This window comes from Halobiforma lacisalsi AJ5, assembly GCF_000226975.2.
In the GTDB taxonomy this organism is placed as follows: Archaea; Halobacteriota; Halobacteria; order Halobacteriales; family Natrialbaceae; genus Natronobacterium; species Natronobacterium lacisalsi.
In genome coordinates this window covers 3,938,928-3,993,222 of sequence record NZ_CP019285.1, presented here as the reverse complement: position 1 = coordinate 3,993,222, position 54,295 = coordinate 3,938,928, and the positions used below count along the sequence as shown (strand labels likewise).

At 65.7% G+C, this 54,295-nt stretch carries 54 protein-coding genes and 2 pseudogenes (2 of these 56 only partly in view); 27 read left to right on the top strand and 29 right to left on the bottom strand.

Going from position 1 to position 54,295, the window contains the following annotated elements:
• A protein-coding gene (locus CHINAEXTREME_RS19450; protein WP_029601602.1) for a sodium-dependent transporter crosses the window boundary here: on the top strand, nt 1-382 show its end. Its footprint begins 986 nt before the window's first position; 382 of the gene's 1,368 nt are visible here — the last part of the coding sequence; its start codon lies off the left edge, out of view; it ends in the stop codon at nt 380-382.
• A gap of 99 nt (nt 383-481) precedes the next feature.
• Here the strand turns inward: CHINAEXTREME_RS19450 and CHINAEXTREME_RS19445 are convergent, their stop codons facing one another.
• The 5 genes from CHINAEXTREME_RS19445 to CHINAEXTREME_RS19425 all read right to left on the bottom strand — a co-directional run bounded on the left by CHINAEXTREME_RS19445 (nt 482) and on the right by CHINAEXTREME_RS19425 (nt 5,550).
• Complete coding sequence (locus CHINAEXTREME_RS19445) at nt 482-784, bottom strand: hypothetical protein (RefSeq protein WP_007140562.1); 303 nt, start codon at nt 782-784, stop codon at nt 482-484.
• A 73-nt stretch (nt 785-857) separates the two neighbouring features.
• Nucleotides 858-1,358: a molybdopterin-dependent oxidoreductase gene (locus CHINAEXTREME_RS19440; protein ID WP_007140563.1), complete on the bottom strand. Its 501-nt coding sequence runs from the start codon at nt 1,356-1,358 to the stop codon at nt 858-860.
• A 125-nt stretch (nt 1,359-1,483) separates the two neighbouring features.
• A complete protein-coding gene (locus CHINAEXTREME_RS19435) occupies nt 1,484-2,437 on the bottom strand; it encodes a metallophosphoesterase (RefSeq protein WP_007140564.1) in 954 nt (317 codons plus the stop codon).
• A 21-nt stretch (nt 2,438-2,458) separates the two neighbouring features.
• On the bottom strand, nt 2,459-4,249 hold the full coding sequence (locus tag CHINAEXTREME_RS19430; protein WP_007140565.1) for a hypothetical protein: 1,791 nt from the start codon (nt 4,247-4,249) through the stop codon (nt 2,459-2,461).
• Complete coding sequence (locus CHINAEXTREME_RS19425; protein ID WP_007140566.1) at nt 4,246-5,550, bottom strand: Single-stranded DNA binding protein; 1,305 nt, start codon at nt 5,548-5,550, stop codon at nt 4,246-4,248. Before CHINAEXTREME_RS19425 ends, CHINAEXTREME_RS19430 begins: the two co-directional genes overlap by 4 nt.
• 137 nt (nt 5,551-5,687) lie before the next feature.
• Between CHINAEXTREME_RS19425 and CHINAEXTREME_RS19420 the strand changes: the two genes are divergently transcribed.
• Nucleotides 5,688-6,914 carry an iron-containing alcohol dehydrogenase family protein gene (locus tag CHINAEXTREME_RS19420; RefSeq protein ID WP_007140567.1) on the top strand — a complete coding sequence of 409 codons (1,227 nt, stop codon included), beginning with the start codon at nt 5,688-5,690 and terminating at the stop codon, nt 6,912-6,914.
• Between the two features lie 127 nt (nt 6,915-7,041).
• Here CHINAEXTREME_RS19420 and CHINAEXTREME_RS19415 read toward each other — a convergent pair whose 3' ends face one another.
• From CHINAEXTREME_RS19415 to CHINAEXTREME_RS19395, 5 genes are all read right to left on the bottom strand, one after another.
• The gene (locus CHINAEXTREME_RS19415; protein ID WP_007140568.1) at nt 7,042-7,338 is read right to left on the bottom strand and encodes a DUF7130 family rubredoxin-like protein; all 297 of its coding nucleotides are present in this window, start codon (nt 7,336-7,338) and stop codon (nt 7,042-7,044) included.
• Nucleotides 7,339-7,404: 66 nt separating this feature from the next.
• A complete protein-coding gene (gene queC / locus CHINAEXTREME_RS19410; protein WP_010546703.1) occupies nt 7,405-8,169 on the bottom strand; it encodes a 7-cyano-7-deazaguanine synthase QueC in 765 nt (254 codons plus the stop codon).
• 20 nt (nt 8,170-8,189) lie between these two features.
• On the bottom strand, nt 8,190-9,017 hold the full coding sequence (locus CHINAEXTREME_RS19405) for a 7-carboxy-7-deazaguanine synthase QueE (protein WP_007140570.1): 828 nt from the start codon (nt 9,015-9,017) through the stop codon (nt 8,190-8,192).
• A 1-nt stretch (nt 9,018) separates the two neighbouring features.
• On the bottom strand, nt 9,019-9,501 hold the full coding sequence (locus tag CHINAEXTREME_RS19400; RefSeq protein WP_007140571.1) for a 6-pyruvoyl trahydropterin synthase family protein: 483 nt from the start codon (nt 9,499-9,501) through the stop codon (nt 9,019-9,021).
• A gap of 203 nt (nt 9,502-9,704) precedes the next feature.
• Entirely contained in the window at nt 9,705-10,061 is a 357-nt protein-coding gene (locus CHINAEXTREME_RS19395) for a winged helix-turn-helix domain-containing protein (RefSeq protein ID WP_007140572.1), read from the bottom strand.
• A gap of 128 nt (nt 10,062-10,189) precedes the next feature.
• On the opposite strand from CHINAEXTREME_RS19395, the gene CHINAEXTREME_RS19390 reads away from it, so the two are divergent.
• Entirely contained in the window at nt 10,190-10,915 is a 726-nt protein-coding gene (locus tag CHINAEXTREME_RS19390) for a competence/damage-inducible protein A (RefSeq protein WP_007140573.1), read from the top strand.
• On the opposite strand, the gene CHINAEXTREME_RS22480 is transcribed toward CHINAEXTREME_RS19390, so the two are convergent.
• A complete protein-coding gene (locus tag CHINAEXTREME_RS22480; RefSeq protein ID WP_007140574.1) occupies nt 10,912-11,037 on the bottom strand; it encodes a hypothetical protein in 126 nt (41 codons plus the stop codon). The genes CHINAEXTREME_RS19390 and CHINAEXTREME_RS22480 overlap by 4 nt on opposite strands.
• A 132-nt stretch (nt 11,038-11,169) precedes the next feature.
• On the opposite strand from CHINAEXTREME_RS22480, the gene CHINAEXTREME_RS19385 reads away from it, so the two are divergent.
• The 6 genes from CHINAEXTREME_RS19385 (at nt 11,170) to CHINAEXTREME_RS19360 (ending at nt 15,493) form a co-directional block, all read left to right on the top strand.
• Nucleotides 11,170-12,318: an ATP-NAD kinase family protein gene (locus CHINAEXTREME_RS19385; protein WP_007140575.1), complete on the top strand. Its 1,149-nt coding sequence runs from the start codon at nt 11,170-11,172 to the stop codon at nt 12,316-12,318.
• A 111-nt stretch (nt 12,319-12,429) separates the two neighbouring features.
• Entirely contained in the window at nt 12,430-13,461 is a 1,032-nt protein-coding gene (locus CHINAEXTREME_RS19380) for a phosphate signaling complex PhoU family protein (protein ID WP_007140576.1), read from the top strand.
• A gap of 135 nt (nt 13,462-13,596) precedes the next feature.
• On the top strand, nt 13,597-13,782 hold the full coding sequence (locus CHINAEXTREME_RS19375; protein ID WP_007140577.1) for a DUF7525 family protein: 186 nt from the start codon (nt 13,597-13,599) through the stop codon (nt 13,780-13,782).
• A 93-nt stretch (nt 13,783-13,875) separates the two neighbouring features.
• A complete protein-coding gene (locus CHINAEXTREME_RS19370; protein WP_007140578.1) occupies nt 13,876-14,100 on the top strand; it encodes a DUF7123 family protein in 225 nt (74 codons plus the stop codon).
• Between the two features lie 72 nt (nt 14,101-14,172).
• Nucleotides 14,173-14,607: an SRPBCC family protein gene (locus CHINAEXTREME_RS19365; RefSeq protein ID WP_007140579.1), complete on the top strand. Its 435-nt coding sequence runs from the start codon at nt 14,173-14,175 to the stop codon at nt 14,605-14,607.
• Nucleotides 14,608-14,626: 19 nt separating this feature from the next.
• Nucleotides 14,627-15,493 (top strand): nitrilase-related carbon-nitrogen hydrolase, encoded by an 867-nt coding sequence (locus CHINAEXTREME_RS19360; protein WP_007140580.1) that lies wholly within the window; start codon nt 14,627-14,629, stop codon nt 15,491-15,493.
• 487 nt (nt 15,494-15,980) lie between these two features.
• Here the strand turns inward: CHINAEXTREME_RS19360 and CHINAEXTREME_RS19355 are convergent, their stop codons facing one another.
• Nucleotides 15,981-17,516 (bottom strand): aldehyde dehydrogenase family protein, encoded by a 1,536-nt coding sequence (locus tag CHINAEXTREME_RS19355; RefSeq protein ID WP_007140581.1) that lies wholly within the window; start codon nt 17,514-17,516, stop codon nt 15,981-15,983.
• A gap of 137 nt (nt 17,517-17,653) precedes the next feature.
• Between CHINAEXTREME_RS19355 and CHINAEXTREME_RS19350 the strand changes: the two genes are divergently transcribed.
• Nucleotides 17,654-18,490: a proline dehydrogenase family protein gene (locus CHINAEXTREME_RS19350; protein ID WP_007140582.1), complete on the top strand. Its 837-nt coding sequence runs from the start codon at nt 17,654-17,656 to the stop codon at nt 18,488-18,490.
• Between the two features lie 17 nt (nt 18,491-18,507).
• On the opposite strand, the gene CHINAEXTREME_RS19345 is transcribed toward CHINAEXTREME_RS19350, so the two are convergent.
• Together CHINAEXTREME_RS19345 and CHINAEXTREME_RS19340 are read right to left on the bottom strand one after the other, a co-directional pair.
• Nucleotides 18,508-19,230 carry a helix-turn-helix domain-containing protein gene (locus CHINAEXTREME_RS19345; RefSeq protein ID WP_007140583.1) on the bottom strand — a complete coding sequence of 241 codons (723 nt, stop codon included), beginning with the start codon at nt 19,228-19,230 and terminating at the stop codon, nt 18,508-18,510.
• 134 nt (nt 19,231-19,364) lie between these two features.
• Complete coding sequence (locus tag CHINAEXTREME_RS19340) at nt 19,365-20,537, bottom strand: M24 family metallopeptidase (RefSeq protein WP_007140584.1); 1,173 nt, start codon at nt 20,535-20,537, stop codon at nt 19,365-19,367.
• Between the two features lie 140 nt (nt 20,538-20,677).
• Here CHINAEXTREME_RS19340 and CHINAEXTREME_RS19335 point away from each other — a divergent pair, with 140 nt between their 5' ends.
• Nucleotides 20,678-22,087 (top strand): sodium:solute symporter family protein, encoded by a 1,410-nt coding sequence (locus tag CHINAEXTREME_RS19335; RefSeq protein ID WP_007140585.1) that lies wholly within the window; start codon nt 20,678-20,680, stop codon nt 22,085-22,087.
• A 34-nt stretch (nt 22,088-22,121) separates the two neighbouring features.
• Here the strand turns inward: CHINAEXTREME_RS19335 and CHINAEXTREME_RS19330 are convergent, their stop codons facing one another.
• Nucleotides 22,122-22,931 (bottom strand): RIO1 family regulatory kinase/ATPase domain-containing protein, encoded by an 810-nt coding sequence (locus tag CHINAEXTREME_RS19330; RefSeq protein WP_007140586.1) that lies wholly within the window; start codon nt 22,929-22,931, stop codon nt 22,122-22,124.
• A 172-nt stretch (nt 22,932-23,103) separates the two neighbouring features.
• On the opposite strand from CHINAEXTREME_RS19330, the gene CHINAEXTREME_RS19325 reads away from it, so the two are divergent.
• The 3 genes from CHINAEXTREME_RS19325 (at nt 23,104) to CHINAEXTREME_RS19315 (ending at nt 25,927) form a co-directional block, all read left to right on the top strand.
• Nucleotides 23,104-24,270 carry a DUF7544 domain-containing protein gene (locus CHINAEXTREME_RS19325; protein ID WP_010546700.1) on the top strand — a complete coding sequence of 389 codons (1,167 nt, stop codon included), beginning with the start codon at nt 23,104-23,106 and terminating at the stop codon, nt 24,268-24,270.
• A 164-nt stretch (nt 24,271-24,434) separates the two neighbouring features.
• Entirely contained in the window at nt 24,435-25,628 is a 1,194-nt protein-coding gene (locus CHINAEXTREME_RS19320) for an acyl-CoA dehydrogenase family protein (RefSeq protein ID WP_007140588.1), read from the top strand.
• Nucleotides 25,629-25,708: 80 nt separating this feature from the next.
• Nucleotides 25,709-25,927, top strand: a complete 219-nt coding sequence (locus CHINAEXTREME_RS19315) for a hypothetical protein (RefSeq protein ID WP_007140589.1) — start codon at nt 25,709-25,711, stop codon at nt 25,925-25,927.
• Between the two features lie 7 nt (nt 25,928-25,934).
• Here CHINAEXTREME_RS19315 and CHINAEXTREME_RS19310 read toward each other — a convergent pair whose 3' ends face one another.
• The 4 genes from CHINAEXTREME_RS19310 to CHINAEXTREME_RS19295 all read right to left on the bottom strand — a co-directional run bounded on the left by CHINAEXTREME_RS19310 (nt 25,935) and on the right by CHINAEXTREME_RS19295 (nt 29,709).
• Nucleotides 25,935-26,777: a DUF6517 family protein gene (locus tag CHINAEXTREME_RS19310; RefSeq protein WP_007140590.1), complete on the bottom strand. Its 843-nt coding sequence runs from the start codon at nt 26,775-26,777 to the stop codon at nt 25,935-25,937.
• A 91-nt stretch (nt 26,778-26,868) separates the two neighbouring features.
• Complete coding sequence (locus CHINAEXTREME_RS19305) at nt 26,869-27,345, bottom strand: DUF2062 domain-containing protein (RefSeq protein WP_007140591.1); 477 nt, start codon at nt 27,343-27,345, stop codon at nt 26,869-26,871.
• Nucleotides 27,346-27,433: 88 nt separating this feature from the next.
• Complete coding sequence (locus tag CHINAEXTREME_RS19300) at nt 27,434-28,690, bottom strand: Glu/Leu/Phe/Val family dehydrogenase (protein WP_007140592.1); 1,257 nt, start codon at nt 28,688-28,690, stop codon at nt 27,434-27,436.
• Between the two features lie 161 nt (nt 28,691-28,851).
• Entirely contained in the window at nt 28,852-29,709 is an 858-nt protein-coding gene (locus tag CHINAEXTREME_RS19295; RefSeq protein ID WP_044961823.1) for an HpcH/HpaI aldolase/citrate lyase family protein, read from the bottom strand.
• A gap of 1,046 nt (nt 29,710-30,755) precedes the next feature.
• Between CHINAEXTREME_RS19295 and CHINAEXTREME_RS19290 the strand changes: the two genes are divergently transcribed.
• Nucleotides 30,756-32,039: a Cdc6/Cdc18 family protein gene (locus tag CHINAEXTREME_RS19290; protein WP_007140594.1), complete on the top strand. Its 1,284-nt coding sequence runs from the start codon at nt 30,756-30,758 to the stop codon at nt 32,037-32,039.
• A gap of 222 nt (nt 32,040-32,261) precedes the next feature.
• Here CHINAEXTREME_RS19290 and gdhB read toward each other — a convergent pair whose 3' ends face one another.
• Entirely contained in the window at nt 32,262-33,539 is a 1,278-nt protein-coding gene (gdhB, locus tag CHINAEXTREME_RS19285) for a glutamate dehydrogenase GdhB (RefSeq protein ID WP_007140595.1), read from the bottom strand.
• Nucleotides 33,540-33,802: 263 nt separating this feature from the next.
• Here gdhB and CHINAEXTREME_RS19280 point away from each other — a divergent pair, with 263 nt between their 5' ends.
• The gene (locus CHINAEXTREME_RS19280; RefSeq protein ID WP_007140596.1) at nt 33,803-34,261 is read left to right on the top strand and encodes a MaoC family dehydratase; all 459 of its coding nucleotides are present in this window, start codon (nt 33,803-33,805) and stop codon (nt 34,259-34,261) included.
• Nucleotides 34,262-34,484: 223 nt separating this feature from the next.
• Nucleotides 34,485-34,802, top strand: coding sequence for a HalOD1 output domain-containing protein (locus tag CHINAEXTREME_RS19275; RefSeq protein ID WP_029601599.1), 318 nt, complete (start codon nt 34,485-34,487; stop codon nt 34,800-34,802).
• A 64-nt stretch (nt 34,803-34,866) separates the two neighbouring features.
• Here the strand turns inward: CHINAEXTREME_RS19275 and CHINAEXTREME_RS19270 are convergent, their stop codons facing one another.
• Both CHINAEXTREME_RS19270 and CHINAEXTREME_RS19265 read right to left on the bottom strand, forming a co-directional pair.
• A complete protein-coding gene (locus tag CHINAEXTREME_RS19270; protein WP_007140598.1) occupies nt 34,867-35,229 on the bottom strand; it encodes a DUF5658 family protein in 363 nt (120 codons plus the stop codon).
• A gap of 253 nt (nt 35,230-35,482) precedes the next feature.
• Nucleotides 35,483-37,264 carry an acyl-CoA carboxylase subunit beta gene (locus CHINAEXTREME_RS19265; protein ID WP_007140599.1) on the bottom strand — a complete coding sequence of 594 codons (1,782 nt, stop codon included), beginning with the start codon at nt 37,262-37,264 and terminating at the stop codon, nt 35,483-35,485.
• Nucleotides 37,265-37,996: 732 nt separating this feature from the next.
• Between CHINAEXTREME_RS19265 and CHINAEXTREME_RS19260 the strand changes: the two genes are divergently transcribed.
• Together CHINAEXTREME_RS19260 and CHINAEXTREME_RS19255 are read left to right on the top strand one after the other, a co-directional pair.
• Complete coding sequence (locus tag CHINAEXTREME_RS19260) at nt 37,997-39,166, top strand: hypothetical protein (protein ID WP_007140600.1); 1,170 nt, start codon at nt 37,997-37,999, stop codon at nt 39,164-39,166.
• Nucleotides 39,167-39,176: 10 nt separating this feature from the next.
• On the top strand, nt 39,177-39,440 hold the full coding sequence (locus tag CHINAEXTREME_RS19255) for a hypothetical protein (RefSeq protein WP_007140601.1): 264 nt from the start codon (nt 39,177-39,179) through the stop codon (nt 39,438-39,440).
• A 68-nt stretch (nt 39,441-39,508) separates the two neighbouring features.
• Here the strand turns inward: CHINAEXTREME_RS19255 and CHINAEXTREME_RS19250 are convergent, their stop codons facing one another.
• Complete coding sequence (locus CHINAEXTREME_RS19250) at nt 39,509-40,498, bottom strand: sugar phosphate nucleotidyltransferase (protein ID WP_007140602.1); 990 nt, start codon at nt 40,496-40,498, stop codon at nt 39,509-39,511.
• Nucleotides 40,499-40,522: 24 nt separating this feature from the next.
• Nucleotides 40,523-41,596 (bottom strand): type I glyceraldehyde-3-phosphate dehydrogenase, encoded by a 1,074-nt coding sequence (gene gap, locus CHINAEXTREME_RS19245; protein ID WP_007140603.1) that lies wholly within the window; start codon nt 41,594-41,596, stop codon nt 40,523-40,525.
• Nucleotides 41,597-41,736: 140 nt separating this feature from the next.
• Here gap and CHINAEXTREME_RS19240 point away from each other — a divergent pair, with 140 nt between their 5' ends.
• A complete protein-coding gene (locus CHINAEXTREME_RS19240; RefSeq protein ID WP_007140604.1) occupies nt 41,737-42,978 on the top strand; it encodes a glycosyltransferase in 1,242 nt (413 codons plus the stop codon).
• 81 nt (nt 42,979-43,059) lie between these two features.
• Nucleotides 43,060-43,953: a universal stress protein gene (locus CHINAEXTREME_RS19235; protein WP_007140605.1), complete on the top strand. Its 894-nt coding sequence runs from the start codon at nt 43,060-43,062 to the stop codon at nt 43,951-43,953.
• A 9-nt stretch (nt 43,954-43,962) separates the two neighbouring features.
• On the opposite strand, the gene CHINAEXTREME_RS19230 is transcribed toward CHINAEXTREME_RS19235, so the two are convergent.
• Nucleotides 43,963-45,336 carry an ADP-dependent glucokinase/phosphofructokinase gene (locus CHINAEXTREME_RS19230; RefSeq protein ID WP_010546697.1) on the bottom strand — a complete coding sequence of 458 codons (1,374 nt, stop codon included), beginning with the start codon at nt 45,334-45,336 and terminating at the stop codon, nt 43,963-43,965.
• Nucleotides 45,337-45,717: 381 nt separating this feature from the next.
• Here CHINAEXTREME_RS19230 and CHINAEXTREME_RS21585 point away from each other — a divergent pair, with 381 nt between their 5' ends.
• Nucleotides 45,718-46,341, top strand: a complete 624-nt coding sequence (locus CHINAEXTREME_RS21585; protein ID WP_152423883.1) for a hypothetical protein — start codon at nt 45,718-45,720, stop codon at nt 46,339-46,341.
• Between the two features lie 122 nt (nt 46,342-46,463).
• Here the strand turns inward: CHINAEXTREME_RS21585 and CHINAEXTREME_RS19225 are convergent, their stop codons facing one another.
• The 3 genes from CHINAEXTREME_RS19225 to CHINAEXTREME_RS19215 all read right to left on the bottom strand — a co-directional run bounded on the left by CHINAEXTREME_RS19225 (nt 46,464) and on the right by CHINAEXTREME_RS19215 (nt 48,917).
• Nucleotides 46,464-47,345, bottom strand: coding sequence for a class 1 fructose-bisphosphatase (locus tag CHINAEXTREME_RS19225; protein ID WP_007140607.1), 882 nt, complete (start codon nt 47,343-47,345; stop codon nt 46,464-46,466).
• Between the two features lies 1 nt (nt 47,346).
• On the bottom strand, nt 47,347-48,141 hold the full coding sequence (locus CHINAEXTREME_RS19220; RefSeq protein ID WP_007140608.1) for a class I fructose-bisphosphate aldolase: 795 nt from the start codon (nt 48,139-48,141) through the stop codon (nt 47,347-47,349).
• Nucleotides 48,142-48,317: 176 nt separating this feature from the next.
• On the bottom strand, nt 48,318-48,917 hold the full coding sequence (locus CHINAEXTREME_RS19215) for a hypothetical protein (RefSeq protein ID WP_007140609.1): 600 nt from the start codon (nt 48,915-48,917) through the stop codon (nt 48,318-48,320).
• A 176-nt stretch (nt 48,918-49,093) separates the two neighbouring features.
• On the opposite strand from CHINAEXTREME_RS19215, the gene CHINAEXTREME_RS19210 reads away from it, so the two are divergent.
• From CHINAEXTREME_RS19210 to CHINAEXTREME_RS19195, 4 genes and pseudogenes are all read left to right on the top strand, one after another.
• Nucleotides 49,094-49,948 carry a 3-hydroxyacyl-CoA dehydrogenase family protein gene (locus CHINAEXTREME_RS19210; RefSeq protein WP_007140610.1) on the top strand — a complete coding sequence of 285 codons (855 nt, stop codon included), beginning with the start codon at nt 49,094-49,096 and terminating at the stop codon, nt 49,946-49,948.
• A 108-nt stretch (nt 49,949-50,056) separates the two neighbouring features.
• Complete coding sequence (locus CHINAEXTREME_RS19205; RefSeq protein ID WP_007140611.1) at nt 50,057-51,283, top strand: hypothetical protein; 1,227 nt, start codon at nt 50,057-50,059, stop codon at nt 51,281-51,283.
• 19 nt (nt 51,284-51,302) lie between these two features.
• Nucleotides 51,303-51,686: pseudogene (locus CHINAEXTREME_RS19200) on the top strand (histidine kinase); the annotation flags it as partial.
• Between the two features lie 81 nt (nt 51,687-51,767).
• Nucleotides 51,768-52,549: pseudogene (locus CHINAEXTREME_RS19195) on the top strand (sensor histidine kinase); the annotation flags it as partial.
• Nucleotides 52,550-52,556: 7 nt separating this feature from the next.
• On the opposite strand, the gene CHINAEXTREME_RS19190 reads toward CHINAEXTREME_RS19195, so the two are convergent.
• The gene (locus CHINAEXTREME_RS19190) at nt 52,557-53,615 is read right to left on the bottom strand and encodes a phytoene/squalene synthase family protein (protein WP_007140614.1); all 1,059 of its coding nucleotides are present in this window, start codon (nt 53,613-53,615) and stop codon (nt 52,557-52,559) included.
• A gap of 240 nt (nt 53,616-53,855) precedes the next feature.
• Between CHINAEXTREME_RS19190 and CHINAEXTREME_RS19185 the strand changes: the two genes are divergently transcribed.
• Nucleotides 53,856-54,295 carry the start of an acyl-CoA dehydrogenase gene (locus CHINAEXTREME_RS19185; protein WP_007140615.1) on the top strand. The gene runs 706 nt beyond the window's last position, so 440 of the gene's 1,146 nt are visible here — the first part of the coding sequence; it begins with the start codon at nt 53,856-53,858; its stop codon lies off the right edge, out of view.

The following is a 54,295-nucleotide window of genomic DNA, read 5'->3' as shown; positions in this document are numbered from 1 at the left end:
GGTCGTTACTGCCTACCTGATCGACGAGAAGGGGGTCGAACGCTGGAAAGCCGCGGGCGGCATCGGGCTCCTGATCTACGTGATCGGACTTCCGACCACGTACGACATCATCTTCATCGAACTGTACGACGGCTTCATCGACGCCGTCCTGCTGGTCTTCGGCGCGCTCATGGTGATGATCCTCGTCGGCTGGGTCGCACCGAAGGTCGCAGTCACGGAACTCGAGAAGGGGATCGGCGACCTCAACGGCCTCGCCCAGGCCTGGATCTGGGCGATCCGCGTGCCGATCATCATCGTGCTGGTCATCTCGCTGTACCTCGGCATCGTGGATTACATGGATATCCTCGCGTCGTTCTCCGAATGGATGAACGCGAACCTGTAGTCCGGTAGCTAATCGGTTCGCGGTCGATTTTCGATTTTTTGTGCAGTCGCCGTCGCGAGCGCCCGCTGTCGCGATGACTCGTCGTTTCCGGGGCCGCAACTACTCGAGTCCCCACTCCTCGTCGTCGACGCGTAGCGCCGCCAGTTCGTCCCGATCGCCGAGCAGCCGGAAGGAGAACCCGCCGTCGAGGCGAGTCACCTGCAGGTCGAGCGTCGTGACGTCGGCGGTGACTTCCGTGCTCTCGGCGGGATACTCCTCGCGGGAGTCCGGTTGATCGACGTCGTGCTCGTCGTAGCCGACGTGGGTCGACTCGACGATCAGATCGTCGTCACCGTATACGTCCGCGTCGATCCCGCCGGCCTCGATCTCCCGCACCTCGAGTCGGTACGTTTCCAGAGACACGTGCGAGGGGACACGGGGTGACGGAATGGCGGTTCGGCTTACATGCGCCTGCGGGGCGGCGTCGGCCTGGCGGCTACTCGACGTCGGCTCCGTCTTCGGACTCCACCTCGAGCAACCGCTCGTAGGACTCGGGATCCTCGCCGGGCTCGAGCCGCGTCGCCTCGACGCTGACGACGTCTTTGACCGTTCGCGGGCCGGTCAGGCCGGGCGCGACGAACCGCGAGTCGTAGTCCGCCACCGCTCCGAGCGCGTCGCCGTCCCGACCGAACGCGAGCAGTCCGTCCAGGGCGTCCCCGAGGGCGACGCAGGCCCGGTGGCCGTCCGCCGATTCCACGAGGAGGTGCGTCGTCTCGGCGGGGATCGACGCCGCGGCGGCCGCCTCCGTCTCGAGGACGTCCATGATCGCGACCCCCTGCCAGTGGTCCGTGTAGCGGTCGCCCGTCGAGCAGACGATCTCGATCTCCCGTTCCCGGACGGGGAGGTCCGCGAGCGTTTCGGGAGCCATCGTAGCGGCTTCGTCCCCGAGTATGCGGATCGGCTCCGAGAGCGACGGGCGCAGGTCTGTATCGGGCATCGGTGGTGAAACTAAGCGTTCGTGTGGTCGAGCGGCGGTCGGGCGAGTCTTGGGAACCGAACACCGTAACCGTTCTCCCCGGCTCTCGAGTGCTGGGAACCGGCGGCTCACCGAAAGCACGGCTCTCAAACCGCGTCGTACGGCCCCAGCCGCGTCCCATCGAGCAGGTACGCCTCCCCGTCCGCGAGGCCCGCCGGGAGGAACGGGGAGAGAAACGACTGTTCCGGGAGGTTCACCCACGTCCCACCGACCAGATCGTTGAACGCGGGGAGCACGATCACCTGCGGCGGATCGGCGTCGGCATCGCTCGAGAGCCACGGGGCCGGTTCCCTCTCGCCTTCGCCGTCGTCGTACTTCTCGTGATCGGCGAACGGCGTCGGATCGGCACGCCCGCGCAGCCACGTCCGCTCGACCCGACTCCCGCCGACCTCGTCCTCGAGGCGCACGCAGGGGTGTTCGTGGCCGAGACAGATCGCGTCGACGTCGCTATCCAGGAGCTCCCGGGCGGGCCAGGTGTGGCCGTGACAGACGCCGAGTCCGCCGATCGCGACCCCTTCCCCCGGAACGACGGAGACCGGCGGGAGGTCGTCGGCGGGATCGTCGGGCGGGGAGGGGGATCGACCCTCCTCAGGTCCGTCGTCGACCAGCCACGTCTCGATCGCTCCGTCGTGGTTCCCCTTGACCACCGTCACCTCGAGCGTCGATGGGAGCGACTCGAAAAGCACCTCGAGTTCGCCCCGCTCCGCGCCGCCGGGATCGCCGATCGAGTGCATCAGGTCCCCGAGGACGACGAGTCGGTCCGGATCGGTTCGGGCGATCAGGGCCTGAAGCCGCTCGCGGCGCTCGGCGGCGCGGCTGGGGACGTCGACCCCACGCTCGTACCGGAGGGCGGCCTCGTAGCCGGCGTGGTAGTCGGCGATCAGCAGGAGGCGTTCCCGTCGCGGCTCCGCGGCGTTCCCGTCGCTATCGTCGACAGTGACGGTGGCAGTCGCCGCGGGCTCGCCGGGGACGGGTTCGACGCGAACGCCGGCGTCCGGGTCGCGTCCGGGGGGCTGGGGTCGAGATCGGTCACGGACCATTCGGGTTCGAAACTCGAGCGGTTAGATCGGTTTCAGTGTCTCGTCGTCGGGTTCGTAACACTGGCCGCCCATGAGGGCGTCCTGGATCGCGTCCTCGACGGCGTCCTCGTCGACGCCGACGTCGGCGGCGACGGTGTCGACGAGTTCGTCCCGGTCGGCCCCGTCGCCGTCGTCGAGTTCGCCCATCGTTTCGACGACGTACTCCTCGAGGTCGATCTCGGCGGGATCGATCTCCTCGCTCCCGTCGGCCCCTTCGGCAGCCTCGTCTTCGGCAGCCTCGGATTCGTCGGAGGCGGCGGGTTCCGTTTCCGTCGTGTCCGGGGCTTCCTCGTCGGGCTCGGTCGTGGCCTCCTCGTCGGCGTCGCTTTCGACTTCGTCCTCGTCGGCGTCCCCGTCGGCGTCCTCGTCGGCGTCCTCGTCCTCATCCGCGAGTCCCGAGGTCGGTGCAGCCCCGAGATCGTCGGAGGGGTCGCTTTCGGAAGCCTTGGCCGCTTCGCCCTCGCTCTCGGCTTCGGCGTCCGAGTCCGAGTCGGGCTCCGGCACGTCGATTCCGGCCTCGCCCGGTTCCTCGACTTCGGCGCCCGTCGTGAACTCGGCTCCGAACTCCTCCTCGAGTTGTTCGCGCTCCTCCTCGTCCATCTCGTACATGCCTGCGTCGTCGATGGACGCGGCATCCGCCTCGGGGTCGGCGTCCGCCTCGAGGCTCGAGTCCTCGACCCCGTCGGGTTCCGTGCCGGCGTCTACCGAATCAGTCCCGCTCGCGCTCGCGTCGGCCGTGGCATCGAGTGAGTCGTCGGCAGTCGGTTCGGTCTCGCTCGCGGCGGCGTCGGCGGTATCGGGGGATTCCGCAGCCGTCACGGCGGCTTCGCCCGGCTCGGCGTCCACGGCGGTCGCCTCCGAATCGTTCGACTCCGACGGCGTCGCGGTGCCGGCCGCCGAGGCCGTCGCGACGGACTCGGGTTCGGGCGTCGACTCGGCCACTGCTTCGGCGTCGACGGGCTCGTCAGCATCCGCGCTCGCCTCGACAGCCTCCACCTCGGCAGCCGACTCGAGGTCGCTCGCCTCCAGTCCCGTCAGCTCGGTAAGCGACGCGAGAGTCGCATCCTCGCGGCCCCGATCGTCCGGACTCGCCTCGAGCGGGCCGACCTGGTCTCGGTCGCCCGCGACGACCTCGACGGCCTCGATGGCCCGGTCGCGCAGGGAAGCGAGGTACGACGGCGTGGTGCCGTAGCGGTCGCGTGCCAGCGGGACGCCAGCGGCGACTCCCGGCTCGACGCCGGCCTCGCGGAGCGCCTCCGTCAGGGCGTCGCCGCTCGCATCTACCGCGGAAGCGACCGCGTAGGTACCGATCCGTTCGAGGGTCTGCTCGGCCGCGCTGACGACCCAGCGGTCGCGGGTGTCGGCGTCGACAACTGCGACGCTTTCCGGGCGGATCGAGGTGTAGACCTCGTCGCCGTCGTCTGGTTCGAACGTGCGGGCCTTCCCGGTGACCGCGACGAACGCCGGCGGGTCGATGCTCTCGAGGGCGGCGAGTTCGTCGGGCTGGTACTGGCCGGCATAGACGACGAACGCGCCCGTCGGGTCGACGACGCGGGCCCGGACCATCTCGTCGTTGACGGCCGTGACCTCGGTGAGCGTCCCGACGGCGAACAGGCGGTTGATCCGCGCGCCCGTCGGCGAGACGACGTAGTTGGGCGCGCGCTCCTCGTCGCTCTCGGTGTAGGAGACCGAGGCGTCGTCGTACTCGGCCGCGAAGAGCCGGTAGGCGATCTCGCGGTTCGGGATCTCGACGTCCTCGTCGTTCGCGCTCATGCTTTCACCTCCTCGCTCTCGCCCTCGTCACCGGTATCGATCGACTCGAGGAACTCCCGGGCCCGTCGCTCGGGGTCGTCGTCGCTCTCCGCGAAGGTCTCTGCGTCCAGGTTCGCGCCGTACTCGTCGACCGAGAGGTGGCCGCGGACGCGGTACTCGCGGCCGACGATCCGCTCGCGGATCCGGTCGGCGACGACCTCCTGGTCCATCGCCTCGCGGGCCTGCTCCAGGGCGTCCTCGAGGGTGCCGCCGTAGACGTCCTCGGTGAGTTCGTCGTCGAGGACGGCGGTGAGGGCGCCCGTGCCGTCGTCGACGATCGCCTTCACGCGGAGGTCGTCGATCCCGTCGACGTCGCCGTGGGTGCGACACTGGCCCTTCTGGATGACCCGATAACACTCCGGACACCGCTGGATGAGGCCGGAGCCGTCCCGGACCGCGATGACGTTGCCGACGACCTCGACGTCGTAGATGCCGCCGGTGCGGACGGCCTCGGCAACGTCCATCGTCGTCGTGTCCGCGCCGACGTCGACCTCGCGGCCGAGTTCGGTCACCGTCGAGAACTCCGAGACGTTGACCTCGGGGACGCCACGGAACTCCTGGACGTAGGCGTTCTCGATGCGGACCGCGTTCCCTTCCTCGATCTCGGGTGCCGGCTCCCAGTTCGTGAACGGCAGGCGCCCGCTCTCGTCGCCGAAGACGCCGCTCAGGATCTCCGTCTCCCCGTCGCGACCGTCGATCGTCCGGCGTTCGCACTCGACGACGGCGACCTCGACGTCGACTGCGCGGTCGCCGGTCCGCAGGTCGGCGAGGTCTGCGTCGCCGCCGATCTCGTACGGTACCTCGAGCGATCCGTCCTCGAACGACAGCGAGGTGCTCTCGCCGAGGTTGAGTTCTGGTTCGCCGTCCCACTCGCGGACGGAGGCGTTGCCCGCGGTAATAGTGTCGCCCGGCGAGAGACCGAAGTCCTCCCAGGCGGTGTAGTCGACGACGCCGGTGTCGTCGGCGAGTCGCCCCTCGACGATGACGTGGTCGTCGCCCTGGTAACGGATCGACCGCTTGCCCGCGGTGAGGACCACACCCGTCACCGTGACGCTGCTGTCCTCGGGCGAGATGTCGGCGATGTCTTTCGATTCGGGCGCGCCGCCGCCACCGGAGCCGTCGCCGTACTTCCGCCGGAGGCTCCCTTTGGCCTCGTCGATCGGAACGCTGTACTCCACTAAGTTTTGCAGGTCGGACTTGACCTCCTCTTTGTCGACGCCGAGGTCGGAGGCGAGTTCCTCGGCATGATCTTCGAGTTCCATTCGGTTTCATTTCGTGTGGCGGATTTAAAAGCGTTCCCGGAGCCCGGTGAAAGTGATCGCTACGAGCGGCCTCGAGGCTGCCGTGGAGTCGTTGGCGACGTTCCTGGCTTTAACACCGCTCCGCCCGTAGGTCGGCCATGACCGTTCCCTCGCGCTCGCGGAGCCGCGAGTCCCCGTTTCGCTTCGAGTACGACCCCGCGACCATCGGCCTCGGCCCGGGTTGCGTCGACGACCTCGCGGCCGAACTCGAGCACCTGGGTCGCGAGCGGGCGCTCGTCGTCTGCGGATCGACCGTCGGCTCCACGCCTGCCGTGATCGATCCCGTGACCGCCGGCCTCGGCGATCGGCTGGCCGGCGTCTTCGACGAGACGACCCCGGAGAAACGGCTCGAGACGGCGCTGGACGGCCGGGATCGGCTCGAGGACGCGGACGCCGACGCCCTCGTGAGTCTCGGCGGCGGCAGCAGCCTCGACGTCGCGAAGGCGATCAACGCGCTCGCGGCGAGCGAGCGTACCCGCGAGGAGGCCGCCGCGGAGTTCGCCGAAACGGGAACGCTCGCGGTTCCCGACGATCCGGTTCCGATCGTCGCCGTCCCGACGACCCTCGCCGGGGCCGACCTCTCGCAGGTCGCGGGGCTCGCTGCGTCGCCGGAGTCCGGACTCGTCGACGAGACGGTCGGCGGCGGTCTCTCGGATCCCGAACTGATGCCCGCCGCGGCCTACTACGACCCGGAACTCCTCGCGACGACGCCGGAATCCGTCCTGACGGGCTCGGCGATGAACGGCTTCGACAAGGGGCTCGAGACGATCTACGCCGCGAACGCGACGCCGATCACCGACGCGACGGCCGCCCGCGGCCTCGCCGCTCTCGAGTCGAGCCTGCGCGCGTACGGCCGGGGAGAGCGGGACCTCGAGACGTACGAACGGCTGCTCGAGGGGATCGTCCTCGTCCAGTACGGCATCTCCCGGCCCGGCGAGACCACGCTGTCGATCGTCCACGCGTTCGGCCACGGGCTGACGCGAGGGTACGAGGTACAGCAGGGGGTTGCCCACGCGGTCGTCGTCCCCCACGTCCTCGAGTACCTGTTCGAACGGGACGGCGTCGACGCCCGCGTCGACGTCCTCGCGGACGCGCTCGGGGTCGAGGACGCGGGTCGGACGGGCGACGCCGTCGTCGAGACGGTAACCGAGGTCCGGGACGCGCTCGACCTGCCCTCGCGGCTCCGGGACGTCGACGGCCCGGAACCCGACGCGTTCGAGGGCGTCGCGGAGGCGATCCTCGGCGATGGGTTCATGGCGAACGCGCCGCCGAGCCTGGAGCCGTCGGTCGCGGAGATCGAAGGGGTGCTCGAGGCGGCCTGGTGACGCCGCCGGTTCGCGGCGTCTCCTCGAGCGCGTCGAAGACGATCAGGGCTCCGGTTCGACGATCCCCGTTACGGAACGGCCATCGCTACTGCTCGCTCACGAGAGCGACCGAGCGGCGGAAAACGGCTCAGTCCTCCGCCCAGTAGTACAGGTCCTCTCGAGGCGCGCCACAGTCCGGACACTCCGCTGGGAGTTCGTCTTCGATCCGGCCCAGTTCGCCACACTCCCAGCAGCGCCACATCACGTAGTCCTTCCCGGTGATGTCGCGCGCTTCGCCGAGGGTCTTTTCAGGGGACGCCTCCGGCGCGAGGACGTAGAACCCGTCGTCGTCGACGCCCCTGACGGTCCCGAGTTCGTTGCCGTCCTCGTCGTAGATCGGCTGTCCGACGTCGACGCCCGCGTACAGCCGCTGGTCGTTGCTCACGGTGGACCACCACTGTGGTACTACGACACAAAGCGAGTAAAAGCTAACACGCCGGACCGTCGGGAATCACTCCGCCTCGGCGCGTTCGTCCCCTTCGACGTAGGACGGCCGCTCGGCGTACTCGATCGGATCCCGGACGCCGATCCGCTGGAACGCCTGCAACCGATACGCGCACGCGTCGCAGGTCCCACAGGCCGGTTCGTTCTCGCGGTAACAGCTCCAGGTGTGTTCGTAGGGCACCTCGAGTTCCTCGCCGCGGCGAGCGATGTCGGTCTTCGAGTGCTCGACGAACGGCGCCTCGATCGAGATTTCGGTCTCGGGTTTCGTCCCGACCTCGACCACGTTCTCGAAGGCCTCGAAGAACTCGGGCCGGCAGTCCGGATACCCCGAGAAGTCCTCGCTGTGTGCGCCGATGAAGACCGCGTCGCAGTCGTTGGCCTCCGCGTAGGAGACGGCCATCGCGAGCAGGTTCGCGTTCCGGAAGGGGACGTACGAGGAGGGGATCTCGTCGCTGTCCATGTCCGCGTCCGCGACGTCCATGTCGTCGTCGGTGAGACTCGAGGCCCCGATCGCTGCGAGGTGGCCGGTCTCGATCCGCAGGAAGTCCGCGGCGTCGACCTCGTCGGCCAGTCGGCGGGCACACTCGAGTTCGCGGTCCTCGGTTCGCTGGCCGTAGGAGGTGTGCAGGCCGTAGATCTCGTAGCCCCGGTCGCGAGCCTCGTAGGCGGCGGTGGCGCTGTCCATGCCGCCGGAGAGGAGGACGACGGCACGCTTTTCGTCGGTTCCGTTCGATGCGACTTCGTCGGTCGGGGTAGGTTCGGTGTCGGTCATGGTGATCGTGGCAAGTCGGTTCAGGTCTCCGGCGCGTCGTTCCACAGGTCCACGTGCAGTCGCGGCGTGTACCGGAAGCCGTACTCCATCGCCAGCTCCGCGGTCCGGTTGCGGGTCTCCGCGAGCCGCTCGCGGGTCGCTCCCTCGGGCATCAGGAGGACGTCCTCGTCGCGAACGGGGACGTCGGCGACGCCCCGCAGGTCTTCGAGCAACTCGAGGATCTCCGGCATATCGTCGTCGTCGGTGACGACGAACTTCAGCTGGAAGGGGTACGCCTCGACGAGCGCGGAAAGCGCCTCGAGGTCGATCCGCGCGTTCTCGTGGCGCTTCTCCCATCCGCCCTCGCCCTGAGATTCGCTCGGAATCTCGCCTCTCGGGTCCCGCTCGGGCGTGGGCGTGCTGCTCTCGAGTTTCGGGCTGATCGAGGCGAGGTCGATCGGCGCGTCCCGATGGATCGTCCCGTTGGTCTCGACGGTAGTGTGGTACCCTCGGTCGTCGAGGCGCTCGAGCAGGGCGACGCTCTCCTCGTGGAGCAGGGGTTCGCCCCCGGTGAGTACGACGTGGTCGGCGTCGCGGGCTTCGACCTCGGCGACGATCTCCTCGAGGCTCATCATCGCGTGGGTCGGCTCCCAGGAGGTGTGGTAGGAGTCGCAGAACCAGCACCGGAGGTTACAGCCGCTCGTGCGGACGAACGTCGAGGGGACGCCGGCGAGGGTCCCCTCCCCCTGCAGGGAGGCGAACAGTTCGTTGATCGGGAGTGTGGGGACGTCGCCGTCACGTCCCTCGGTCGCGTCTCCGCGATCGCCCGTCCCCGTCGACTCCGCGTCGACCGAATCCGATACCGGCATCTCAGAACCCGCTCCCCCCGCAGAGTTCGCTCGTCTCGCTCACCCGCACCGCGACGTCCGTGACGGTGTCGGGAAGGGCCGCCTCGAGTTTCTCCTCTAAGAGGGCGCTCATCACCTCGGCCGTCGGCGGATGCTCGAGAACGACGACGCCGTCGCCGTCGCCCGCGGCCTCGAAGGCCTCGACCAGCGGGTCACCGGCCTCGAGCAGGAACACGTGGTCCCACTCCTCGATGACGCCGGTGATCTGGCCCTTGTCGGCGATCCACCCCTCTTCGGTCAGTTCGCCCTCGACGGTGACGGCGATCTCGTAGTTGTGGCCGTGGGGCCGAGAACACTTCCCGTCGTGGTGGAGCAGGCGATGGCCCGTACTGATCCGGATCGGCCGCTCGTGGCCGACCCGGAGGACCCGCCGGCTCCCGACGAGGTCCCCGGCTTCCGTTTCGGACGACTCCTCGCGCTCGAGGCGACCCGCTGTCTCGGTCATACTCGGATATTCTTCCGAGAATACTTAAGGATGATCGAACGAGCCGAGGGGCCGAGACCGACCGGGGGTCCCCTACCCGACACTCGAGGGGTCGAGATCGCCGCGGGAGGAAAACCGGGACTCGAACCGGAAGACGTGCCGCTCTCGAAGTCGGGAACGCGACCTCCCCTCCGTCCACCCCGCCGAAAAGTCGTGACCGGCGATCAGTCGTCGAGTTGATCCTGCAGCCGGTTTTTCGCCTCTGTACGCCGTTTCTTCGAACAGTCGGGGGCGTCGTCCGAGAAGTCGATCTCGATCTCGTCTAACGTCCGCCGGTAGATGTTCGTGCGCCGCCCCTTCTCGGAGAGCCGTCGGCCCTCACATGTCAACAGTCCCGCGTCTACGAGTTCCTCGATCCGCCGATAACAGGTCGCGATCGGGATCTCGACGTCCTCGCTGAGCGCCTGTGCGGACTTCGGCGTCCCCGCCGCACAGAGGATTTCCGCGCTGTACTTGTTTCCGAGGGCGGACAACACCGTGGTCGAGTCCACCTCGTCCGATTCCGTCCGACTACGTGACATCGTCACTCCGTTTCTAGTTATCAAGATTGAATCTTGTGGTTAGTGAACTGTCGCTTCGGTACGATACTGGCGCCGAGTGACATAATCGGGACGAGACGCATTTGGGGGTCCGGCCCGAACGGGTCGGTATGAACGTCGCGGTCGTCACTGTCGGAGACGAACTGCTCGCGGGGCAAACGACGAACACGAACGCCACCTGGCTCTGCGAGCGGTTCGACCGACGCGGGGTCGACGTCGAGCGGGTCACGACGGTTCCGGACCGGGTCACCGATATCGCCCGTGTCGTCAACGAGTACCGTGCCGAGTACGACGCCGTCGTCGTCACCGGCGGCGTCGGCCCGACCCACGACGACGTCACGATGGACGGGGTCGCCGCCGCGCTCGGCCGCCCGCTCGAGGAACACGAAACTGCACTCGCCTGGCTCGAGGAAGAAGGCTACTCCCGGTCGGATCTAACGGCGGGAACGGCCGACCTCCCGGCGGGCGCGCGGGCACTACACAACGAGGTCGGCGTCGCACCGGGGGCAGCCGTCGAGGGTATCTACGTCCTCCCAGGCGTGCCGGCGGAGATGCGGGCGATGTTCGAGTCGATCGAGGAGGAGTTTTCCGGGACGGAAACCTACCGGAAGGACGTCGTCGCCGACGAACCCGAGAGCGCGCTGCTGGACCGGATCGAGTCGCTTCGCGAGCGGTTCGACGTCTCGGTCGGCAGCTATCCCGGAGAGTCGGTCCGCATCGAGATCAAGGGCAACGAGGAGCCGACGGTACGCGAAGCCGCGGACTGGCTGCGCGAACGGGTCGAGACTCCGGAGCCGAATCCGGAGCCCCCGTCGACGACCGACGCGTCGAACTAGCGGTAGAGGTAGACCAGCCAGACGATCGTTACCAGCAATCCGAGGATCAGCGCCCCCCAGCCGACGACGTCCATCGGGAGCACCGGTTCCGACTCCAGCACGGCCTGCGTGAGTTCGTTCATAATCGGCGATCCGTACCCATTCCCCTTAGTTTTTCAGAAAAGCCGCGGTGATGGGGTCGCCGACTCGAGGCTGCCGGGGCGTCGGCGCGGCGAACCCGCACACTCACGTACGGCCGACGGCAACGTAGCGGCATGGAGGCTCTCGGCGTCGTCGTCAACCCGATCGCCGGCATGGGTGGTCGGGTCGGGCTGAAAGGAACCGACGGAAAAGTCGCGGAGGCGCGCCGACGCGGCGCACAGCCGCGCGCTCCGGAACGCGCCCGTGCGGCGTTGCGCTCGCTGCGGAACCGCGACCCCGACACCGCCGTCTACACGGCCGCGGGAGTCATGGGCGAACGCGCCGCTCGAGACGCGGGGTTCGATCCCGTCGTGGTCTACGACCCGGCCGACAGCGACGACCGCACGGAGGCGGATCCCGCGCGGCCGTCCGATCCGGCCGAGGCGGAGACGGCCGCGACCGACACCCGCCGGGCCGTCCGTGCCGTCCTCGAGCACGACGTCGACCTCGTGCTGTTCGTCGGCGGGGACGGAACGGCCGTCGACGTCGCGGAAACCCTCGAGTCCGTCGAGGGCGACGCGGACGACCGGACACCGGTTCTGGGGGTCCCCGCGGGCGTCAAGATCTACTCCTCGGTGTTCGCCGTCACGCCAGAGGACGCCGGTCGGATCGCCGCCGAGTTCGACCGCGTCGCCGATCGCGAGGTCAACGACATCGACGAGGACGCCTACCGCGAGGGTGAGGTCCGCGCGGAACTCCGGGCGATCGTCCCCGTACCCGTCGCGGAGGACGTCCAGTCGAGCAAGCAACTCGCGAGCGGAAGCGTCGACTCGCTCGCCGTGGGGTTCGCCCGCGAGGTCGAACCGGGCCGGACGTACGTCTTCGGCCCCGGCAGTACTGTCGGCGCGATCGAGGAGGAACTGGGACTCGAGCCGTCGCCGCTGGGCGTGGACGTGTGGCGGGCGGGGGACGACGGCGACGGCACCCTCCTCGCCCGCGACGCCGCGGAGGACGAGATCCTCGAAGTCCTCGAGGAGCCGGTGACGATCGTCGTCTCGCCGATCGGGGGCCAGGGGTTCGTTTTCGGTCGCGGGAACCACCAGATCTCGCCGCCGGTGATCCGGCGTGCCGACGAGATCGAGATCGTCGCCTCTGCCGAGAAATTGGACGGGATCGACGCGCTGCACGTCGATACCGACGACGACGACCTCGACGAGGAACTCCGGGGATGGACCCGGGTCCGAACGGGACGATTCACGACTCGACTGGTCAACGTTGCCTGAAAATATAAGGACGGGAAACACACAGCAGCGAGCAGGGCCTGTATAATCACGCGTGGAAATATAAGGGTGGTATAGTCAAGATTAAGGTCGCGCCACGCTATACCCATGCGTATGGAAACGCGGAAAGTGCAGCGACTCGGGCCGTCGACGCTGGCGATGACCCTCCCCGCCGAGTGGGCGAGCGAACACGCCGTCGAAAAGGGCGACGAGGTCTCCCTTCGAACGAGCGGAAAGGGGACCCTGACGGTGATGCCCGAATCGGCGAACTCCGAGGAGACGGAAGCGATCGTCCACGCGGACGACCTCAGCGCCACCGCCGTCGAGCGAGCGATCGTCGCCCAGTACGTCCTCGGCCGCCGGGTCATTCGCGTCGAGCGCGAGGAAGGCGCCCTCGAGTCGGATCACATCAACGCCGTCTACCAGGCCGAAACGCAACTGATGGGGCTCGGGGTCATCGAGGAGACCCCCGAGAGCATCTCGATTCGCTGTTCGGTCGACCCCGAGGACTTCACGCTCCACAACCTGCTCGAGCGCCTCGAGCGAACCGGCCAGACGATGCGCAGCGAGGCGATCAAGGCACTGGCACACGGCAACCCCGACCTCGCCCAACGAGCGCTGAACCGGGAACGACAGGCCAACAAGATCTTCGTGCTCCTGCTGCGGCTGATCTTCACGGCCTACCAGAACCCCAACCTGGCCCGCGCGGTCGGGCTCAACACCGGGTTCCCGCTGATCGGCTACCGCTCGATCGCCAAGAACCTCGAACTGACGGCGGACAACGCCGAGGACATCGCGGACATCGTCATCGAAACCGAGGGCCACTCGCTGGACGTCGATAGTTCCGTGATGCGGGACATCCGCGAACTGAACGACCTCGTCGACGAAATCACCTCGCTGGCGGTCGAAGCGGCGGTCGAACGCGACTACGACAAGTCCAACGAGGTCCGTGAACTGTTCCAGAAGAGCGCCGACCGAGAAAAGGAGATCCTCGCGGACCTGCCGGAGATGTCGAACGAGGAACTGCTGCGCGTGCGGGAAGTGCTAGTTAGCCTCCAGCAGACCGCCGAATACGCGATGCGAAACGCCGAGATCGCGGCCAACCTCGCGCTGAACGAGGAGTCGGTCCACACGACGATCAACTGATTCGGTCGGGCGTCGAATCGACGGACCCCGTCGAGCCGGTGATCGAACGAGTTCGGTTCGAGGGCCGCCCCGCATCGAGTGTTCACGCCGAGCGAAACGAATGCAATTAAGACACCGCGCTCACAACCCCCGAGCATGGCTACGGAAACGGAGTCGACGACGGACAAGGGCGTTGGAATAGCGCTTGCACTCGGCGCGGCCGCGACGCTCGGGGCGCTCGTAATGCTGACGGGCGCGCCGGAACTCGACGCAGCCTGGGGCTTTGCGGCTGCAGTCCTCTTTAGCTCGCTGGCGGTCGTCGGGATCCACCTCTGGGACTGACGAGCGGACGATCGAAACGGTGCTTTTTGCCGACTCGACCGATTCTGGCCGTTAAGAGTTAAGGCCGCCGATCCCCTAGGTCCGGTACGGACGATGACCGACTACTCCGACGAAGAGCAGCGGATCCTCTCGTATCTCCGCGAGAGCGCCGCCCGGGGCGAGCAGTACTTCCGGGCGAAAAACATCGCGGAAGCGATCGGCCTCTCGTCGAAACAGGTTGGCGTACGCCTTCCCCACATCGCGGAGAAATCCGACGAGGTCGACATCGAGAAGTGGGGACGCGCTCGGTCGACGACCTGGAAGGTCACCCTCAGTTGACCGGCGCAGTCGACTCGGTCGGCCCCGGCCCACTCCACGGTCTTTTTACCGGTGAGCAACCGACGTAGTGACATGACTGTACGGGTCGATCGGTCGTTCGAGCTGTCGGCGACCCCCGAGGAAGTCTGGGAGTTCATCGCCGACCCGGAAAACCGCGCTCGAGCGATCAGCGTCGTGCGCGAGTACACCGCCAACGATCCGGAGGGGAGACGGGTCACCTGGCACGTCGAACTCCCGATCCCGCTCGTGCGACGGACGACGGCCGTCGAAACGGAAGACCTCACGCGCCGGCCCCCGGAGTACGTCAAGTTCGTCGGGAAGTCGAAAGTGATGCAGGTCACCGGCGAACACGAGGTCGTTCAGACCGACACCGGCACCCGACTCGAGAACCACTTCGTGGTCGACGGCAAACTCCCCGGCGTCGAGAAGTTCTTCAAGCGGAACCTCGACGAGGAGATCGAGAATCTCCGCCGGGAACTCGAGCGGTATCTGGAGACGATACAATAAGAATACTACGCCTATGCCTATGACGACCGACACCGATCCAGTGACGGACACCGACGCCGACGACAGCACGCTAACCGTCGCTCTTGCCCAGATCCGCGTCGAGTCCGGAGCCCTCGACGGCAACCTGGATCGTGCCCTCGAGGCGATCGAGGAGGCCGCCGCCCGGGGCGCGGATCTTGTTGCGCTCCCCGAACTGTTCAACGTCGGCTACTTCGCGTTCGACCGCTACGAGGAGTTCGCGGAGCCGTTCGCCGGCCATACCTTCACCCAGCTACGGGAGGCGGCCGCGGACCACGGAATCGCCGTCCTCGCGGGGACTATCGTCGAAGACCTCGCGGCGACCGAGACGGTCCCGACGCCAGCCGACGAGGGTCTCGCCAATACCGCAGCGCTGTTCGACGCCGACGGCGACCGGCAACTCGTCTATCGCAAGCACCACCTGTTCGGGTACGAGTCCGCCGAATCGGAGCTGCTGGTCCCCGGCGAACGCATCGAGACGGCCTCGATCGGTGGCGTCGGCATCGGCGTGACGACCTGCTACGACCTGCGGTTCCCGGAACTCTACCGGCGGCTGGTCGACTCGGAGCCGGGCGCCGACCTGCTGCTCGTCCCGAGCGCGTGGCCCTACCCGCGGGTCGAACACTGGGAGACCCTCTCGCGTGCGCGAGCGATCGAGAACCAGTGTTACGTCGCCACGATAAACGGCAGCGGCGAGTTCCCCGACGCCGACGCGACGCTGCTCGGCCGATCGACCGTCCACGACCCGTGGGGCGTCTCGCTGGCCTCGAGCGGCGACGAGCCGGCGCTGGTCACGGCCGAGGTCGATCCCGTCCGGGTCGCCGACGTTCGGGAGGAGTTCCCGGCGCTTCACGACAGGCGGCTGTAGACGTCGGCACTGACGGGTGCGACACGGTGCCGCCGGCTACCGCTACCGCTGACTTTTTGTTCGGCCATGCCCTTGATCGGAGTGCCGGTAGGGACGCTTTTCACGTCGCAACCGGCATTGCGCGTCGCTCCGGCTTCGATCCGATCCGGCCCGGCCCGTCGACGCTCGTTTCCCGGGAACGAGCGTCCTCACCCGTCTCCTCGTTTCGAGGCCGACACCCACCCAATCTCGTCCCGTCCTCAGTTCGTCCGCGTCCCGTCCTCAGTTCGTTGTCGTCCGTTTCGTCGCCGTTCCGAACCGGCGGCTAGCCGGTTCGGCCGGTTCGCCTTCGTACTCCTGTCCCTCGCCTCGAATCGACGGTTCCCGCCCCGTCTAGACCGGAACCGTAGAGCCAGCCCCAGTAGACCTCGAGACAGCAGCTACGGGACGGACTTTTCCCAGTACCGTAAAAATCGCAGAGTCGGAACTCGAGTGCGACCGCCGACGATCAGTCGTCTTTCGTAATGATGTCCGCCGAGAGGCCCTGTGCCATCTCGATCTCCTTCGAGTTGTTCATCGTCCAGGCGGTGCGCTCGGTGACGGCTTCGATCGCCTCGCGGGCGCTCGGGTAGCCGTTGCCGGACTTCTTGACGCCGCCGAACGGCAACTGGACCTCGGCGCCGATACACGGCAGGTTCGCGTACGCCAGTCCGATGTCGGCGTGATCGCGGAAGTAGTTGATCTGTCGGTAGTCCTCGGAAATGACCGCGCCAGCGAGTCCGTAGGGCGTGTCGTTGTGGATTTCGACGGCGTCCTCGATGTCACCCGAGTACTCGAGCAGGGCGACGTGCGGGCCGAAACACTCCTCTTTCAGGCAGCGCAGGTCGGTGTCGTAGTCGATCTCGTAGACGAACGGGCCGACCCAGTGGCCGTCTTCGTGGCCCTCGGGAATCTCGTCCTCGGCGAGTTCGAACCGGTCGACCAGGACGTTCGCCCCCTCCTTCTCGGCGAGTTCGTTGTGCTTGCGGATCTTCTCGACATGGTCGGCCTCGATGGCCGGCCCCATGAACGTGTCCTCCTCGAGGGGGTCGCCGACGGCGATGTCCTCGGCGATGTCGACGAACCGTTCCTTGAACTCGTCGTAGACGTCCTCGTGGACGATCAGGCGCTCGGAGGAGACACAGCGCTGACCGGTGGTCTTGAAGCTCGACATCACGGCGGAGTGGACGGCGATGTCGAGGTCCGCCTCCTCGGTGATGACGATGCCGTTCTTGCCGCCCATCTCGCAGGCCGCGAGCTTGCCGGGTTCGCCGCCGACTTTGCTGGCGATCTCGTGGCCGACCTCCGCGGAGCCGGTAAAGAGGACGGTGTCGACGCGGCCATCGTCGCTGATCGCGGCGCCGGCGTCGCCGAAGCCCTGGACCATGTTGAAGACGCCGTCGGGGATGCCGGCGTCCTCCATCATCTCGGCGATGATCTGGCCACACCACGGCGTCTGCTCGGCGGGCTTCCAGACGACCGTGTTCCCCTCGACCAGCGCGATGGCCATGTGCCAGAACGGGATCGCGACCGGGAAGTTCCAGGGGGTGATACAGCCGACGACGCCGCGAGGTTTGCGGCGCATGTAGGCGTCCTTGCTGCCGACTTCGCTCGGGACGACGTCGCCGTGGGGGTGGCGGGCGTTGCCCGCTGCCCACTCGACCATGTGCCAGGCCTCGGTGACGTCGGCTTTCCCCTCGGAGATCTCCTTGCCACACTCCTTGGAGACGATCTCGCCGAGTTCCTCGTGGCGTTCCCGCAGTTCGTGGTAGATATCCCACAGGTACTCCGCGCGGTCGATGTAGGACAGTTCGCGCCACTCCTCGAAGGCGTCCTCGGCCGCCTCGAGTGCGGCGTCGACGTCGTCTTCGGTGCCGCGGTGGAACTCCGCGAGCGTCTCGCCCGTCGCCGGGCTCTCGCTCTCGAAGGTCTCGGAGCCGCTGCCTTCGGTCCACTCGCCGCCGATGTAATGCTGATGTGTTTGCGTTCCGGCTTGCTGCGACATGGTTCGTCATTACTCCCTGATCTCATGTAAGCCCCACCGATCATGGTCGCCCCGACCGAGTTATTTTCGGACCGACAGAGCGCTAACGCATTGGTCGGGTGGTGGCTTATGGTCTCCGTCTCGAGGAATACGAACGAATGATTCCCCCTATCGCGAGCAAATTCGTCGCGGGTGAGACGTCCGCCGAGGCCATCGAACACGTCCGGGCGCTCAACGAGCGCGACGTCGCCGGCATCCTCAATCTGCTCGGCGAGCACTACGACGACCCCGCCAACGCGGCGGCGGACACCCAGTCCTATCTCGAGTTGATCGACGACATCGGCCGCTCGGACGTCGACGCCTGCGTCTCGGTCAAACCGTCACAGATCGGGCTCGACGTCGGCGCGGACACGTTCGCGGAGAACCTCACCGAGATCGCCGACCGCGGTGCCGAACGGGACGTCTTCGTCTGGGTCGACATGGAGGATCACACGACGACCGACGCCACCCTCGACGCTTACGAGGAGCTCGTCCGCGAGCACGGGGGCGGCATGGGGCTGTGCCTCCAGGCGAACCTCGAGCGGACCCGCGAGGACCTCGAGCGACTGGCCGACGCCCCGGGCAAGGTCCGGATCGTCAAGGGGGCCTACGACGAACCCGCCTCCGTCGCCTACACCGACAAGGACCGGGTCGACGAGAACTACCGGGACCTCATCGAGTACATGTTCGAGTCGTTCGACGACGGGGTCGCGGTCGGCAGTCACGATCCGGAGTTCGTCTCGCTCGCCCGGGAGCTTCACCGGGAACACGGGACGCCCTACGAGATCCAGATGCTGATGGGCGTCCGGACCGACGCCCAGTACGAACTGGCCGCCGACGGCGTCGAGGTCTACCAGTACATCCCCTACGGAAACAAGTGGTTCTCGTACTTCTACCGGAGAGTCCGCGAGCGCAAGGAGAACCTGCTGTTCGCGCTGCGAGCGATCCTGAGCTGAACTGACCGGATGCGGAATCAGGGGTCCAGGAGCTTCGACTCCGCCCGTCGCAAGTGCTCGAGCAGCGTCGACTTCGCGACATCGAGTTCGTCGGCCAGTTCCCGGGTCGTGATCTCGCGAGGCCACTCGTAGTAGCCCGCTTCGCGGGCGTGTTCGAACACCTCGCGCTGGCTCGTCGTCAGCGTGTCCAGCCGTTGCTCGCGGGTCGACCGGTCGGGGGCCTCCGAGGTCGTGATCGACGTGATCGTCACCTCCGCGCCGGACTGTTCGCGCACGTCGTCAAGCGACTCCTCGATCGCGGACCGGTCCCCGGCGAAACAGAGGTTCCACTCCTCGCTCCCGTCTTCGATGTGGACCGGCGCGCTGTGGACGAACCCGTGCTCGAGCAACGTCGGACAGACCATCTCCGTGGGGTCGTACTCGAGGAAGAACTCGCGGACGACGTTACCGGGCGCGTTGCGGGCGCGGCCGAACCGCTCCTGGAGTTCGAACACTTCGCCGGAGTGGTCGGACTCGCGGATCGCGTCCAGGAGCTGCTCGACTTCCGCGGAGGTGTCGCCGAAGGCGGTGAACAGCCCCTTGACGGTGTTTGGGCTCTCGCCCTCCGTGGTCGGCGAGTTGTAGACCGCGTGAGCGAGCACGCCGCCCCCCGTTCGATCGGTCGCCTCGATCGCCCAGCAGTTCGGGTGCCACAGATCGAGGGTCAACCGAACGCTCGAGAGCTCGCCCTGAAGACTCATGTGTAGCCATGTCTCAACGCCGGGCTTCTATGTTGCGTTTTCGAAGCGGTCGTCCACCGAACGCCGTGCTCGACTGATATTCGTACAGGAAACGGCCGGGGACGTGGCGTCTCACCCACCGACCCGTGGGCGGATCAAACGATCAGGCTCTCGAGGTCCCGTGGGTAGTCGGTCAGCGTCTCGGTTCCGTCCTCGGTCACTACCACGGTATCGGAGTGGCGGAAGCCGCCGACGTCCGGAACGTAGAACCCCGGCTCGACGGTGAACAGTTCGCCCGGTCGGATCTCGCCTTCCTGGTCGACGTCGAGGAACGGCCGCTCGTGGCCTTCCATACCGATGTTGTGGCCGACGTGGTGCTGGGTGTACTCGGCGACCCCCTGCTCTTCGTAGTAGTCGACGACAGCCTCCTCGACGGCGGCGTACTCGACGCCCGGGCCGATCGCATCGATCGCGATCTCCTGGGACTCCGTCATGATCTCGAAGTACTCCCGCTTCTCGTCGGACACCTCGCCGACGAACATCGTCCGCTCGAGTTCGGTCGTGTAGCCGCCGACGGTCGGCTTGACGATGGTGACGATATTGTCACCGCGTTCGATCCGCGTCGTCTGGTCCATGCTGTGGGGTAGTTCAGTCACGTCGCCGGTCGTGAACAGACACTGCATCGGGTTCGCCCACGACCGCATCTCGTAACGGTCCCCGAGCGCGTCGAGCATCGGCTTGACGGCCTCGGCCTCGACCTCCGCACGAACTTCGATCGGCCGTCGGCCCGGCTCGATCCGTTCCTGGAGGAGCCGATGACCGAAGTTGGCCCAGACGCTCGCCTCCCGGATCAGATCGATCTCGGCGTCGCTTTTCGTCTCACGCATCTCCGTAACGTACGCCTCGAGGCCGACCTCCGCGTCCACCAGTTCCGAGAGTGCGGGGCCTGTATAGCCGTTGCGGGCCGGACTCCCATCGGAGTCGACCGCGATCGAGCCGTCCGCCAGCCCGAGTCGCTCGCACATCTCCGCGACCCGTTCCATCGGATCACCCTGTGGGTACTCGAAGTAGGTCGTCACCTCGTCGATCAGGAACTCCCCGCGTTCGGCGTGTTCCCGCTCGAGTCTGGGGACGACCGCCTCGATTCGCTCGTCGGTAATCCCTAGCGCGACCGGCCGTTCGGTCGGGAGGTGGTACATTCCGCTGGCGTAGTGGATGTTCAACGCGCCGAAGAGGACGAGGCCGTCGTAGCCGTCCGCGTCGGCACGCTCGAGCAAGTCTCGTGTTCGCCGTCGGTGTTCGGTCTCCGGGATCGAAAGCTCCGTCATGGATCGACACAAGCGGGCTGCCGATAGTAAAAGGGGACCCGACCACGGCCGGGCACACTACGTGTTTACTACACGTAATGATCGACCGGGAACGATCGGTTGGATGGGTATTTAAGAACGGAGTTTTAGAATCCGGTACCATGGCAGTCGAATCCGACGTGACGTTGCTCTATATCGTCGCCGGGTATCTGGCCGTGATGCTCGGCGTTGGCGTCTGGGCGTACGGGCAGACGAACACCGCCGAGGACTTCATGGTCGCCGGCCGAAGCCTCGGGACGGCGGTCATCGCCGGCACCTTGCTCGCGACGTGGATGGGCTCCGGGACGGTGACCGGCGGCGCGAACTCGGTCGCGTACGACAACGGGCTGATTCCGGCCATCCTGTTCGGCACCGCCGCGCTCATCGGTATCGGCATTCTAAAGGCCCTCGCCCCGCGGATCCGCGGGTTCGACAAGCTGACGATCCCCGAGATGATCGAGGCGGAACTCGGGAAGGAAGGACGGATCATCAGCCTGCTCGTGATCGCCTTCGCCTACGTCGGGATCGTCTCCTACCAGTTCATCGGCCTCGGCTACGTGCTGAACGTCACCACCGGCATCCCGGTCTCACAGGGGACCCTGATCGGGACCGCCGTCATCATCGCACTGGCGGCGATGGGCGGTCTGATGTCCGTCGCCTACACGGACGCGATCAGCGCCTTCCTGATGCTCGTCGGCCTCGTGATCGCGGTTCCGTTCGTCGTCCTCGAGGCCGGCGGCTGGTCCGGGATCACCGCGAGCGTCCCCGAGACTCACCTCGACGTCCTCGGCGACCTCTCCGCCCTCGAGTTCTTCGCTCTCTGGGCCCCGCCGCTGCTGTTGATCCTCGCCGACCAGAACATGTACCAGCGCATCATCGCCGGGGAGACCGACGAAGGGACCGACGCGGGGCTAGTCGCCTGGTTCGTCGGCGTCGTCGCGACGATGACGCTCGTCCCCATCATCGCGTTCGCCTCGCGGGCGATGTTCCCCGACCTCGACCCGGGGATGGCCCTGATTGCGACGACGACGGAACTCCCGACCTGGGTCGGCGGCATCCTGCTCGCCGCCGCCGCGGCCTTCATCATCACCACCGGGAGCTCCTACCTGCTGTCGGCCTGTACGAACCTCTCGCAGGACCTCTACAAGGGCCTCATCAACCCGGACGCCTCCGACCAGCAGGTCTTCTGGCTGACCCGCGCGTTCGTGGTGGTCCTCGGGATCTTCGCGTTCGTCCTCGGGCAGGAGTTCCCGACGATCCTCGAGGTCCAGATGTACTCCTACACGGCCTACGGTGCGGCGATCACGCCCGCCCTGCTCGCGATCTTCCTGATGCGCGAGCGCCTGACCAAACTGGGCGGCCTCACGGGGATGATCGTCGGCGCGTTGCTCGCGATCACGTGGGATACGGTCCTCGCCAGCCCGTACGGGCTGGATGCGGTGATCGTCGCGGCCCCGATCGCCGGACTGCTCATCGTCCTTGTTAGCACCCTTACGGACGGCGAATCGGCCCCGAGGCCGAGTCAGGCTTGAGCGGCCGAGCGGCTGAGCGGTAGCGGCCACCCCCTCAGTAGCCCCCCAGTTCGGCAGCTTTCTCCAGTTCGCTGCGCAGTTGCGTCGAATCGAACTCGTGATCCGGCCGCAGTCGGACGAAATCCAGGAACCGCCGGGCCGCGAGCAGTTCCGACGGCCCGTAGACGCCGGCCGCCGCCTCGACCGCCCGTCGTGCACCGATGCGGGGCTCCAGAACGGCGAGCGCACAGGCGAGGTCGTAGGCCGTTGTCTCCGGAACGCGATCCGCGTGGACGCTCGTGGCGTCGATGAAGTAGAGTTCGCCGTCGGAAATGAGGATGTTCTCCGCGCGCAAGTCGCCGTGGGCGAGGCCGTGGTCGTGTAGCGTCGCGAGCATGTCGAACAGTTCCCCCGCCCGCTCGGCGACGACGTCGTCGGAAACCGTCCCGAACGACTCGAACTCCGGCAAGTACTCCAGAACGAGCACGCCCAGCCCGTTGATCTCGAAGGCCTCGATCGGTTGCGGGGCGTTGATGCCGATCTCGCGCATCCGCTGGGTGGCCTCGTACTCGTGTTCGACCATTTCCCGCGGTGTATCGAACCGATCGAAGAAGCCGCCGGTTCCGGCAGAGACGGCTCCGAAGTTCCGGCCGGTGGTGAGGAGGGCGTGGACGAGCGCGTTCTGCCGGGAGACGATCTTGACGAACCACTCGTCGTCGATAACACAGGGTGTCGACAGCCAGTTGTCGGCCTCGAGGAACTCGACGCGAACTGTCTCGCGGCCGTGTCGGTCCGCCAGCGTGTGGATGACCCGCTCGATGCGGTCCCACTCGACAGTGCCGCGGACGAGCTGGCGGAGATCCATACGGGAAACAGAGGCCCCTGGAGGTTAAATGCGTCTCGAACTATCGACGACGGGAGATATCTCGTGGCGGATACGAGCGCCGTAGCCTCCAGGGCTACCGACCGGCACCGATCCCGACCGCAGGAACGTCAGAACAGTATTATTTTCACCCGTGCAACGATACTGCTGATGTATGGATGCTATCGACGATCTCGGAGACGCGATCGACGTTACGCGGGACCTCCTGTTGCCCGTCCGCGTCGGACTGTGGCTCAAACTCGCGGTCGTCGCGTTCTTCGTCGGCGGAAACACGGGACTCGGTGGCGGTAGCGGCGCGCCGACCGGTGACTTCGAACCGACTGTTCAGGAACCCGGCGTCGACGCTCCCGTCGGAGAACTGCCCGACGACGTGCTTGCGATCGCCGCGATTCTGGTCGTCGCAGCGATCGTCCTGTGGCTGGTGTTTTCCCTGATCAGCGCGATCATGGAGTTCGTCTTCCTCGAGTCGCTGCGCTCCGGAGAGGTCCGGATCCGGCGGTTCGCCGGGGCGAACCTCGGCCGCGGCCTGCGGCTGTTCGGCTTCCGCCTCGTCGCCGGCCTCGTCCTGCTGGTGGTGATCGGCGTGCCGCTGGCATACGTCTTGCTCGGCGCTCCATCCCCCGAGGCGGTGATCGGCGAACTCCTCGGAATCGTCCTCCTCGGGATCGTCCTGGGGCTCGTCTACACCATCGTGATGCGCTTTACCTCCGAGTTCGTCGCGCCGGTGATGTTGCTCGAGGAGCGGGGCGTCCTCTCGGCGTGGAGCCGGTTCTGGGGTGCCCTGACGTCGAACCTCGGCGAGTACGCGGTCTACCTGGTGCTCGTCTGGATTCTCGGGATCGTCGTCAACATCGCCGCGGGCTTTCTGATCCTGTTTGCGGCGATCGTCGTCCTCATCCCGTTCGGGATCGTGGGATTCCTGTTGGTCTCGCTTGGCGACGTCGGCGTGTGGCTCGCGGCACCGGTCGTGGTACTCGCGGTGCTCGCCGTACTGCTGGTCGTCGCGATCGTCCAGATGCCGGTCCGGACGTATTTCCAGTACTATGCGCTGTTGCTGCTCGGCGACACCGATGCGGATCTCGACCTGATCCCGGAACGACGTGCCGCGGCCCGCGAGGGCGAGCGCGGGGGAACCGGCGGGGCCGGAGCCGTCAGTTCCTCGGACTCCGGTCCCGACGATGGCTCGGATCCGGGCACGCCGGACGGTCGCTGGGGTCGCGATTCCCGGGACGAGGGTTCGGTCGAGGAGACGCCGCTCTGGGATCGGGAAGACGGAGACGGTGACGAAAGCGACCGCGATAACGACGATCGCGGCTGGTAGCCGCGCTTCCCCGCCGCGGTAGCGACTCGAGTTTCTTCGTCCGACGCGATTCGACGACCGATTCTCGACGGAAAAATCGCTCGAGGGAACCACTTCGACCTGTGAACACAGCCCACGTCGAATGTTGTCGGTGCGTTTATTTTTCGGCCCGGCAAGTATTGCGTATGGACTTCGAGCTGTCCGACGAGCATCGGATGATCCAGGAGACGGTCCGAGACTTCTGTGAAACCGAAATCGAGCCGATCGCCCAGGAGATCGAGGAAGAACACCGGTTCCCGGAGGAAATCTTCGATCAACTCGCCGACCTGGACATGATGGGCGTCCCCATCTCCGAGGAGTACGGCGGCCTCGGCGGCGACACCCTCATGTACTCGCTGGTCGCCGAGGAGATCGGGCGCGTTTCGGGTTCGGTCGGGCTCTCCTACGTCGCACACATCTCGCTTGCCTCGAAGCCGATCGAACTCTTCGGCACCGAAGAGCAAAAGGAGCGATGGCTCCGGCCGCTGGCCGAGGGCGAACATATGGGCGGCTGGGCGCTGACGGAACCGGGCAGTGGCTCCGACGCCTCCGACATGGATACCACCGCGGAGAAACGGGAGGCAAGCGACTCGGAACCGGAACGGGGCAGCGTAGCCGCGGAGAAAGACGGAGACGAGTGGGTCCTCAACGGCACCAAGCAGTTCATCACGAACGCCAGCGAGGCCGGCTCGGTGCTCGTCAAGGCCGTCACCGACCCCGACGCCGGCTACGGCGGCATCTCGACGTTCATCGTCGACCCACGCGAGGACGACGGCTTCGAGGTGACGACGGTCTGGGACAAGATGGGGCTGAACGCCTCCCCCACCTGTGAAATCCAGCTCGAGAACGTCCGCTTGCCCGAAGACCGCCTCCTGGGGGAGGAAGGCGACGGCTGGGAGCAAACGAAGAAGACACTCGACGGCGGCCGGATCTCGATCGCCGCCCTCTCGACCGGGCTCGCACAGGGCGCGTACGACCACGCGAAGGAGTACAGCCAGGAGCGCGAGCAGTTCGGCCAGCCGATCTCGGAGTTCGACGCCATTCGGGACAAGCTCGTCGACATGCACCGCAAGATCGAGCGTGCCAGACTGCTGACCCACCAGGCAGCCACGACGTACGACCAGGGCGAACCCGTCACGCGGGAGTCGGCGCTGGCGAAACTCGACGCCAGCGAGGCTGCCCGCGAGGTCGCGGAGGACGCGGTCCAGGTACTCGGCGGCTACGGCTACACGACGGACTTCGCGCCCCAGCGGTTCTACCGTGACGCCAAACTCATGGAAATCGGCGAAGGGACGAGCGAGATCCAGCACCTCGTGATCGGGCGGGAACTGGGGCTGTAATCTCGCGATCCTCGAGTCGGCTCCCACTACCACTACCGCCTACGCAACCGTTTCACCCCCATCGACTCCAGGCACTCCCCGTGTTCACACTCGCCGTCGGCACCCTGCTCGTCGCGCTCGGTCTCGCCGGGGTCCGCTACGCGCCGGCGATCGTCGAGACACAGCGCCGACAGGGAATGACTCCGATCGAGGACTCGAGCATCGAAACCAGCGACCGCGTCGCGGTGACGAAGGGGGCTGGCGTCGTAATGGCGGTCGTCGGGTTCGTTCTCGTCGCGTACGGTGCGGGAATCGTGTGAGGCGTTACTACGGACGGGGGAGGGTGAGGCCGATGCCGTCGTCCTCGTCCTCGTCTTCGTCTTCGCTTCCGTCACCGTCTCCGTCACCGTCCTCGGCGTCGCTTCCGTCGTCTTCCGAGCCATCAGTGTCTTCCGTTCCGTCTTCCTCGTCGCCGTCGCTAGTCTCCTCTCGCTCCACCTCGGTCCCGTCGTCGGTTTCGTCATCGGGGTCGATCTCCTCGACGACGTTCTCCGCGAGCATGCGGACGTGCGCTTCCTCTCGAGAGCGGAGTTCCCGGGGATAGACCCCGATCGTTACGATCAGATCGTCGTCGGTCCGGACGGCCTCGGTGATGTGGAGGTCGACCTCGAGGTCGGTGCCCTCGAACTCGGCGTCCGCGGTGAATCGAGAGACAGTCGTCGACTGTCCCAGGACGGACACCGATTCCTCGCTCTCGAACGTGATGTCACTGATGTCGTCGTAGTTGCTCTCGAGCAGCTCGACGAGTTCGGCCGCGGACATCTCCTCGACAGGGTTGAACTGCCGACCCGCCAGGCCGATCTGTGGCGTCGACAGCACGGTGAAGACGGCGGCCCGCTGGTCGACCAGCGGGCCGACTTCGACCGCTTTCTCGAGTTCAGTCAGGTAGTTGCGAACCGTCACCGTCTCCGAGACGGCGTCGGGCCCGACTTCTTCCTCGACGACGAGCGGTTCGACGCCCGTCCGGTCGTATCCAGTCTCCGCGCGGGTGTCGGCCGCGACACCAGCGGGCGACGACGCGTGCTCGTCCATTCCGATCGCCCCGAGACAACCGGAGAGCGCCGCGAGACAGCCGATTCCAGCGCCTGTGATGAGGGTTCGTCGTTGCATCACGGGGGAATCTAATTTCGGTTGCCAAGTGTTTATTCATCTCAGGACGGTCCGGCACGCCGACGGAACGGGCTCGCGGTCCGCCCGCGGATCAGGCGCTCGAGTCCGACGGGTCGGAACGAGCGCCCCTGCGTCGCCGGTGGGCGAGCGTGAGCCGAAGGAGGAGAAGGTACCCGATCCCCGCGAGCGCGACAGCGACGAGCAGGTTGCCGACGATCAGTTGCCGGACGGCCGTGCGGGCTGTCTCGGACGAGATATCACTCGAGAGGAGCGGTACCGTCCCGAGCACGGTCCCCCCGACCTGGTAGCTCGCGACGTAGACGACTGGTTTGACGAACGGGTTGAGGACGGCGACTGACGCGAAGATGGCGGGCTTGCTGATCCACGGCCAGAGGGAGACGAACACGAAGAACAGCCCGACGCCGATCCCGCCGGTCGGCAACGTCGTAACGAAAACGCCGATAGAGAAACTGGCCGCGACCTGACGCGGCGTGTGGTCGGTCCGGAACGCCTGCGTCAGCATCCTGCGTGCCCGATCACGGTAGGTCCCGAGCCGATCCCGTAGCATTCGGACTCTGTCCGTCGGTCCGTAGCGAGCGGCAAAAAGCTACCGAGACCGTGCCACAGGTATCACCCATCCGTCAGGTCGTCGCCTGTCAGGGGAACGAGCCCGCTTCTTCGAACGCGTCCGCAACCCGCTGGATCGCCACCACGTACGCCGCAGTCCGGGGGTTATCGAGGTCGTGGGCCTCGATCGTCTCGACGAGCGAGTCGAAGGCCTCGACGATGTGTTCCTCGAGTTCCGTGTTGACCTTCTCTTCGGACCAGTAGAACCGCTGGCGGTTCTGGACCCACTCGAAGTACGAGACCGTGACGCCGCCCGCGTTCGCCAGGATGTCCGGGACGACGAAGACGTCCTCGTCCTCGAGTACCTGGTCGGCCTCGGGCGTCAGCGGACCGTTCGCGGCCTCGGAGATGACGTCCGCCTCGACCTCGCGGGCGAGGTCGCCGTCGATCGCGTTCTCGAGCGCGGCGGGGATCAGAAGGTCGACGTCTAGCGTAAGCAGGTCCTCGTTGGTGATCTCCTCGTCGCTCCCCGGGAAGCCGACGACGCTGCCGGTCTCGTTTTTGTGCTGTTTCGCCGCGGCCGGGTCGAAGCCGTCAGGGTCGTAGATCCCACCGCTGGAGTCGCTGACGGCGACGACGGTTGCCCCCATCTCGTCGATCAGTTTCGCCGCAATCCAGCCGGCGTTCCCGTACCCCTGGACGGCGACGGTCGCGCCCTCGAGGTCCTTGTCGAGGTAGTCGAAGGCCTCGCGGGCCGCGATCACGGTCGAGCGCCCGGTCGCTTCGACCCGGCCCTCGCTGCCGCCGCTGGCGATGTTCTTGCCCGTGATGACGCCAGGCTCGGTGGTGTTTTCCAGCGTCTCGTAGGTATCCTTGATCCAGTTCATCTCCCGCTGGCCCGTGTTCACGTCGGGCGCGGGGATGTCTCGATCCTCACCGATCAGCGGTCGCAGTTCCGTCGCGAACGCGCGGGTGAGCCGCTCGAGTTCGCTCTCGGAGTACTCGCTCGGGTCGACGACGATACCGCCTTTCCCGCCGCCGTAGGGGATATCGACCACCGCACACTTGTATACCATCCAGCCGGACAGTGCCTTCACTTCGTCGCGGCTGACTGCCGGGTGGTACCGGATACCGCCCTTGTAGGGGCCGCGGTCGCCGTTGAACTGCGAGCGGAAGGCCTTGAACCGCTCGAGGTCTCCGTCGTCGCGCTCGATCGTCAGGTTCGTTTCGAGGACCCGTTCCGGATGTTTGAGCCGTTCGATCACGTCGTCGCCGATCTCGAGGTGGTTCGCAGCCTCGTCGATCTGGGACTGTAACGTCTCGAACGGATTTGCTTGTTCGCTCATTGCCCTCTCTTTCCAAGGTTATCGAAATAAGTATGACGAATGCTGGTTATAGTACATAATATACAATATAAGGTATTTTGATCGATTAATATAGTGAACGGACGGCAGGCGTTCGTGCACGGAGGTGTCTTCTGGATCGGGCAGGACGGGCTACGATACCGCTACCGCCGATCCGCTGCCTCGGCTCGGGCGACGATCCGTTCCGCCTGGGCGATCAACGGCGCGTCGATCATCTCCCCATCGACTTCGAAGACGCCTCGACCCTCCGCATCGGCCTCGCGTTTGGCCTCGAGGACGCGTTCGGCCCACTCGAGGTCGGATTCGTCGGGCGTGAACGCCTCGTTGATCGGGTCGACCTGTGCCGGGTGGATCGCGAGTTTGCCGTCGTAACCGAGCCGAACAGACCGACGAGCGTCCTCCCGGAGTCGTTCTTCGTCCTGAAAGTCGGTGACCAGCGTGTCGATCGCCGTACAGTCGTGGGCAGCGGCTGCGAGGACGACCCGCTGGCGCGCGTAACTCAGTTCCGAGCGATCGTCCGAGACCGTCGCCCCGACGTCCGCCGAGAGGTCCTCCGCGCCGAACGCCACCGCGTCGGTGGCAGGGTGAGCCGCGATTTCCGACGCCGTAAGGACGCCGGCCGCGCTCTCGATCAGCGCGAGAACGGGCAGCGAGACACCGTGGCCCTCGAGGACCGACTCGAGTCGATCGACGTCCTCGGCCGAGTTGGCCTTCGGGAGCATCACACTGTCTATCGTGAGCTCCGTGCCGTCCGCGAACAGAGCCTCGAGGTCGTCCTCGATCACGTCGAGTGTTGCGTTGACCCGGACACAGACCTCGCAGTCGGGGTCGAACTCGGGATCGGCGAGGACGTCGCGGACGGCCTCACGGGCCTCGTCCTTCCGGGCGGGGGCGACGGCGTCCTCGAGGTCGAAGACGATCACGTCGGCTCCCGCGCGGGGAGCCTTCCGGAGCATTTCTGGACGATCACCGGGCGTGAACAGTACGCTTCTGCGGACCATACGTCGTATCGACGGGCCACGAATATAGAAATGGCCGTCAGCGACCGGAACCGGAGTATACGAGACCCGAATGTTCGGCGGACGTTACTCCGTGTAGATGGTAACTCACGGTATCCTCTCGAACGTGGTCTCCTCCGATATCCCCTCACTGGTCCCCCGTGGGGGAAGACGGGACAGGTCCCTCCGATATCCCCTCGAACGTGCCTCGAGATGCAAGGGACGAGATGCCTGGGGTAAGGGACACCCCTCGTTCAGAGTGAAAACCGGATCGGCGAGGGAGGGGGTTCGGCCGACTATTTCGACTGGGTCCGATTCGCCGGAGAGCGCTGGCGACGAACTGGTTTCGTTTTCACTCTGAATAGGGGGTGTGTGGTTTGGACTAGCAAGGAAGGTGGATCACGGCTGCCGTCTCCCACCCTTCGTTCAGAGTGAAAACGCTCTCGAGAGGGGATCGGTCTCTCGAGACGGACTCGATCGGAGACCGGGGAGATTTGAAGAGCTGTTGTGGTTACGTTGGAGTGGATTCCCAATCGACTCTCTCATTCACTATCTAGATCTAGAACTAGCTAGATAAGAATAAGATATTGTTGCTGTATTAGTAAAATATAAGAATTATCTAGAGGCGTCCCGGATGTTGTATGGGGATCGAACCCACACTTACGATCGCTCCCGGACCGCGGAATTCGGTCGAAGAGGAACGGTCTCTCTCGAGATTCTCGAGGAGTGACTCTTCTTCCGGAGTGTTAGAAGATCACGCAGACGGCACGAAGACGGTACCGGGCTGGTGTCGACGGCGCGTGATACTTCGGTAATCGTCTCGTGGGCGGTCCACCGTCGCGTTCGGACCACCGCTTTCGAAACCGCTTTCACTCTGAACGAGGGGTGCGGGGGCCGCGGCTAGTGGAGGAGCAATTCAGTCTGCATTCGGGGGGACGGAACGGATCGGAGGAGGCTCCGAGACGATGCGTGTAAAAACGTCTACCTCGAGGATATCAGTCTGAACTACCTTCCATACTTTTATTAGGTCGCTCTTCGAGCACGGAGATATGGCTGACCAGGCAGGGGACCCGTTGTTCCAATCACACGATCCGATCTTCAATCGGAAGGAACTCCTCCACGTCGGTCACGTCCCCGATGAGGATCGGATCGTCGGTCGGGACGACGAGATCCAGTCCGTCGCCGCGGAGGTCGGGGCCATCACTCGGGGGGATCCGCCGAACAACGTGATGATCTACGGCAAAACGGGAACCGGAAAGAGTCTTATCTCCCGTCACGTCGCGACACGGGCACAGGACGCCGCCCGCAGCAACGACATCGACTGCGGCGTGCTCTACGTCGACTGCTCCGAGGCGAACACGGAAACCCGCGCGACACGGCAGATGGCGCTCAGTCTGAAAGACCAGACCGGCTACGACGACAACATCCCGGTTCGGGGCGTGGGAACGATGGAGTACTACCAGCACATCTGGGACATCCTCGAGGGTTTTTTCGATGCCACCATCGTCATCCTCGACGAGATCGACAAACTCGACAATAGTAACATTCTGATGCAACTCTCCCGGGCCCGCGAGGCACGGAAGACCGACGCCTACATCGGTGTCATCGGCATCAGTAACAAGGTCAAGTACCGGGAGACGCTGGACGAACGCATCGACAGCAGCTTCGGCCATCGCGAACTCTTCTTTCACCCCTACGACGCCTCCCAGCTCCGGGAGATCATGCGAAACCGCGAGGACGCGTTCCAGCCCGGCGTACTGGAAGACGGCACGATCGAACTCTGTGCCGCGCTGGCCGCGAAGAAACACGGCGACGCTCGCAAGGCGATCGAGATCCTGAAGGAGGCCGGCGAACTCGCCCGTCGGACCGGCTCCGAGAACGTCTCGGAGAGCCACATCCAGCAGGCCCAGGAGGTCGCCGAGATCAACCGGATCGAGGAACTCACGAGCGGCGCGACCGTCCACGCGAAACTCGCCCTGTACGCGCTGGCGAGCCGGATCATCACCGGGGATCGGGAGACGTACAAGACTCGCGAGATCTACGAGCGCTACGTCAGCATCTGCGAACTCGTTGCGACGGATCCGATCACCGAGAACGGGCTCTACCGCCAACTCAAGGAACAGGCCTTCCTCGGCGTCATCGAATCCGAAAAGACCGGCGGCGGCCGCTCACAGGGAAGTTACCTCCTCCACAGGCTCGTCACGGATCCCAAACACATCGTGAAAGCCGTTCGACGGGACGCCTCGCTCGAGGAACTTCCGACCTACGATCAACTGGCCGACAGCGCCACCGGTGCGCGCGACCGGGACGTCGACCTCTCCACGTTTTCGTGAGTCTCGAGCGATGGTCCCGACGGGACTGTCCTGACCCCTGAAACCGATTTCACTCTGAACGAGGGGTGTGGGTGTGAGTGTGAGTGTGAGTGTGAGTGTGGATGTGGATGTGGATGTGGATGTGAACCGACCCACGCGTCATGCGGTGAGGACGCGTCTGTCACCGCTCGACGTGCAGATCCGTTCCGAAAAACCGGACAACCGGGATCCGACGACGGCTGATTACGGCCAGAGACCGCGTGACTCGTGGGCCTCTGCGATCCGCGACAGGGCGACGATGTACGTCGCGTCCCGCCAGGTGACGTCGCGGTTCTCGAACTCCTCGCAGACCGCGTTCCAGGCTCGGAGCATCTCCGTCTCGAGTTCCTCGTTGACCCGCTCGAGTCGCCAGGAGCGGCGGTTGATGTCCTGGAGCCACTCGAAGTAGGAGACGGTGACCCCGCCCGCGTTCGCGAGGATATCGGGAATGACCGGAATCTCCCGCTCCTCGAAGATCTGATCGGCCGTCGAGGTGGTCGGCCCGTTCGCGCCCTCGACGATCATGTCGGCGTTGACGTCGCGGGCGTTCTCGCCGGTGAGGACGTTCCCGATCGCGGCGGGGATCAGGATGTCGACGTCAAGCGTGAGCAGTTCCTCGTTCGACAGGCTCTGTGGGGCGTCGTAACCCGAGACCATTCCGGGGGTCTCGTCGTGGTCCTCGACGTCGTTGGTGTCGAGACCGTCGGGATCGTAGATCGCGCCGTCGACGTCGGAAACGGCGACGATCGACGCGCCGAGGTCGTCGAGATAGCGGGCGGCGTTCGCGCCGACGCTACCGAACCCTTGGACGGCGACGGTGGTCTCCTCGGGATCCCAGCCGTAGAACTTCATCGCCTCGCGGGTGATGATGCCGACGCTTCGGCCCGGGGCCTCTTCGCGGCCGTAGGAACCGCCGACGACTGGCGGCTTCCCCGTGACGACGCCGGGCTCGGTTTGACCCTCCTGCATCGAGTAGGCGTCCATGAACCACGCCATCGTCTGGGGGTCGGTACCCATGTCGGGCGCAGGAATGTCCTTCATCGGTCCAATGACCGGACGCAACTCCTCGGCGAACCGGCGGGTGAGCCGTTCTTTCTCCTCGGCGCTCAACTCCTTCGGGTTGACGACGACCCCGCCTTTCGCCCCGCCAAAGGGGAGGTCCATGACGGCACACTTCCAGGTCATCCACATCGAGAGGCCGACGCACTCGTCCTCGGTGACGTCGGGGTGATAGCGGAGGCCGCCCTTGAACGGACCGCGGACGCTGTCGTGGTGGGCTCGATACCCGGTGAACATCTCCGTAGTCCCGTCGTCGCGCTCGACCGGGATCGTCACCCGATAGACGTCCTTCGGGTACCGCAGTCGCTCGACGGTCCCTTCGTCGACGTCGAGGTGGGCGGCGGCCCGTTCGAGTTGACGACGGGCTGTCTCGACGGCGCTTTCCTCCGCGTTCGCCTTCGTTGGTTCGTCAGATCCTGTCATAGTCGGCTTCAGGTCCCTCGGTTCGAAGCGAGCGACGGACGCCCGTCCGGTCCGCTTCGACGCGTCGGGGTTCCCTGTTGCCTGAGTTTTCCGACGGCCGCTCTTAACCCTTGTCAATGCTCTCGGTTTCATGCAATACTTGCAGCTTGCCGGGTTGAGATGCTGACTACGGGATTCGGGAGACTGGGAACGGAACGGAACGGAACGACACGCGGCCCGTCGAACACCACGTTTTTGTAGCGTTTGATCGACCGTGAACGTATATGTCCGGACTCTACTACGAGGAGTTCGAAGTCGGCGAGACGATCGAACACGAGCGGACGCGGACGATCAGCGAGAGCGACAACCAGCGGTTCTGTGATATGACGATGAACCAGCAGCCGCTACATCTGGATGCCGAGTTCGCCGAGGACACCCAGTTCGGCGAGCGACTGGTCAACGGACTCTATACGATGTCGCTGGCGGTCGGCATCTCGATTCCGGAGACGACCGACGGAACGATCGTTGCGAACCTCTCGTACGACAACGTTGAACATCCACACCCCGTTTTCCACGGGGATACGATCCGGGTCCAGTCTACGGTCACGGACAAACGGGAGACCAGCGACGGCGAGCGGGGCGTCGTCACCATGCACGTCGAAGCGTTCAACCAGAACGACGAACTCGTCTGTGAGTTCGACCGGACGGTGTTGTCGCTCAAGCGCTCGCACGCGGAGTCATAGTTACGAAGACAAAACCAACCGACCGACGGTTCGTGAATTCAGGTGGATAATTGGGCGACCATAGCGAACACCCACTTCTTATCGCCCGTATGCGTCACCTACCGATCTCCAGCCGACTATCTCTGGGCCATAACGGAGCCTTTCGAAAAGGTACAGAATAAATCACTGTGAATTTCTCAGCCGTTTGGAAACCCATTTATGAGAGTTCGTTGGACCACGGATAATGACAGTGGAAGACGCGCAAATAGGGGGAGCAGAATCTACGGCCAATTCGCGGGGACGACGCGGGATGTGGGGACAGCGCGAGGAGGACACGCCGGTGTACGCCGTCGTTTCCGCCGTGGCCGACGTAACTGGGGACGATCCCTGTGATCTTCCGCCGCTTGCACGCGTAATCGATCCGGACGCACTAAACGCCCTTTTTTCGTCGGACTCCGCTTCGGACGATACCGTCGTTCGGTTCCAGTACGTCGGGCATACGGTCGTCGTAACGGGGGCGGGTGACGTCGAAATCCTGACGGAAGCCGAGAAAGAGGAGTAACCCCCTTCGCGGACGAGAGTTCTCGAGGAGACTCGATTCGCGTCGTCTCCAGGGAGCGGACCGTTCACACGACGGTCGCGATCAGTGCCAGGTTGAGCATCGTGGCGACGGTCCACGGAAGCGCGAGCCCCGCAGGGACGATCGATCGATACGGCCGCGGAAGCAGCGGCCGACACGCCAACCCGACACCGACGGCGGCAGCCTTTAGCGCGAGCATCCCCCCCAGCCCGTAGCCGTCGATCGCGCTGTTCGCGACGGGATTCGATTCGGTCAGTCCGAGATGGAGGCCGACGAACGTCGTCGCGATGTCGCCGACCAGCGAGAGCGCGACCAGCACCCAGAGTCCGCGCTCGAGTCGGGCCGGCGTCACTGCGATCTCGACGGGCCGCTCGAGGCGCAAACGGGCGTCCGCGCCGTCGGAACTCATAGGCTCCCCGCCGGAATCGAACCGAAACGAGACTGTTGCCATCGGGAGCGTGCGGGAGGACCGCACGCGCCGCTTCCAGCAGACCGGGCATTGTTATGTGAGCCGTATCGACGGCTAATCGGCCGCTACTCGCAGTAACGTCGTCGTACGTCAGTGGATGGCCGTTTCTGGGGACTGGAGGAACAGTCGACGGGAGAAGAACGATCGCTTCGGCCCGTACTCTCGCGGGTGTGTCTCGGGCTCGAGTCGCCGGTCAGAGGATCGTACCGTGTTTTTTGTCCGGGAGCGACTTCTCGACGTCCTCGTAGAAGGCGAACCGGCCAGCCAGTTCCTCGCGGAGCGTGCTGGGCGGAACGATCTCGTCGATGACGACCTCGCTGGCCATCCGGTGGATGTCGATGTCCTCGCGGTACTCCTCGCGGAGTTCCTGTTCCGTGCGCTCGCGTTCCTCGGGGTCGTCGATCTGTGAGAGCTTGCGGGCGTAGACGGCGTTGATCGCCGCCTCGGGGCCCATGATCGCAATCTCGCCGCTCGGCAGGCCGATGACGCTCTCGGGTTCGTAGGCCGGGCCGCCCATCGCGTAGATGCCCGCGCCGTAGGCCTTGCGGACGACGACGGTCTGCTGGGGGACCGTCGCCGACGAGGTGGCGTAGATGAACTTCTTGCCCTGCTCTAAGATACCCTCCTTCTCGACCTGGGAGCCGGCCATGAAGCCGGGGGTGTCACAGAGATAGAGGATCGGGATGTTGAACGCGTCGGACTTCCAGATGAACTCGGCGGCCTTCTCGGCGGCGTCGGGGAAGATCGCTCCGGCGCGGTGGGCGGGCTGGTTGGCGACGATGCCGACGGGTCGGCCGTCGATCCGGGCGTAGGCCGTGATGATCTCCTTGCCGAAGTCGGGCCGGAGTTCGAAGAACGAGCCGTCGTCGATCACCCGATCGATGAGGTCTTTCATGTCGTACCCCTCGTTGGGGTGGTCGGGGACGACGGAGTCGATCCCGGCCGGCGAGCGTGCTGGCGGTCGGGTTTCCGTCTTGGGCGGCTTCTCGTCGGCGTTATCGGGCAGGTACGTGATTAGCTGGGCCACGAGTTCGCGTGCGTGTTCCTCGTCTTTCGCGACGAGATCGGCCGATCCCGACTCTCGCGTGTGTACCTGCGGGCCGCCGAGTTCCTCGAGGTCGATGTCCTCGCCCGTGACCATCTGGACCATCCGCGGGGAAGCGATGGCCATCGCAGAAACGTCCTCGACCATAATCGTGAAGTCGGCGAAGACGGGCGTGTAGGCCGCGCCGGCGATACAGGGGCCGTAGAGCACGCAGATCTGTGGCACCCGACCGGAGAGCATCGAGTGGTTGTAGTAGTACTTCCCGATCCCCTCGCGGTTGGCGAAGAAGCCGGTCTGCTGGTCGATCCGGCCGCCGGAGGAGTCCATCAGGTAGAGCACGGGCTGGCCGGTCTTCAGCGCTCGCTGTTGCATTCGCAGGAACTTCTCGACGCCCTTGGCAGCCATGCTGCCGCGTTTGACCGTGTAGTCGTTGGCCATGAAGTGGACGTCGCGACCCTCGAACTCGGCAGCGCCGGTGATCATCCCGTCCGCGGGCAGGCGGTCGTCGGTGTCCTCGCCGACGCCGCTCTCGTGCCAGTCGTCGAAGGCGGCGAACTTGCCGTCCTCGAAGAGGAACTCGCTGCCCTCGCCGCCGAACCACAGTTCGAGGCGATCCCGGACGAACAGCTTGTCCTCGAGGCCCTCGCGGTACTTCTCGGGGCCACCCTCGAGGATGTCGGCGATCTCCTCGCGCAGTTTCCGTTCGCGCTCGGTCGGCCCGAGGTCGTCGTGGGCCGCGCCGTCGGCGGCCGCCACGGGCGAAGGTGCGCCCCTGCCGGAACCGGCGGCGCTCGCGAGTTCGTGGACGGCTTTCGGCTCCTCGTCGTCGCCGACGTACACTTCGACCGTGTCTCCGACGTGTTCGGCCATCGCGGCCGCGATCGCCGAGGCTTCCTCGTCGGTCGCCCCTGGCGCGATACGGACTTTCATACCCTCCCGTGTGCGGGGACATCTAAAAAATCCAGCGCGATTTTTCTGTGATCGTCCCGCGTCCAGGGACGTTCCCGAACGTACGATGGACTCGAGCGACGGGAGCGGGTGGTTTCACCGGTGATGGGGACCGCGGGACGCGGGACGCAGGACGCGGGACGCAGGACGCGGGACGCAGGACGTGGGACGCGGGACGCGGGACGCAGGTCGTGGGACGCGGAACACTGAGGTTTGTGGCGATCCCGCTGTCAGATCCGTGGCGATCCCGCTGTCGGAACCCTCTCTAACTACCAACCGGAATCGCTTGCCCGCGTCGATCACGAACGAGAGAAATGGAAAAGAACGGTGGCCGTGCCGAACGTGTGCCATCCTCCGAGACGTTCGCCGCGAGGCGAACGCGGAGGCTGCGTCGCGCGTCGGGAGGATCGCGCGATCAGGTGTGTCGTGGTCGGAGTCGTGGTGTGGTCGTCTCCGCGGTCACCAACACGGAGACAGACGGATCTTTCCGGGGGGACAACACCAACGCTTGCGTTCAGTCGTTCAGTCATTAAGTCCGGGTGGCGGTGAGGGAAAAGGGGAGTTGCCCCCGCCAGTCGGGCTACGGCAGATGCAGGCACAATCGCTATTTCGCGGTTGCCCGGTAGTTACGATAGTCATCGGACCGCCCCGTGTACGTGAACATTAGCTTTCCCCGAACGGGGTGCAGCGGTAATCGACACCGGTACCGGCGATATGGTAGGCGAACGTAGCGACCGATCCCGTCAGTCCCTCGAGTCGCCTCGAGAGCGGGCCAACGGGGGGATAGACCGTCGCGCATTCCTCCGGACGGCCGTTAGCGGCGGGTTCGCCCTGGGGGTGGCCCACGTCCTCGGCGCGGACGACTTCCTCGCTGCCGGGGACGGCGAGGTGCGGATCGTCACCGCGCTGGTCCGTACCGATCCCGAGGATCCGTTCTCGATCGAGGAGCGGGTCCGTCACGTCCCGGCCGACTGGCACGCGGCCGTCGAGAAGGCCTTCGAACTCAACGAGTTGCTCGCCCGGGTCGGGTTCACGGGATATCTCGGCAGCGCGGTCGTCCCCGGGGACTACGACAGCGGCACCGCCACGGTCTCGATCGGCGTCTCGAGCGAGGGGGCGACGATTCCGGAGGCGATCCGCGAGTTCGCAGACGACGTTTCGATCAACACGGAGACGATCATCGATGTCGACGACGTGGAGGTCCGCCCGGAGTCGGCCCGGCCGCGCATCCTCGATACCGCGGCGGAGGGCGCACCCGCCGGGGTCGCCTGCGAGACACCCTCGAGTCTGGCGACGCTCGGGCCGGCGCTGCACTACCCGCCGGAGGAGCGCTCGTTCTTCGTGACGGCCGAACACGCCTACGAAGGGATGCCGGAGCCGGTCGGCGAGCCACTATCGCTGCCGATCCGGGGAGCCAAAGGGATCGAACTGGGGAGAGTCGCTCGGGCGCACCCGGTCGCCGACGTGGCTGTCGTCGAGCCGAACGGTCCGGTCGCGCCGGCGAGCTGGATCGACGCGCCCACGCCGGCTCGCGTTCGTGGCCAGCTCACGAAGTACGGGCTCGCCGACCTGCTCGCGCGAGAGGAACGGCTCGAGAAGGTCGGGGCGCTGACCGGCCACACGACCGGCCGGATACAGGGGATCGACGCGGTGACCTGCTTTACGGACGACTTCTGTCGCCGCGGCCAGATCCGCTGGGGCGGCGAGATGGACCTCACGGACGGCGACAGCGGCTCGGTGAGCTACTACGCCGATCCGGAAGGGGACGACGAGGACGTCCTCGTCGCCGGCTTCAACAACGCACGGACCTGGTGGCCGGGACAGAGCTATGTCTGGGGCATCAGCGCGTATCGACTGACCGAGAAACACGGCTATCACTTCTGAGGGAACGGCGATGACAACGGAAGACGAGCGCCGACCGCGACCGGACGACGACCGAACGAGCCGTGGACGGCTCCGGGCCGTTACGAGCGCCGGGCTTCGAGTGCTCGCCGACCTGTTGATCCTTTCGCTGTGGGTGCTTGCGCTTACCCTCGCGTTCCTCGCGTTCGGGTGGCCGCGCTGGGCGTTTTACGGGACGCTCCTGCTCGGCGTCGGCGTCTACGTGTCGATCACGAGCGGCTGGTGGGAATCGGCGGCTGCCGACGGCGGAGCGTAACGAAGCGTAACGGAGCGTTCCCCAATTCCCGAGCCCAAGGACTCAAGGAGCGTACTGATGGCCACGACTCATCGATCGTCCGGGATTCGCGTGTGGGCGCCGATCAGGGCGCGCTCGAGGTCGAAGCCGCTGATCCTGGCCCCTTCGTCGACGATGGTGTCGCGCACGCTCGTCGACTCGAGGTCCGCGTCCGGGAAGATCACCGAGCGTTCGACGTCGGCGTGGACGAGGGTCGCGTCCGCCATCACGTGGACGTCGTCGCCGACAGTGCTCTCCCGAACGGTCGCCGACCCGGCCACCTGTGAGTCTCCGTCGAGGTACCAGGAGACGGCGTCGAGGTAACTCTCCCGGGTGCCGATGTCGAACCACGCGTCGTCGAAGACGTAGGCGTAGGTCGGCTCCCGTTCCCGAAGCCACTGGACGAACCAGCCGGGCTCGTCCGGGTCGTTTCCCGCCTCGAGGTACGGGGAGAACAGCGACAGCGTCTCCCCGGGGAACGCGTAGCAACCGATCGAGACGAGCGTACTCTCCGGTTCGTCCGGTTTCTCCTGGAAGTCGACGACGCGCTCGCCATCCAGATCGACCACGCCGTACGACGTCGCCCGGTCCCGGGAGCCGACGTCGTGGGCGGCGATCACCGGCCCGTCCCGTCGGTCGAAATAGTCGAGGAACTCTTCGAGGGCGAAATCGAAGAGGTTGTCCCCTGCGATCACCAGCAGATCCCCGTCGATCCCTTCGCGATCGATCAACTGCGCGAGCGCGCCGACGACGCCGAGTTTCTCGTCCTCGCGCGTCGTCTCCTCGACGGACAGCCGCGGTTTGTCGTACGGGCCGTCAGCGAGGTGGGCCGCGAAATCGGGGGCGAACCGCTCGTTCGTACTCACGTAGACCTCGTCGATCCGATCGAGACCCTCGAGTTCGGCGTAGATCCGATCGAGGACGGTCGTTTCCCCGAGCGGCAGGAACATCTTGGGGCGGTGCCTCGTGATCAGCCACAGCCGGGTCGCGTACCCGCCGGCGAGGACGACGGCGGTGGTAGTCGTAGTGGCTCCGTTCATGGGAAGAACCGACCGCCGTCGATGTCAGTAAACGACGGTCGTTCCGGCATCGATACTGTCGGTCTCCGCCGCGACGTGCGTCGCGAGTTTGATCATCTGGTTCGAGAAACCGTACTCGTTGTCGTACCAGGCGAGCACTTTCACGGTGTCGTTGGCCGCGACCATCACGGACTCGAGATCGACGTACGAGCCGAACGGCAGGCCGACGATGTCCCGCGAGACGATCTCGTCGTCGGTGTAGCCGAGGACACCGGCCAGCCTGTCGTCGGCCGCCGCTCGGATCGCGTCGAGCACCTCCTCCCGTTCCACGTCCTCCTTGATGTTGACGGTGATGTCGGTGATCGAGCCGTTCGGAACCGGAACGCGCATCGCCATCCCCTCGAGTTTGCCCTCGAAGGCGGGCAGAATCTCGCTGGTCGCGCCCGCGGCGCCGGTCGTCGTGGGGACGATGTTCTCGGCGGCTGCGCGGCCGCGCCGCCGTTTGTCTAGCGGGGCGTCCACGAGTTCTTGACTGCCGGTATAGGCGTGGACGGTCAGCAGGAATCCCGAGACGACCTCGAACTCGTCGTCGAGAACCTGGAGAACCGGCGCGACGGAGTTCGTCGTACAGGAGGCGTTCGAGACGACGTCGGCGCCGTCGTACTGCTCCTGGTTGACCCCGTAGACGAACATCGGGACCTCCTCCTCGCCTTTCGGCGGCGCCGAGATGACGACCTTGTCGGCGCCGGCCTCGAGGTGCTGGGCCGCCTCCTCGCGGGTCCGGAACAACCCGGTCGCCTCGAAGGCGACGTCGACCTCGAGTTCGTCCCACGGGAGTTCCGACGGCTCGCGCTCGGAGAGCAACTGGAACTCCTGGTCGTCCACGAAGAGGGTGTCCCCGCGGCGGGAGACGCCGTCGAGCCGGCCGTGAACCGAATCGTACCGGAGGAGATACTCCATGTCGTCGTCGTCCATCACGTCGTTGATCGCGACGATGTCGACGTCCTCGTGCGTCAGCGACGCACGCAGGAGACACCGTCCAACTCGACCGAAGCCGTTGAGTCCGACTCGAAGCGTTTCGTCGGCTCCCTGACTGCCGCCATTGTGATTCGGCCCCATGGTCGGCAATCCGCTACCGGCGGATAAATTAGTTGCCCCCGAACGTTAGAAATCGGGAGATAAAAGCCTTCTAACTGCTATCTTCTCTCGAGTACCCCAAACTGATACGACCGTCGTCGTCGTCCGGACGAGTACGGACGATGCACGCCCCTTCGCTACCGGACCGATCGCTCGACGCGTACGCCGCCGTGACGGAGCGCGACCGCCTCGAGCGACTCCGTTCGCTCGCCGGGACGCTCTCGGACGCGAGCGTCCTCCACGTCAACTCGACTGCGACCGGCGGCGGGGTGGCGGAACTGCTCCGTTCGATCGTGCCGGTCTGCAACGACCTCGGCATCGACACCGACTGGCTCGTCATGGACGCCGATGACGACTTCTTCGAGGTCACGAAGGCGATCCACAACGGCCTCCAGGGGAGCGCCGAGCCGCTGACGGCGGAGATGGAAGCGATCTACCGGGCGGTGACCGACCGGAACGCGGCCGAGGTCGAAAAGCGGTACGACCTCGTCGTCGCTCACGATCCACAGCCACTCGGCATGCTCGAGAGACTCGCGGAGCGGCTGCCGAACGCGCCGATCGTCTGGCGGTGTCACGTCGATCTCACCGACCCGGTCGACGAGTACCTCGCGTTCGTGTCGGCGTACGCGGACCGGATCGATCACGCCGTTTTCAGCCGTGCCGCGTACGCGGCAATCGACGCCCCGGAGACGAGCGTCGTCTATCCCTCGATCGATCCGGTAACCGAGAAGAACCGGGCGCTCGACGCGGCGGAGCTCGCGACCGAACGGGACCGCCTGGACCCGCTCTCGTTCGACGCGCCGGTCGTGACCCAGGTCTCCCGCTTCGACCCGTGGAAGGATCAGTTCGGCACGCTCGAGGCGTATCGCAGGGCCCGGGAAACCGTCCCAGGACTCCAGCTGGTGCTTGCCGGCGGCATGGCCGGCGACGATCCGGAAGGGCTCGAACTGTACGAGCAGGTCGCCAGCGAGGCGGTCGACGATCCGGACGTCCACGTCCTGACCGATCTCCCGGATACGACGGTGAACGCCCTCCAGCGACTGTCGGACGTCGTCGTCCAGAAATCCTTGCGCGAGGGGTTCGGACTCGTCGTCTCGGAAGCGCTCTGGAAGCGTACTCCGGTCGTCGGATCGACGGTCGGCGGCATCCCGCTACAGGTCGAAGACGGCCGGAACGGCTACCTCGTCGAGCCGGACGACGCTGCCGCCGCCGGCGACCGGATCGTCACGCTGTTCGAGGACGACGAGCGCCGGACCGAATTCGGCGCGAACGCCCGGGAACACGTCCGCGAACGATTCTTACTCCCGCGGCAACTCGAGGATCTCCTCGGGGTTTTCGTCGAGGCGCTGGAACCGGACTCCTGACGGGCACTCTCGGATGACGCCAGGGAACTGCACCCCCACACCATTATCCGCCGCGGCGGTGAAGGGACCCAGGACGCTCCCATGAGCCGGCTCATCGATTCGATACTGATACCGACCGACGGCAGCGACGGGGCACTCGCAGGGGCCACACGCGGGATCGCCCTCGCGTCCCGGACCGAAGCGGACGTTCACGTTCTGTCGGTCGTCGAGTCCCGAACCCCCGCGGTGGACGCCGAGGAGTTCGAGTCCGCGCCGTTTACGGAGGAAGCCGAGGAGGCGGTCGAGGAGATCGCACGGCTCGCCGGGGAGTACGACGAGGACCTCGAGGTCACGACCCGGGTCAGGGAGGGGACGCCGTTCCAGTCGATCAGGGAGTACGCCAACCGGCGCGACATCGACGTCATTGCGATGGGAACGAAAGGCCGAACGGGGCTCGACAGGGTGCTCCTCGGGAGCGTGGCCGAGAACGTCCTCCGAACGGCACGAACGCCGGTCCTCGCCGTCCCGTCGAAGGCCGTCGAACTCGATGCGGTCGACGTCGCGTTCGACCGATTCCTCCTGCCGACGGACGGCAGCGACGGGGCGGCGATCGCGACCGAGTGGGGGATCGCACTCGCGAGTCGCCTCGAGTCGTCCGTGCACACGCTCTATTCGATCGATACGGATTCCTTCGCCGATGTCGAGGAGTTCGACGACCTGCTCGAGGCCCTCGAGGATCGGGGCGAGGAGGCGATCGATGCGGTCCGGGAGTACGGCGAGGACGCCGGCGTGAGTGTCTCGGGAGCGATCGCGAAAGGCTCCCCGGTAGCCGAGATCCCGGGATATGCGACCGAGAACGACGTCGACCTGATCGTCATGGGCACGCACGGCCGGACTGGGATCGGCCAGTGGTTCCTCGGAAGCGTCACCGAAAACGTGGTTCGGCAGGCCGAGGTACCGGTCTTCTGCGTCCCGGTGAGCGCCGACTCGCCGTGACGCCGTCGGCTACCGATCGCTGGCCACGGCGAGTTCCAGAACGAAACTCGAGGACGAGACGATGTCGCCGATGCCGACCGTCCCCGCCGGCTCGTCGACGACGCGATTCGGACAGGCAGCCACCGTCGAAGTCTCGAGGACGCCTTCCTCGGCCGTCTCGCCCAGCTGATCCGCCAGCAGTTCGATCGCTTTCCGTCCCATCTCCGAAGGCTCGTACGCCAGCCCCGTCTCGAGGTCCCCGGGTTCCGAGATGTGCCCCAGCGCCGCCTTCGTCGCGGCGTTGACGGCGGCGAACTCGAGCCCTCGCCGAAGCGCCTCCGGCGAGTGGTACGACTCCATCACGGCGAGGTGATACTCCATCGCGTGCAACTGGAGACAGTCGACGTCGAGGTCCTCGCGTGCCGCCTCGAGCATCCGGTAGTGATCGAGGATCTCCGCCGGTTCGAACGGCGTCGCCTCCGACGGCGGATCCGTCACCACGTCCAGCCCTGCGTCCTCGTGGAGCATCGCCAACTCGTGTGTGTCCGCGCCGACGACGTTCGCCTCCGGCAGGATCAACTCGTACATGCTGTGCCTGAGGTCGTCGTCGTGGGTGACGGCGTACTCGACGTGGACGTCGACGTCGCTCCCCGAGCGGAGTCGGCGGAGGACCTCGCGTGCGTGGCGGTGGGTCTCTTCGTACCCGTCCTCGACGTGGTCGGGCGTGAGGTTGTGATACCCCGCGAGGAGGGCGCCGTCGACGTCCGCGCCGACCTGGCCGATCGCCTCGTCGAGGTCGCCGGCAGTCAGGTCGAACTCCGGCGGCCTCGAGGCGGCGATGAACCGGGTGTCCTCCGTCGCAGTCGCGCCGAAGAACTCGTCTCCCTTCCTGAACTCGAACACCCAGTTGATCTTCGTCCGATCCGTGTCGACGGCCTCGAGCAGGGGGACGTAGCGCACCTGACCGTCTTCGACGGCCGGGTACCGCACCTCATCGGGGTGTTCGAACATCGAGAGTTGGCGCTCGGAGAGCAGGTACGTGTACGTGATCGGCGCGGTGTTCAGAGCGGTAAGCAGGTTGGTCATGATCCCCGCCTGGCCACCCATCTGCTGGCTGTCGGGTTCTAGCTCCGACTCGAGCACGGTCGCGAACTCGTCGGTCATCGCGATCTCGTCCCCCCGGCCGGCAGCCATCGTGTGTGCGATCGCCGCCGCGAGTTCGCGTTTCGACTCGAGGGGGCCCGACGGCAGTTCGGATCCGGGATCCGGGGGTCGCTCGAGGAACGATTCCAGTTCCTCGTCGACCCGAACGATCGCGTCGACGTTGGCGTTGTAGGCGACGAATACCGGGAGGTCCTCGAGTGCGGCGACGTCCGCTTCCAGTCTGGCGTGGGCGTCCTGCATGGCACGGCTCCCTCCCAGACGCAGCGGGATAATCCTGGGGTACCCGCGTCGTTCGTTGCCCCCTGCGAACTCGTTGTCGTCCGCGTACTCCGAGCGACAGACCCATGTCACGGGAGACGTTCGTCCGGTGGCTAGAGGAGTTGAGCGGCGACGATACGGAGGCCGTCGGGGGAGGGCGACCGAAGGCAAATGGAGGGACGACGGTCTCGAGTAATATCGAAAATGGGGTTCAGTCGTCCTCGACTGTTACCCAGAAAGGTGTTCGTCGGCCATGCCGCCGTTCAACGCGGCGCTTTACCCTGTATTGATAGGGCGAATTAGTAAATATCTATCTTAACTACCGACCAAAAATTATTACTTACGAGAATGATTTGATCTCATATGGTGTTCCGGCGTCAGCTACTTGCTTCAGGAGGGTCTTTTATTAGTCTCTCTTTTGCTGGATGTGTTAGTAATTCTGAACCCGAGGGTTCGGATGCAGCGTTCAGTGATGATCCATCTTTTTCTATTCCACCTGAAGAAAATCTGGCTTCGAGACGAAAGATAGACTCAGAGAGCCGTGCAGGTTCAATTCAAGGCTCAGTAGCAGCATACGATAATCTAAAATCTGAAAATATTATAGCTATAGGAAATTACCGTGTTTTGACAAATGGTCAGGAATGGAAGCTCACAAACTTCCGTGAAACACATGACTGGTCCCATTTTGACGAGGAGCTATTTGGGTGGGATTCAAACTTAGTCCCGAGCTCGAGAGAGGATCGCTTGGCTACTGTTAGAAACTCATCTGCATCTTATAAAGCCGAGTGGAACGTTCATTTAACACAAGCCCATACAACTCCGAGGAACTTTCTTTTCCAGTCTATATATCCTGTTGATGATCTAAGTGTGGATGAGCGAATTGCTGAAATTGGAAATACTATAAAATTTTCAGAAACAAATACTTTAGTTAGTGATGAATGCCGCGTAGATATATCTTATTCATTAATATATGGAGACATTGAATAATAGTAAAATTTAGACGTTTAAGCTAATATGGGTAGTATGCCCAGGCTGTTGTTTCTTGAAGTGATTCCGACAGCGTCTTCCACCGAGAAAACGTGACCTCACAGGTTGTACCGCGCCCGCCGCTACTCGAGCGCGTCCTCGAGCCGGTCGATGAACTCGGCGTTGCCGACGTGCAGCGGCACCCTGTCGTGGAGGTCGTCGGGTTCGATCTCGAGTATCGACGTGCTACCGTCGGAGGAGCGACCGCCGGCCGCCTCGATGAGGTACGCGATCGGGTTCCCCTCGAACTGCAGGCGGAGTTTCCCGCGAGGGCTGCCCTCGAGGGCGGGATACGCGAAGATCCCGCCGTAGGTCAGCACCTGGTTGACGTCGCCGATCATCGCCCCACCGTACCGGAGTTTGTGGTCGGGGTTCGACTCGATCTCCCGGACGAACTCCCGGAACTCGTCGTGCCAGTGGGGTACCCGGCCGCCGAAGCCGTAGACGAGCGGATCGTCGGGCAGGGTGACGTCCTCTTCGACGACGGTTCGCTCGCCGCCGGTGAGTTCGTACTTCGTGACCGACCCGTCGCGGGCGTACGCCATCGTCGTGATCGGCCCGTAGAGGATCCAGCCGGACGCGACCAGCGCGGACCCGGGCGCCGGGAGCGGTTCGTCGTAGATGCCGAACACCGTTCCCATCGTGTTGTTCGACTTCAGGTTCGACGAACCGTCGAGCGGATCGACGGCGACGGAGACCCGGTCGTCGCCGCCGTCGATGATCTCGGACCGCTCCTCGCTCGCGTACTGGGCGACGCCGTCGATCGACGTCAGCCGGTCGGCGAGCAGTTCGTCGGCCCAGACGTCGGCCTCGACCTGGGTCTCGCCGCTGGGGTTCTCCGCCCCGGCTTTTCCTCTGCGACCGACCAGTCCCTGCCGGATCTCGGCCGCCGATCGGGCGATCGTGGCGACGACGTTCTCGACGGGATCGAGACCGGGGTCAGGTTCGGGATCGGTAGCGTTCATCCTACTCCGTGGCCTCGAGCGCGGCGTCGGCCGTCTCCTCTTCGAAGATGACCTTCTCGAGGGCGTCGAGGATCCGGGTGGGGTCCTCGCGCTGCCAGACGTTGCGGCCGACGGCGAGTCCCTTCGCGCCGGCGCTGATGGCGGCCTCGACGGTCGAGAGGAACTCGTAATCGGAGGTCTTGGAGCCGCCACTCATCACGACTTTCATGTCGCCCGCGGACTTGCAGGCGTGTTCCATCGCGTCGGGGCTGCCGGGATATTTGACCTTCGCGATGTCGGCGCCCAACTCGAGCCCCAGACGGGTCGCGTAGGAGATGACCTCCGGCTTGGTGTCGTTTTTCAGCCCCTGGCCGCGCGGGTACGACCACATGACGACCGGCAGGTCGTGTTCGCGGGCCGCCTCCTGGACGTCGCGGAACTCCTCGGCCATCTCGACCTCGTGGTTCGAGCCACCGTAGAGGGTGAAGCCGACGGCGTCGGCCCCGATTTCGGCGGCGTAATCGACCGACCAGTTGACGGCCGAGTCGTACTCGCCCATCCAGAGGTTCGAGGTGCCGTTTACCTTCGCCAGCAGGTTGACGTCGTCCCCGTAGCTCGGATAGTACCCCTCGGCGATCCCCTTCTGGACCGCCATCGCGGTGACGGCGTCGTGGGTCGCCGTGTCGAACACCGTCGAGGGGTCCAGTTTTTCGGGAACCTCCTCGAAGTCGGTCGGTCCGTGCTCGAGTCCGTGGTCCATCGCGAGAATCAGTGATTTGCCGTCGCGGACGATCGGGGAGTCGTCGATCGGGAGCATCTGGTAGAGTGTCCGACAGTCCAGTATATATCTCTGGTGGTCCGGATTATCGAAATTACGTACTTCTGTAGTAATAGTGGGCGAAATCGGGGGACGGAACGGCCCCTACCCGCAGTAGGAACGGCGTTCTCGAGGGGCGATTCGAGAAACGGATCCGTTCGCACCGGGTCGGGCGATCAGTCGATCAATTCCCGGGCGTTGTGTCGCCACGCGCGGACGTGCAATACGTCCAGATCGAGCGCGTCCGCCACCTCGCTCGCGTGGACCGTCGCCAACCGCTCCGCGGAGACGATCCCACCCTCGGCCAGCGCGTCGGCGTCGTCCGGACCGACGCCCGTCACCGCCGTCACCGGCGTCGGCTTCGGGTACGGCCGCTCGTCGGGTCGCTCCCGGCCGACGGTGTCGAACTCGGCCTCGTACTCGAAGGACTGCCAGTCCTCGTCGTCGCTGACGGCGATCCACTCCCGTTCGGCCTTGCCGAGGCCGCGAACCTCGCTCGAGCGACGGTCGAGGTCGCCGTCCCCGTCGGCGTCGCTGACGAACGACCACGGCAGGGAGAACCGCCTGCGCAGCGCGTCCGCGACCGACTCCTCGAGGCCGGCCTCCAGCAGCGACCGGTAGGAGTGGTGCTTCTCGCGAACTGCGTCGGGATCGAGGTCGGCCTCCTCGAGGGCGGCCCGCTCGTCGGGCTCGAGTGACGTCCCCTGTGGGTCCGCCTCGGCCCCGCCCTCGGAGCCGACCGATTCGACGACGTATTCCTTGCTCACGCGATCCACCAGTTACCCGTATCTCACACTGTCGAGTCTTGAATTTTATTGTCGGCTGAACTGAATTCCGCGTGGCCTCCGGAGTGGGCGGCCCGACCGGACGTCCCCCCGGTCCGCCTGCTCAGGACCCGGAACCGGCGGCCTCGACCGGCACACTTACGGAACCGTCGGATGAACCACCGCGCATGGTTCGCGATCGGATCGAACGGATCGGCGTCGTCGGTGCAGGGACGATGGGAAGCGGCATCGCCCAGGTCGCGGCGACCCACGGCTACGACGTCGTGATGCGGGACATCGAGCAGGAGTTCGTCGACAACGGCTTCGAGACGATCGAGGACAGCCTCGAGCGGCTGGACTCCCGGGGTGACCTCGAAGAGGATCCCGAGACGATCCGCGGTCGCATCGAGGGAACGACCAACATCGAGACGTTCGACGACCGCGACCTCGTGGTCGAGGCCGCCCTCGAGGATCTCGAGGTCAAACAGGACGTCTTCGCCGACCTCGAGCGGGTCTGTGACGAGGACGTCGTCCTCGCGACGAACACGAGTACGCTCTCGATCACCTCGATCGCTTCCGACCTCGAACACCCCGAGCGCGTGATCGGCCTTCACTTCATGAACCCGGTTCCGATCATGGAGGGTGTCGAGGTCGTCGTCGGGGAGAAGACGACCGACGAGGTCACCGATCTGGCCCACGACCTCGCCGAGGACCTCGGGAAGACGACCTGGGAGTCCGACGACAAGCCCGGGTTCGTTACCAACCGCATTCTCATGCCCTGGATCAACGAGGGCATCCGGGCCTACGACGAGGGCGTCGCCTCGAAGGAGGATATCGACGCGGGGATGGAACTCGGCACGAACGTCCCGATGGGGCCGCTGACGCTGGCCGACCACATCGGTCTCGACGTCTGCCTGCACGCCTCCGAGACGCTCCACGAGGAACTGGGCGACCGGTACAAGCCGGCCTACCTCCTCAAACGGAAGGTCGAGGCGGGGGATCTCGGGAAGAAGACCGGGAAGGGCTTCTACGAGTACGAGTAGTACGAGTCCCGCCGCCGCAGTCCCGCCGCGTCCGCTTCGAGCCACAGCCTCGGGACAGCCAGGACGTGTTGGGATACTTTTATTTTCGCTCGAGCGGACGGTCGAGACGTGTCCCCTCCGCCCTCCCCTCGAGACCGATCGACAGTCAGCGGGTCGTCCCCACCAACGCGGCTCTTCACGGGCCTCGCGGTCGTCCTCGTCGCCGCCCTCGCGGCCGTTACCGTCCTCGCCGTCGCCGGGGTCGGCCCTGTGACGGCCGGCCACCCCCCGCTGTCGGTCTGTGGGGTCTGTGGCTCCGACGGGATCGACGGCGCGACCGGATCCGGGACGCTGGATATCCACCTCGACGAGCGCGGCAACGCCCGCTTTATCGCCCGCGTCCCGGTCGCCGACGACGCCGCAGTGACCTACCGGACCGATCCCGACGCGCTCGAGTCCGCCGTCGAGGCGGCCTGGTACCGCTACGACGTCGCCGCGGACGAGGCGACCGATCTCGAGGCGTCGGTCGAGGACGGACGGGTTCGCGTCGGCTACGACGTCCCAGACGTCGCACAGTCCCGGGTCGGCGACGGCTGGGTGGTCGACTACTTCTACGCCGCCGACACGCAGTATCGCTACGGTTTGCGCGCTGATCGCGTCACGATACACGCACCCGAGGGAATGGTGGTGACGAACGACCCGACGAACGCCGCCGTCGAAGGCCGTTCGGCGACGTGGACGCCCGATTCCGAGGTTACGAAGCGTACCTATCTCACCTACGGACCGACGGGCGTCGACGGAACCGTCGCCTCCTGGGGCTCGGCGGCCGCGGTCTTCGGCCCGGAACTGATCGATCACGGTGTCCGCGCAAGCGTCGCGCCGGTCGCCGTTGTCGGGCTCGCGGTCCTCGCTGCCGGGCGGTTTGGCGGCCGGCACCGGGGAGTGGCCGGCGGCCTCGAGCGGGCCGTGCTCGAGCGCGCCACCGGCGCAGTCGGTCTGGAACCGACGGGACGGACGCTGTTCGCCCTCGTCGTCGTCGCGAGCGGAGTCGTCGCGGTCGGCTGTTGGCTGACCGTCGGTCCCGGGCTCGGCGTCCTGACCGGTACGTTCGGGCTGGCTGTGGGACTGTTCCTTCCGTTCGGGTACGCCCTCGAGCGGGGCGGCGGCCGATGGATCGGATTGCTCGCGACGGCGGCACCGATCGCTGCGACGACGGCGTTTGCGCCCTACTACGTGCTCGGTCTCGGACCGCTCGCGGGGGGCGCCTTTTTCGTTCCCTGGGCCGTCGTCGCCGGCCTCGTCGGCTATCGACTGTCGTTGACCGGTCGCGCCCTCGCGACCGATCTGGTGGGTTGAGATCACACACCGAACGGTTATGATCGTTCAGGATACAGTGGAAATGATGGGATCATCGAACCGGCTGGGATCCAGAGCCGCAGGTCGGCCGATGGTCGTGGCGATCGGTGCGTGGTATCTCCTCCTCGCAGTCGCGACTGCTGTCGTCCCGACGTCCCACGACGCTTCGCTCGTTGCGGTCCTCGTCGTGTTCGCGTTCATCGGCGGCTCCGGGGCCGTTATCTTCGTCGGCGGCTACCGGCTTCCCCGGACGGACATCGATCCGCTGTTCTATCCCGTCATTTCGACCTGGTGTCTCGTCGGTATCGGGGTAATGGTCGCGATCCTCGCGCTGTACCACGCCCAGCCGGATACCGGCCTCTCGGAGCCCGCACGGTCGCTGCCGATACTCACCGGCTTCAGCGCCGTCGCCGGGTTCGGCGTCGGGCTCTACGCCGCCCGGGCAAAGACTCACGCCAGACGCCTCGAGCGACAGAACGAACTGCTCGAGCGGACGCGAGCGCAACTCGAGGAGGCGAAGAGCGGTTAGAGCAGTTCGCGTACGCGGCTTCCCACGACCTGCAGGAGCCGTTGCGGATGGTGACGAGCTACCTGCAGTTGCTCGAGCGGCGGTGCGGCGACGATCTGGACGCGGACGGCGAGGAGTTCCTCGAGTACGCGGTCGACGGCGCCGAGCGGATGCGGGCGATGATCGACGGCCTGCTGGCGTACTCGCGGGTCGAGACCCGCGGGGAGCCGCTCGAGCCGGTCGACCTGAACGCCGTCCTCGAGGACGTTCGGAAGGACCTCGAGCTCAGGATCGAGGAGACGGACACCGATCTCGAGGTCGGCGAGTTACCCCGCGTCGAAGGGGACCCGAGCCAGTTGCGACAGCTGTTCCAGAACCTGCTCTCGAACGCGATCGACTACAGCGGGGACGAGCCGCCCCGGATCGAAGTCGTCGCCGACCGGGACGGCGAGGAGTGGATCGTCTCGGTCAGCGACGAGGGCGTCGGAATCGGCCCCGAAGAACAGGAGCGAATCTTCGAGGTGTTCCAGCGACTGCACAGTCACGAGGAGCATCCGGGAACGGGGATCGGACTGGCGCTGTGCAAGCGGATCGTCGAACGTCACGGCGGCGAGATCCGGGTCGACTCGGAACCGGGAGAAGGGGCGACGTTTTCGGTTGCCCGCGGCGACCACCGAAGTGGCCGCCGGAGCCGGCGAACGCGGCCCGGCGTAGCCGGACTCACGGCCCCTCGAGTTCGATCGATCCGCTGTAGCTGACGAGAGATCAGTGGTGCAGCGGCTTCTCCGCCATCTCCTGACGGAGTTCCTCGAGTCGGGAGCGGGAGATGTCGTCCTCGAACTGCTGGATCAGCGCGTAGACTTCCGCGCGTGGCACCTTCACGTCGCCCTCGCGGACGACGTCTTCCGGCCGTTCGCGGAGTTCCCGCATCGTCCCGACCGCGAGCAGGTACGGGATCGCCCAGGCCGACAGCCGATTGCCGTGTTTCTCCGGGACGACCTCGAGGTAGCGGTGAGCGTCGTCGACGTACGTCTCGGCGCGACTGGTGACCCGTCGGATGACGTTCGTGACGGCGCCGTGGTTCTCCGCGTCGGTGACCGCCTCGGCCGGCACCTCCTCGTCCGCGAGCCACTCGGCGGGAAGGTAGACGTTGTTCTCCTCGTGGTAGTCGTTTTCTACGTCCTTGGCGATGTTGACCAGTTGCAAGAGCAGGGCGAACGAGCGGGCGTTGTCCCGCATCTCTTCGGCTCGCTCTTCGGAGGCGCCGCGAGCGACCAGGCCCGTGATCAGCGTCCCGACCGTACCCGCAGCGTACCAGCAGTACTCCTCGAGTTCCTCGAGCGTCTGCAGGCGGAGTCCGCCCTCGTCGGCGTAGCGATCGGTAAACATCGCCATCCCGTCGACGAGTTCGCGGACCGGATCGCGCATGATCTCCCGGGGCTCCTCGTCCAGGGACTCGAAGGTCCCCAGCACGCGTGGTGTCCGAGCGACGACTTCCCAGTCCTGGTCGCGCTCCTCGGGGGCGGGGAGCCAGGGTTCGACTTTCTCCATGAACGTCGCGACCGTTCGGTCGGTGTCTGTCTCGGGATCGAGCAGCCGATCGTACTCCTGGAGCAACTCGGTCTGGGTCTCCGGCGGGATGTGGCCCGCGTCCTCGATCGTATCTGCGACTCGACATAAGAGGTAGCCGACGCAGATGTGTCTCGCCATCGGCTCCTCGAGCCGATCGATAGTAATCGAGAAGGTCCGCGAAACGCCGTGAACCGCGTCGAAACACCACTCCAGGTCGGCGTGGATTCCGTATTCGGGCTGGCCGGAGGTCATCTACTCGAGACTATTTTGAGCCCTTCCCGGAAAAACGCCGCGGTCCCGGCGGAATACGGTCGCCACGTGCGGGCCTGACCGATCGCCGTTTCCGTCCGTCGTCCTCGTCGGCTCCGGGCGGGCGTTCGACGGTGTTCCCGGCGTGCAAGCGGCCGTTCCGACGATATCGATCGTGTCCACCGGAGTGAACGCGACTCGAGTGTACCAACAATGAAGGGACGACCCCACGATACGTCCCACATGGACTTCGCACTCTCGGCAGAGCAGCGCCAGATCCGGGATATGGTAGCGGAATTCGTCGACGAGGAGGTCGTCCCCGTCGCCGACGAGATCGACCACGAGGACGAGTTCCCCCAGGATCTCGTCGACGAGATGGGCGAACTCGGCCTGATGGGAATGCCCTTCCCGGAGGAGTACGGCGGCGCCGGCCTCGACTACCACTCCTACGCGATCGGCCTCGAAGAAATCTCGCGCGGATCGGGCGGCCTGGGAACGATCGTCGCCGCCCACACCTCGCTCGCGGGCAACATGCTCTACGAGTTCGGCGATGAGTCCCAGAAGGAGGAGTACCTCACGCCGCTGGCCGAGGGCCGCGACGTCGGCGCGTTCGCCCTGTCGGAGGCCGGCGCGGGCAGCGACGTTCCTGCCATGGAAACGACTGCCGAGAAGGACGGCGACGA

What these genes read in the sequence shown, in the direction of transcription:
- CHINAEXTREME_RS19440 (WP_007140563.1), bottom strand. Translation starts at nt 1,358, where the DNA reads ATGCCCGATACAGACCTGCGCCCGTCGCTCTCGGAGCCGATCCGCATA.
- CHINAEXTREME_RS19435 (WP_007140564.1), bottom strand. Translation starts at nt 2,437, where the DNA reads ATGGTCCGTGACCGATCTCGACCCCAGCCCCCCGGACGCGACCCGGAC.
- CHINAEXTREME_RS19430 (WP_007140565.1), bottom strand. Translation starts at nt 4,249, where the DNA reads ATGAGCGCGAACGACGAGGACGTCGAGATCCCGAACCGCGAGATCGCC.
- CHINAEXTREME_RS19425 (WP_007140566.1), bottom strand. Translation starts at nt 5,550, where the DNA reads ATGGAACTCGAAGATCATGCCGAGGAACTCGCCTCCGACCTCGGCGTC.
- CHINAEXTREME_RS19420 (WP_007140567.1), top strand. Translation starts at nt 5,688, where the DNA reads ATGACCGTTCCCTCGCGCTCGCGGAGCCGCGAGTCCCCGTTTCGCTTC.
- queC (WP_010546703.1), bottom strand. Translation starts at nt 8,169, where the DNA reads ATGACCGACACCGAACCTACCCCGACCGACGAAGTCGCATCGAACGGA.
- CHINAEXTREME_RS19405 (WP_007140570.1), bottom strand. Translation starts at nt 9,017, where the DNA reads ATGCCGGTATCGGATTCGGTCGACGCGGAGTCGACGGGGACGGGCGAT.
- CHINAEXTREME_RS19400 (WP_007140571.1), bottom strand. Translation starts at nt 9,501, where the DNA reads ATGACCGAGACAGCGGGTCGCCTCGAGCGCGAGGAGTCGTCCGAAACG.
- CHINAEXTREME_RS19395 (WP_007140572.1), bottom strand. Translation starts at nt 10,061, where the DNA reads ATGTCACGTAGTCGGACGGAATCGGACGAGGTGGACTCGACCACGGTG.
- CHINAEXTREME_RS19390 (WP_007140573.1), top strand. Translation starts at nt 10,190, where the DNA reads ATGAACGTCGCGGTCGTCACTGTCGGAGACGAACTGCTCGCGGGGCAA.
- CHINAEXTREME_RS22480 (WP_007140574.1), bottom strand. Translation starts at nt 11,037, where the DNA reads ATGAACGAACTCACGCAGGCCGTGCTGGAGTCGGAACCGGTGCTCCCG.
- CHINAEXTREME_RS19385 (WP_007140575.1), top strand. Translation starts at nt 11,170, where the DNA reads ATGGAGGCTCTCGGCGTCGTCGTCAACCCGATCGCCGGCATGGGTGGT.
- CHINAEXTREME_RS19380 (WP_007140576.1), top strand. Translation starts at nt 12,430, where the DNA reads ATGGAAACGCGGAAAGTGCAGCGACTCGGGCCGTCGACGCTGGCGATG.
- CHINAEXTREME_RS19375 (WP_007140577.1), top strand. Translation starts at nt 13,597, where the DNA reads ATGGCTACGGAAACGGAGTCGACGACGGACAAGGGCGTTGGAATAGCG.
- CHINAEXTREME_RS19370 (WP_007140578.1), top strand. Translation starts at nt 13,876, where the DNA reads ATGACCGACTACTCCGACGAAGAGCAGCGGATCCTCTCGTATCTCCGC.
- CHINAEXTREME_RS19365 (WP_007140579.1), top strand. Translation starts at nt 14,173, where the DNA reads ATGACTGTACGGGTCGATCGGTCGTTCGAGCTGTCGGCGACCCCCGAG.
- CHINAEXTREME_RS19360 (WP_007140580.1), top strand. Translation starts at nt 14,627, where the DNA reads ATGACGACCGACACCGATCCAGTGACGGACACCGACGCCGACGACAGC.
- CHINAEXTREME_RS19355 (WP_007140581.1), bottom strand. Translation starts at nt 17,516, where the DNA reads ATGTCGCAGCAAGCCGGAACGCAAACACATCAGCATTACATCGGCGGC.
- CHINAEXTREME_RS19350 (WP_007140582.1), top strand. Translation starts at nt 17,654, where the DNA reads ATGATTCCCCCTATCGCGAGCAAATTCGTCGCGGGTGAGACGTCCGCC.
- CHINAEXTREME_RS19345 (WP_007140583.1), bottom strand. Translation starts at nt 19,230, where the DNA reads ATGAGTCTTCAGGGCGAGCTCTCGAGCGTTCGGTTGACCCTCGATCTG.
- CHINAEXTREME_RS19340 (WP_007140584.1), bottom strand. Translation starts at nt 20,537, where the DNA reads ATGACGGAGCTTTCGATCCCGGAGACCGAACACCGACGGCGAACACGA.
- CHINAEXTREME_RS19335 (WP_007140585.1), top strand. Translation starts at nt 20,678, where the DNA reads ATGGCAGTCGAATCCGACGTGACGTTGCTCTATATCGTCGCCGGGTAT.
- CHINAEXTREME_RS19330 (WP_007140586.1), bottom strand. Translation starts at nt 22,931, where the DNA reads ATGGATCTCCGCCAGCTCGTCCGCGGCACTGTCGAGTGGGACCGCATC.
- CHINAEXTREME_RS19325 (WP_010546700.1), top strand. Translation starts at nt 23,104, where the DNA reads ATGGATGCTATCGACGATCTCGGAGACGCGATCGACGTTACGCGGGAC.
- CHINAEXTREME_RS19320 (WP_007140588.1), top strand. Translation starts at nt 24,435, where the DNA reads ATGGACTTCGAGCTGTCCGACGAGCATCGGATGATCCAGGAGACGGTC.
- CHINAEXTREME_RS19310 (WP_007140590.1), bottom strand. Translation starts at nt 26,777, where the DNA reads ATGCAACGACGAACCCTCATCACAGGCGCTGGAATCGGCTGTCTCGCG.
- CHINAEXTREME_RS19305 (WP_007140591.1), bottom strand. Translation starts at nt 27,345, where the DNA reads ATGCTACGGGATCGGCTCGGGACCTACCGTGATCGGGCACGCAGGATG.
- CHINAEXTREME_RS19300 (WP_007140592.1), bottom strand. Translation starts at nt 28,690, where the DNA reads ATGAGCGAACAAGCAAATCCGTTCGAGACGTTACAGTCCCAGATCGAC.
- CHINAEXTREME_RS19295 (WP_044961823.1), bottom strand. Translation starts at nt 29,709, where the DNA reads ATGGTCCGCAGAAGCGTACTGTTCACGCCCGGTGATCGTCCAGAAATG.
- CHINAEXTREME_RS19290 (WP_007140594.1), top strand. Translation starts at nt 30,756, where the DNA reads ATGGCTGACCAGGCAGGGGACCCGTTGTTCCAATCACACGATCCGATC.
- gdhB (WP_007140595.1), bottom strand. Translation starts at nt 33,539, where the DNA reads ATGACAGGATCTGACGAACCAACGAAGGCGAACGCGGAGGAAAGCGCC.
- CHINAEXTREME_RS19280 (WP_007140596.1), top strand. Translation starts at nt 33,803, where the DNA reads ATGTCCGGACTCTACTACGAGGAGTTCGAAGTCGGCGAGACGATCGAA.
- CHINAEXTREME_RS19275 (WP_029601599.1), top strand. Translation starts at nt 34,485, where the DNA reads ATGACAGTGGAAGACGCGCAAATAGGGGGAGCAGAATCTACGGCCAAT.
- CHINAEXTREME_RS19270 (WP_007140598.1), bottom strand. Translation starts at nt 35,229, where the DNA reads ATGAGTTCCGACGGCGCGGACGCCCGTTTGCGCCTCGAGCGGCCCGTC.
- CHINAEXTREME_RS19265 (WP_007140599.1), bottom strand. Translation starts at nt 37,264, where the DNA reads ATGAAAGTCCGTATCGCGCCAGGGGCGACCGACGAGGAAGCCTCGGCG.
- CHINAEXTREME_RS19260 (WP_007140600.1), top strand. Translation starts at nt 37,997, where the DNA reads ATGGTAGGCGAACGTAGCGACCGATCCCGTCAGTCCCTCGAGTCGCCT.
- CHINAEXTREME_RS19255 (WP_007140601.1), top strand. Translation starts at nt 39,177, where the DNA reads ATGACAACGGAAGACGAGCGCCGACCGCGACCGGACGACGACCGAACG.
- CHINAEXTREME_RS19250 (WP_007140602.1), bottom strand. Translation starts at nt 40,498, where the DNA reads ATGAACGGAGCCACTACGACTACCACCGCCGTCGTCCTCGCCGGCGGG.
- gap (WP_007140603.1), bottom strand. Translation starts at nt 41,596, where the DNA reads ATGGGGCCGAATCACAATGGCGGCAGTCAGGGAGCCGACGAAACGCTT.
- CHINAEXTREME_RS19240 (WP_007140604.1), top strand. Translation starts at nt 41,737, where the DNA reads ATGCACGCCCCTTCGCTACCGGACCGATCGCTCGACGCGTACGCCGCC.
- CHINAEXTREME_RS19235 (WP_007140605.1), top strand. Translation starts at nt 43,060, where the DNA reads ATGAGCCGGCTCATCGATTCGATACTGATACCGACCGACGGCAGCGAC.
- CHINAEXTREME_RS19230 (WP_010546697.1), bottom strand. Translation starts at nt 45,336, where the DNA reads ATGCAGGACGCCCACGCCAGACTGGAAGCGGACGTCGCCGCACTCGAG.
- CHINAEXTREME_RS21585 (WP_152423883.1), top strand. Translation starts at nt 45,718, where the DNA reads ATGGTGTTCCGGCGTCAGCTACTTGCTTCAGGAGGGTCTTTTATTAGT.
- CHINAEXTREME_RS19225 (WP_007140607.1), bottom strand. Translation starts at nt 47,345, where the DNA reads ATGAACGCTACCGATCCCGAACCTGACCCCGGTCTCGATCCCGTCGAG.
- CHINAEXTREME_RS19220 (WP_007140608.1), bottom strand. Translation starts at nt 48,141, where the DNA reads ATGCTCCCGATCGACGACTCCCCGATCGTCCGCGACGGCAAATCACTG.
- CHINAEXTREME_RS19210 (WP_007140610.1), top strand. Translation starts at nt 49,094, where the DNA reads ATGGTTCGCGATCGGATCGAACGGATCGGCGTCGTCGGTGCAGGGACG.
- CHINAEXTREME_RS19190 (WP_007140614.1), bottom strand. Translation starts at nt 53,615, where the DNA reads ATGACCTCCGGCCAGCCCGAATACGGAATCCACGCCGACCTGGAGTGG.